Source organism: Glaciimonas soli, assembly GCF_009497155.1.
GTDB lineage: Bacteria > Pseudomonadota > Gammaproteobacteria > Burkholderiales > Burkholderiaceae_D > Glaciimonas > Glaciimonas soli.
On the sequence record NZ_WINI01000003.1, the window covers coordinates 1 to 57,671 of the forward strand.

Below are 57,671 nucleotides of genomic sequence, written 5' to 3' on the forward strand. Positions count from 1 at the left end.
TACCTTCACTTCGCAGCTTACTTCGCGTCGTTTTTTGCAGAGGCCGAACTATAGCAACACGCCCTCAACACTGCAAGCTGTTTTATAAAATAATTTGAAATAAATGAAATTATCTTTTTTTGCCTAAGTCCCACTGCACGATCGATTCGCCGCTGGCCGTTGTTTTGGCGGTCGGGCGAAACGCATGTCCATAGATGATTTCAAACGTCAGCGCCAATTTGCCATCATTGCGGCGCGTCGCCTCTAACGCATCCAGCAATCGATGCCATCCGGCACGCCCCTGCAAACCTTTATTACGCGTCGCCAAAGGATTGCCACCAAATGATCTCGCATCGGCCAGCAATTTCTCGGCGCTGTCATACGTCACCGTAATAACCTCCATATCCATTACTGGCGTTGCAAAGCCTGCATTAACCAGCATATCGCCAAAATCATGCATATCAACAAACGGTAATACGTGCGGCGTATCATCCACTGCTGCGAATGCTGCCCGTAACTCTTTAAAGGTATCCGGCCCAAAGCAGGAGAACATTAACAAGCCGTCGACACGTAATACACGACGCCATTCGGCAAACACACGATCCGGTTGCGGATGCCAGTGCAAGGCAAGATTCGACCAGACCAAGTCGACCGCATCCCGTGCCAGAGGTAGTTGCGCAAAATCTCCGCAAATCAAATCAGATTCCAGACGGTTACTCTTAATAGGTAACCATTTCTTAAGCAAACGATTAACTGATGACTGCGCCATCTGCTGCTGATCGCGCGCGGCGGCTAACATGGGAAAAGCACCGTCCATGCCAATTAACCTCGCCTCGGCAAAGCGCTGCTGCAATGTATATATATCTGCGCCGTCGCCGCAACCGGCATCAAGCACCTGTTGGGGCGCAATTTTTACCAGAGCAAGGCGTTCGTGCATACGCGTTGATACTTCGCGTCGCATGAACTCTGATTCACGCACGCGTTCTGGCTGCGAAAACAATTGCCGGACGCGCTGAATATCTATAGGCGCGCTGAAATTATTGGAAGAGGATGATGTGGACATAGCCATTAAAGTAGAAATCGGAGGGAGCGAAAATCGGCCTAGTTTACACCGATGTCCAATCGAGGATGCTGCATCACCATTACTCAGGGATGTTTACAAACATGTTTTCCCACATTCGCTATAGCGCACAACAACTTATCAGCAAGTTGGCTACCAGCATGCCAACTTGCTGCGCGTTATGTGCGCAAATTGGCAGCCAGGTTATTTGCCGAGGCTGTCAGCAGCATTATTTTTTGCAACGAACGTCACGCTGCAAACAATGCGCAAACCCACTCCCTATAATAGAGAGCGACGACGCGGGCGCAACTACGCTATGCGGCGATTGCTTGAAGCAAGCGCAGGCCTTTGACGCAACTATCGTCGCAGTAGACTACGCCGCACCTGTCGATCATTTGGTTTTAGCATTAAAATTCGGTAGCCAATTAGCGTTGGCACCGGTTTTTGCGAGTGCTTTACGCGACGCATTACTGCAGCAGTCGGTGCAAACTGGAAAAATAGACAACTTACCTGATGTGCTGACCGCTGTCCCGCTTGGGCCTGACCGCTTAATTGAGCGTGGATACAATCAAGCATTAGAGATTGCCAAACCGTTATCACTATTACTAGGGGTTCCTTTGCAGCATACGTTAATCAAACGTATCCATGACACACAACAACAAGCGAAATTACATCCGGAAGAACGTCATCGCAATTTACGTAGCGCCTTCGTCATCCCATATCCTGCCGTGACTCAGATTCGCGGTCGTCATATTGGCGTAATCGATGATGTGATGACGACGGGTGCCACTTTGAATGAAATTGCCCACACACTTAAGCGTTTTGGCGCCAGCCGGGTTACAAATTTTGTGTTCGCCAGAACCTTGCCCAAATAAGTGTTTTCAAAAAACTGTTTAGACTAGGCGCTCCGACGAAGGTAGTACTTAAGTACGGCGAGGAGAAGCAACAACGTATAAACAGTTTTTTGAGAACACTTAAAAGGAGAAATATTTTGTTTCACGTCGTACTGGTAGAACCTGAAATTCCACCCAACACCGGTAATATTATCCGGCTGTGCGCCAACACTGGCGTGCAATTGCACTTGATTGAACCACTGGGCTTTCCATTGGATGATGCGAAAATGCGCCGTGCCGGGCTCGATTATCACGATTACGCCACTATGCAAGTCCATACGAATTGGGCCGCGTTTATGGAGGCAATGGAAAAAACAGAGAATTTTGATCCGCACCGCATGTTCGCTATGACCACGCACGGCTCCACGCCATTTGCGGATATCGCATTTCACCCCGGCGACATTTTCGTCTTCGGCTCGGAAACGCGTGGGCTAGATCCAACATTGCGCGCATCATTTGCATCGTCACAACGCATTCGCTTACCGATGCGCCCCGACAATCGCAGTTTGAATTTATCGAATACGGTAGCGATCGTGGTCTATGAAGCCTGGAGGCAAAATAGCTTTATTGGCGGTGCTTAACATCAGATTGCTATAATCAAAATCAACTTACGAAAACTTACTTTCCTACCGCATACAAGGATTTTTATGTCAGCACGCATTTCAAGCATTATTACTCTGACTTTATGCTCGCTCGCTTTAAGCACCTCTGCTTTTGCACATGAATACACATTGGGAGCGCTGAAAATCAGCCATCCTTATGCACGAGCAACCGTTCCCGGCCAACCTAGTGGAGCGGCTTATCTGACGATAGAAAACACGGGAAAAAATAATGACAAGCTGGTGAGCTTAAGCTCCGCCGTTGCTGAATCAGCCGGGATTCATAGCATGAGCATGGATGGCAATGTCATGAGAATGCGGGAAAAAAACGATCTTGAGTTGAAACCATCAACAACTATCAGCATGAAACCCGGGAATGGTTATCACATCATGCTGACGGGTTTAAAGAAACCATTGACTGCCGGGGAAACCTTCCCACTGACTTTGAACTTTAAAAATGCAGGGAAAATTGAAGTTCAAGTCGATGTTGAAGGCTCGCAAGCACCGGCATCGCATCAACATTAACGTTGCTGACGTACTTTAGATAATAATTTGCTGGTCGAGCGATCATGTTCAAACGCGATCGCGACGACCTTGCCGCCATAGGCTAACACTGCTTGTCCTTCAGGAATCTCGTCCATCTTGTAGTCGCCACCCTTCACATAGATATCAGGCTGCCCCTCCTGCACCACGCCTAATGCAGTATCCTCGTCAAACTCCACCACCAGGCTCACCGCTTCCAATGCTGCCAATACCGCCATGCGATCAGCGCAAGTATTGATTGGTCTATCATCACCTTTACCCAAACGTTTGACTGATGCATCAGTATTCACCGCCACCACTAACGATGCACCTTGCGCACGGGCTTGCGCCAAATACGTCACATGACCACGATGCAAAATATCGAACACCCCGTTAGTCAATACTACGGGTTGCGGCAAGTTCGCCATGCGCGCTTTCAATTCCGCGCGCGGGCAAATTTTCTGTTCAAAGCTGACCATCTTCATCAAACCCTCATAAAAAAAGCCGCAACAAACTGCGGCTTTTGATTATCCAACCATCGATTTTGTTAAGCAGGCACAACAGGTGCTGTAGTTGCAGCCAGACGATTGACGATTTCTTTACGATAACGATTCAATTCTTGCACCGTCTCAAAGCTGCGCTCAAACAGCAACGACATATTATGCAAAATCCGGTCAACAACTTTCTTTTCCCAGACACCATCAAATTTAATTTGATCATCCAACCAACGCTCCAGCCATTCAGGATCGGGTAAGCGACTTTGTACGGTGTCATTCGGGAACAGTGATTGGTTTACATGCAAATTGGTAGGATGTAACGGCTTCTCAGTCCGACGCGCCGAAGCCATTAATACGCCGATTTTGGCGAAAGCGGCAGAAGCACTATCACCTACTTCGTTTAACGCTTTTTTCATGTAGCGCAGATAGGCACCACCATGACGCGCCTCATCCTGGCTGATCATTTTATAAATTTGCTTGATCACTGGCTCAGTGTGCCAATCGGAAGCACAGCGGTACCAATGATTGAGACGAATTTCGCCGCAAAAATGCATCATCAGCGTTTCCAATGCCGGCGCTGGATCAAATTCAAAACGCACGTTATCGAGTTCTGCTTCAGTCGGCACCATCTCTGGGCGGAAGCGACGTAGATATTCCATCAACACCAATGAATGCTTTTGCTCTTCAAAGAACCATACAGACATAAACGCGCAAAAATCACTGTCGCCGTGATTGTCACGCAAAAACATCTCAGTCGCAGGTAAAGCCGACCATTCAGTAATCGCATTCATTCGTATTGTTGTCGCCTGTTCATCTGTCAGCAGAGACGCGTCGAACTGATCCCACGGAATATCGGTTTCCATGTTCCAACGGACTTGCTCAAGCGATTTAAACAATTCTGGATACAGCATACATACCTTAAGAGTGAATGACGGGTTAAGCTGACATATCAAGATAAATCAGAGTTAAGTCGGGATTTTACCAATTTTTTGATAAACGACCTATTTTGATACATTGTCATCGCATTTTATGCCGTGTATTACAGTTGAAAAAATAGATAAATAATTTATTTTTTGACATTTCTTGTGCTGCTTGAACGCGCACCTGTTTTGCTTGCTGCCGCGCCAGACTTTACAGCCGATTTCACTGGCGATTTGCGCTTGGCTACAGGCGCAGCACGAGATGCAGATTTGCTAGGTTTCTTTACTGATTTAACTGCTGGCTTATCCTCTGCCTCGGCTGCCGTGGCCATGGTTTTATCTGCTGCAACCACGCTGCCGACGACCTGCTTAAATTGACTCTGCAGCATATCCCACCACACATTCGCATTGGCAGCCGCCTGTTGCTCAGCATGAGCATCTTTGGTGGATGCTTGCTCAGCTTGTTCTGCAGCGGCAGGCGATGCAGGTGGCTCAGGTGTTTTCGTCGCCTCGGCAGGTTGACCAAATGAAAATGATGGTGTCATCCATGGAAAAGCTTCTGCGCCTTCTTTGGTTGCGGTTTGTCCGTCTACGGCATCCGGCACTTTCATCGCTCCCATTGCTTGCAATGCTGACAATGTAGCGTTCTGCACTTCCAAAGCTTGTATTGTGGTGCGCAACATGTTCAGGTTCATGCTCAACCAACCTTCTACGGCTTTCAAATCCGTGATTTTTTTATTAATTTCTTCTACCGATAAAGTCGGCACCACCATGCCGGGAACTCCCATATTGCTCCACATTTTTTTGATGAAATCGAGGCTGCCGCTCATGGCATCGGCACTAGGAATGCCGGTCATATTTGGTATCGGTGAATTAATCATCACATCTCCTTGTTTCAGTTTGGTCGTTGCATCTTGCAACTGGTCGGTAACGCTGTGGTCGCAGAGGGGAAATAGCGCTCAGTTTTAAAACCGTAACCACTGCCTTCATTATCAAAACGAATGCCGCCATCACTTAATTTTTGCATCACAGCGACATACAGCGGCTGTATCAACTGATGGTCACTGGCGCGCATCGTCGCGTCATGAAAACGACTCTTATATTGTGCGCCTTCCAGCGCTTTGGCGACAGCCACAGCATCAGTGCTGTGCGCTTTTTCGATAGCCGTCACTAGCATATCTACCATCACATCCATGCGCAAAAACAAATAATCGTCTTTAGGCTGCGGATAGCGTACGCGGAAGTTGCGATAAAAAGCATCGCTTGCATCCCCGCCGACATTAGGATGCCATTCGGCGACGGCACGAACACTGCCAACGCCAGCATCACCAATCGCGGCTGGCGCACCTAAGCTATTCGCATAAAAAGTATAAAACTTAACATTGAGCCCGGCATCCTTCGCCGCCTTCACCAGCAACGTTAAATCATTTCCCCAGTTCCCCGTAATCACTGTATCGGCACCGCTGGCGCGAATTTTGGCGATATATGGCGCAAAATCTTTAACCTTGCCGACAGGATGAAGTTCATCTCCAGCGATCACGATGTCTGGCCGTGCCACCGCTAATTGTTGGCGCGCGGCCTTGGCAACCTGGCGTCCGAAACTGTAATCCTGGCCAATCAGATAAACCCGCTTGGCGCGGCTATCATTCTTAATCACCTGTACCAGCGCGTGCATACGCATGTCCGCATTCGCATCAAAACGGAAATGCCAGAAACTACATTGTTCATTAGTCAGTACAGGATCAACTGCGGAGTAATTCAGAAACAACACGCGATTATCCGGCATGCGCTGATTATGTTTATTCACTGCTTCTAACAGCGCGGCTGCCACGGCAGAGCTATTGCCCTCCAATACAAAAGGAATGCGTTGATCCGTCAGTTTTTTAAACTGTTGCAACGCATCCTCAACCCCTTGCATGCTATCGAACACTACCAGTTCCAGTGGATGACGGCCATCGGGCAACTTGACGCCACCTCGCGCATTGACTTGCTCAATCGCGAAACGCAAATTGTTTTCAACCGATACACCTGCATTAGCAAAAGCGCCAGACATTCCTTCTATCATGCCAAGACGAATTGGTTCAGCAGCCTGAACCACACTGGCAACCAGACACATCAGTAAAACTAAAAGGATTTTTCGACAGTGCATTGGGATACCATGAAAATAGATAAAGTTTTGCTATTTTACGTCGACAGATAATCATTAACCAACGTTTAAATCACTTCAAACATATGGCCCAAACGGCGTTGCGCAGGACAAATCCCGGCCTATACGTTTACACTACGCACATGACGACGGCATCTGCACCAACTCCATTATCAACACGCTCCCCAAAAACAGCCAATAAGGCATCACGCCGCTGGCTGCTATTGCTGTTATTGCTACTCTCGATAATTCTGCACGTACTCTTTATCAGCTGGAGCAGCCGCAATCTCGGCATTCCGGAGTCTACACAACCTAAGACGACGGTAATTACTGCTAATTTAGAACCGCTACCGCCGGTGACTAAACCAGTAATGGCGCCAGAGCCTATAGAACCAACGCCTGCTCCTAAACCAACGCCAGTAACACGCAAGCCAAAGGTTGTAGCCAAAACGACGCCGATTGAAAAACCGGTCGAGGCAACGCCGCCAGTCACTGAAACGGTCACGCCCATAGACACCGACAATACTGTGACATATGCACCAATGATATCGTCGCTGGATACCACAGATAAGGCTGAGGTCGTCCCCGACGCAGGTCCAGCAGGAAATGGGACTACCGAAGCTGCGGCCAATACCGCTGCCAAAGAAGAAAAAACAGCTCCGGTACCGCTACCGCCGCCACCGGCCGCCATTCACTACGAAACCGCACCACCACCACCAGCTGAACTAAAATACGACGTCCGGGCATTAAACAAAGGTCAAACCTATTATGGCAGCGGCAAAATTACCTGGCAAACAGACGGCCATAGTTACACGATCAATGGTCAAGCCGGCGCCCTATTTATCACTGCGTTAGACTTCAAAAGTGAAGGAGAGCTGAACTACTACGGCGTTTCGCCTATCCTCTACACTGAGAAAAAATTTCGCAAGTCGGCTACCAACACGCACTTCCACCGTGAACGAAATCAAATCACATTTTCCGCTTCCACCAACAGTTACCCACGTACCGGCGGCGAACAAGATCGTGCCAGCATCGTCTGGCAATTGGCCAGCATAGGACGTGGTGACCCCTCAAAATTTATCGCCGGCGCAGTGATAGACTTGTTCGTCGCCGGGACAACTGATGCGGATACCTGGCGCTTCCAGATTGCAGGTGAAGAGCCTGTTACGGTTGGTATCGGCACTGTTAACGCCTGGCATATCGTGCGAATACCGCAACCGGGCTCGCATGAGCAAAAACTCGATATCTGGCTGGCGCCCGATGATCAATGGTACCCCGTGAAATTGCTGTTTACTGAAACCAGTGGTGACTGGCTAGAGATGTCCCTCTCCAAACTGATTCCAACTGCGCAGCCACCTCAACCGTAGTTACACAGTTGCCTGAGAAAGACCGCATGACAAAAATACCCGTTTCATTTCAGCACTTTGCCGTCCACTGCATCATTGCGCTCATACTCGGCACAAATATGAGCCATGCATACGCAACTGACAGCGATCATCCTGTCATCAAACGCAAATTTGATGTGCCTCCATCTGCGGAATTAAGTTACACCATCAGAGCCAGACAAAGCGGCTTTTCATTGAGCGGCGATGCCTTGGTGAAATGGCGTACCGACGGCAAACAATTTGATATCGAAGCGGCCACCAACGCGATGATATTTGGGAAAATCCTGGAAGCAAAAAGCGAAGGCAGCATTGATGATTTTGGTTTGGCCCCTTCGCAATTTATGGATAAGCGCATTCGCAAAGCAGCCACTATCACTACCTTCAATCGTGATGCAAATAGCAAGAACGATGGCACCATTACTTTTTCCGATTCGGACAACACTTATCCACTCAAAGGCGGAGAGCAAGATCGTACCAGCATCGCCTGGCAGTTGAGTGCACTTGCGCGCGCCTCGCCACAGCAATTCAAACCCGGTTCAGAATGGGAATTTTTCGTTGCTGGCCAACGCGATGCGGAAGCATGGACTTTCACCGTTGTGAATCGGGAAAAAATTAGCACCGGTATCGGTGAAATCAATGCCGTGCATTTGATCAAAACACCTGATGCAAAACAGCAGAAACTGGAGATCTGGTTAGCGCCATCATTAAAATGGTATCCAATCCGTTTACGCTTCACCGATCCGAATAACGACTTCATTGATCAGACTTTAGATAAAATCAGTCAATAACTTAATCACCTTCATCACTATGACTAACTTATCCAACACATCGACTAACACCACAAGCGGCGCCTTGGTTCTTTTCAGTGGCGGTCAAGATTCCACCACCTGTCTGGCGTGGGCTTTATCGCGCTATGACAGAGTAGAAACCATAGGCTTTGATTATGGGCAGCGCCATGCTGTCGAATTGGCCCAGCGCCCTATCCTATTAGAGAAATGTCGCGCAATGTCGTCGACATGGGATCAAAAGCTGGGAGAAGATCACATGATCGACTTGTCGCTGATCTCAAAAATATCCGCCACTGCAATGACCGAAGATGTCGAAATCGTCATGCAAGAAAATGGTCTGCCAAACACCTTTGTTCCCGGTCGCAATCTTTTATTCATGACCGTCGCCGCCACCGTTGCTTATCGACGCGGCTTGGATGTGCTGGTCGGCGGCATGTGTGAAACTGATTTTTCCGGTTATCCAGATTGCCGTGATGACACCATGAAAGCGCTGCAAGTGGCACTGAATCTTGGCATGGCAACCCGTTTAAAATTAGAAACACCTCTGATGTGGATAGATAAATCGGCCACCTGGAAATTAGCGCAAGAGCTCGGCGGCGATGCCTTGGTTGATCTGATTCGCGCTGATACGCACACCTGTTATTTAGGTGAGCGTGGCGCACTGCATGACTGGGGATACGGTTGCGGGACTTGTCCGGCTTGCGCTTTGCGTGCACGAGGATATCAACAATTTAAAACTGCAGGCTGAACTAACAGCGGTCGAATTTTACGTACGCCATTGTCGCAAAGGACCAATATGTCTCATCAGTCAACTTTCTTGGCACAATTGGGAATATCGCTTCCCATCGTGCAAGCGCCGATGGCTGGCGTCACTGACGCGCAATTGGTTGCGGCCTGTTGTGAAGCAGGTGTATTGGGCTCACTTGGCGCCGGCATGTTGATGCCAGACACGTTGGCAACAACCGTTAAGGCTATCCGAGCTGCGACGAATAAGCCGTTCAACGTCAATCTATTTATTTTGGAAGACATGCCTTTGCAGGATTTGTCCGGCCCGGCTTTGACTGCATTGACAGCTGAATATCATCATTTGGGATTAGCGCTTTCACCGCCCGTACGCTACGCGCCATCGTTTCAAGAACAATTGGAACTGGTTTTAGCATTGGCGCCGCCCGTTGTCAGTTTCACATTCGGGATACTCGGTGCACAAGACGTTACGCGTTTCAAACAACGTGGTTGCAAGGTGATCGGTACGGCGACCAATGTTGATGAAGCTATTCTTTGGGAACAAGCTGGCGCGGATGCTCTATCTGTACAAGGCTCTGAAGCTGGCGGTCATCGCGGTACGTTCCTGCATGAAGGTGAATCTTCACTGATTGGCCTATTCCCACTGCTAAGAGAAATACGCGCAAAGTCTACTCTTCCTCTCTTTGCTGCGGGCGGCATTATGGATGGCGCTGGCATCGCTGCTGCGCAATGCCTTGGTGCCGAAGCGGCGCAAATGGGCACCGCTTTTTTATTTTGTGACGAAGCGCCGGTGCATCCTCTTTATCGCCAACGCCTTATCAACGCACAAGGACATCACACGCGTTTGACGAAAGCATTTTCTGGTAAATACGCACGTGGTATTGAAAATCGCTTTATGCAAAATATGGAAAATGCAGTGACCTATCCCTATCCGTTGCAAAACGCACTGACCGCACCATTGCGCAAATGGGCAGCCGAGATAGCCGATGCTGACTATATGTCGCTCTGGGCTGGTCAAGGCGTTCCACTAGGAAGATCCATGCCTGCCGCCGAATTGATTCATCAGTTAGAAATGGAATGGCATGCTTGCCGTTATCAACAACAATCTTAATTCCTAAGATATATATAAACAGACATAAAAAAATGGCCGGAATATCCGGCCATTTTCATTTTCTTCCAAGGCTGCCTTTACGCAGCAATCGAGTGATTAGCTGTCGACGTCGGATGATCAAACTGCGTTATCAATTGCTGTTCTTTCAAACGCGCTGCAACCAGATGACGATCTTTAACATGACCGTAACCACGAATCTCTTCAGGGATACGCGCAATTGCCACTGCGTCATTCAGATTACCCTTGGTCAAACGGGGCAACAAGGCTTCAATCACCTGACGATAATGCGTGATCAGCTCGCGCTCTTCCTTGCGCTCTGCTGTGTAGCCAAAAATATCCAGCTTGCTACCGCGCAGGAATTTGAACTTCGCCAATACACCAAACGCACGCATCATCCATGGGCCGAACTCTTGTTTGATCAGATGTCCCTTATCATCCTTCTTCGCTAGCAGTGGTGGTGCCAGATGGAATTTGATTTTGTAGTCACCTTCAAACATTGCCGCAACTTTGGCATTGAAAGCACCGTCGGTGTACAGACGCGCAACTTCATATTCATCTTTGTAAGCCATCAACTTAAACAAATATGTCGCCACTGCCATTGTCAGTTTAGTAGATTGCAATGGCTGCTCGGCCAGCTTCACTCGTTCAACAAAGGCGCGATATTGGTCTGCATACGCAACGTCCTGATACGCCGTTAAAGCGGTAACGCGACGCGCCATTACATCGTCCAGACTTGGCGTACGCTTGAACTCAATCACTTGCGCAGGAGTTTCACTAGCACGCGTACGTTGCTCCAATCCAGTTAAGTCGTGAGCGGCAGTACGACCCCACAAGAAGGCTTGCTTATTAAATGCAATCTGCAATCCATTCAAATCAATCGCACGTAACAACGATGCTTCTTGCAATGGTACCCAACCCTTTTGCCAGGCATAACCCAGCATGAACATATTGGTGGCAATACCGTCGCCCATCAAGGCGGTCGCGATACGACCGGCGTCAACCAGTTCAACATGATCGCTGCCGCAAGCTGTGCGTATGGTTTCCGCAGCTTCTGCATCAGGATATTGCCAGTCCGGATTTTTCACAAAAGCAGCAGTTGGCGTCCGAGTCGCATTGATCGCGGCATAAGTACGGCCCTCGCCCATACGCGATAAGGCATCGCGGCTGGCGCTAACGATAGCGTCGCAACCTATCACTAAATCCGCATCACCAGTACCAACCCGAGTCGAATAAATATCTTCAGGGCGATCGGCCAGGCGCACGTGCGACATCACCGCTCCGCCTTTTTGTGCCAAGCCATTCATGTCGAGTACAGAGCAGCCTTTGCCTTCAACGTGTGCCGCCATCGCCAAAATCTGACCGATGGTGACAACGCCAGTACCGCCGATACCGGTAACGATGATACCGTAAGGATTTTCTGTGGTTGGCACAATTGGCGTCGGCAAACTCGCTATCGGTGCAGCAGCTGATTGCGGCAACGCTTCAATTTTCTTAGGCTTCTTCAACTGCCCGCCTTCAACCGTCACGAAGCTAGGACAGAAACCGGTCACGCAAGAAAAATCCTTGTTGCAAGACGATTGATTGATCTGACGCTTACGTCCGAATTCTGTTTCCAGCGGTTCGACAGACAAGCAATTCGATTGCACGCTGCAATCGCCACAACCTTCGCACACGGCTTCATTGATGACAGCGCGTTTTGCTGGATCTGGGTATTCATTGCGTTTCCGGCGCCGACGTTTTTCCGAGGCGCAGGTTTGATCGTAAATCATCGCCGAAGTACCGACCATTTCGCGCAACTCTCGCTGTACTGCGTCCAGTTCACTACGATGACGGATAGTAACGCCCGGCGCCCAATTGGTATCGGCTGCATATTTATCAGGTTCGTCAGTGACCACAATAATCGGCGTCACGCCTTCCGCCGCGATCTGACGTGAAATCATTGCCGGGTCAAGCGGACCGTCAAATGGCTGGCCACCGGTCATTGCTACGGCGTCATTAAATAAGATTTTGTAAGTGATATTGACCTTGGCGGCAACCGAAGCACGAATCGCCAGCAGGCCGGAATGGAAATAGGTACCATCGCCCAAATTGGCAAATACATGTTTTTCACTAGTGAACGGTGCTTGTCCAATCCAGTTCACGCCTTCGCCACCCATATGGGTAAAGGTGTTGGTCTCTCTATCCATCCACAACACCATGTAATGGCAACCAATACCTGCCAGACCACGGCTGCCTTCTGGCAGTTTAGTAGAGGTGTTATGTGGGCAACCGGAACAGAAGTGCGGAACACGATCTTTAGTTGGATCTGGTTTGCTGCTGATATTGAGCAGCGCTTCTTTCGCTTCCAGATACGCCACGCGCTGTTTAACGCGTTGTTCTATCGGATGGCCGGCGAAATATTTTGTCACACGCGTTGCAATCGCACGGGCAATTTGCGCTGGATTCAATTCATACGTTGCAGGCAACAACCAATCGCCATGACCTTCTGGGCTGTGATTCCATTCGCCGGTATCGTCAAACTTACCGACCACTCTTGGACGTACATCGTCGCGCCAGTTGTACAACTCTTCTTTCAGTTGATATTCCAGAATCTGACGTTTTTCTTCGACCACCAGAATTTCTTCCAGACCTTGTGCAAATTCGCGCACACCTTCGGCCTCCAACGGCCATGTCATGCCGACTTTAAACAAGCGAATACCGATATCACGGGCCACTTCTTCGTCGATACCCAGATCCGCCAAAGCCTGGCGCGTATCGAGGTACGATTTACCCGCAGTGATGATGCCGATTTTTGCGCGTGGGCTATCCCAGATAATTTTGTTTAACTTGTTGGCACGCGCATAAGCCAGCGCAGCGTACCATTTGTAATTATTCATCCGCGCTTCTTGCGCCAGTACTGTATCTGGCAAACGGATATTCAATCCATCGGCTGGCAGTACAAAATCTGCTGGCAATATGGTTTGTACGCGCTCTGGATTTAATTCAACAGCGGCACCGGATTCAACGATATCGGTCACGCATTTCATAGAAACCCACAAACCGGTATAACGACTCATCGCCCATGCGTGAATACCGTAATCCAGATACTCTTGTACCGAAGATGGATACAACACCGGAATACCGCAGGCATTCAGAATATGTTCGCTTTGATGCGCGGTGGTAGAGGATTTTGCGGCGTGATCGTCGCCGGCAATTACTAACACTCCGCCGTGTTTGGAAGTGCCTGCCATATTGGCGTGTTTGAATACATCCCCGCAACGATCTACGCCGGGGCCTTTGCCGTACCACATGCCAAATACGCCATCGTATTGCGCGCCGGGGAAAAGATTGACTTGCTGCGTACCCCATACACTGGTCGCGGCCAGATCTTCATTCATCCCGGGATGAAATTTGACGTGATGTGCATCCAGATGTTTTTTGGCCTTCATCGCTGTCATATCGACAGTGCCAAGTGGCGAACCGCGATAACCGCTGATGTAACCGGCAGTATTTAATCCAGCCAGTACATCGCGTTGACGTTGCAACATCGGCAAACGTATCAATGCCTGTGTGCCTGTCATAAAGGCACGGCCACGTTCTAGCGTGAATTTGTCGTCGAGAGTAACGGCGGATTGGGACAAATCTAAATTCGCTTGAGGCGAATTATTATCAGACGTGTCAGTAGGCAGCAGTTTTGCTGTGTTCAGTGGTGCGTTCATGCGGCGGTCTCCGTGCCAAAAATTATGTTTTTGCTTGCACTGCGTGGCGCTATGCCTACGCGGTTGGAACAACATTGCCTTGTGAGCCCATTGTTCCTAGTTTTGTATTTTACCCTGTTGCAAGGTCTACTTGGTACAGCTTGTTACTTCAAATCTGTTTCACTCAATATTCTTACACCGGAACCTCGTAACAACTGTAACAAGGCGTAAGTCAAATGGAAGGTACTCTGCGGAAAGAGTGTAATAGCAACTTGCTTGAGGCGATTGGTAACTTCCCTGTACAGTCGCCTTGGGCATTCCTCCCCCTAGTGTCCCTTTTCACTAGTTTGCGGATTCTGCTCTCCCCAGCAGAATTCGCTTTTTTATTTCCGCGTCTTATTTGTTAGATAAGTTTGTTTCGCCAGCCAGCAAAGAATTTGCAGGTAATGGTTCTTGCGATTGCAATCTTGCATACATCGGTGTGAAATCTGGTGCGGTATCGTCAAACAATTGCTTAAAGTCGCGAATCACAAAATAGGTTTCTTGATAAGAATCGATTTTGTACAAAGTCCGCATGACACGCTCAACATCAAATGGAATTCGACGCGGTGCCGGATTGCTCAGGCAATATTCAATCTCTCCGCCCGATGACAAAATCCCGGCGCCATATACACGCAAGCCTTCCGGACTTTCGATCAAACCGAACTCGACCGTGTACCAATACAAACGTGCCAACATTCCCAAACCATCAAGCCCTAAAGCCTTCAAACCGCCCTTACCGTACTCTTGCATGTGATCGGCAAAGATCGGATTGAACAACAGCGGAACATGTCCGAAAAAATCGTGGAAAACATCAGGTTCGACGATGTAATCAAACTCCTCCGGATCGCGCAACCAGACGGTAACTGGAAAGCGCCGATTAGCCAGATGTTCAAAAAACACTTGATCCGGTACCAAGCCCGGCACAGCAACCAACTGCCAACCGGTTGCCTGCAACAATTTCTCAGTTGTCTGTTCAAAATTCGGAATGCCGTCACCGATATCCAAACGCTCCAGACTTTCAATATAAACATCACAAGCACGGCCCGGTATCAACTTGGCCTGACGCTGATACAAACGACGCCATAAAGCATGCTGCTCCGGTGTGTAGGCATCCCAATCCTGCGCAACCACGTATTGCGCGTCAATCTTGCTGTAATCGCCGCGCAACTTGGCACCATCTGACTTTTCGGCAACTGTGGCCAAAAAATCATCAGTGTTGACTGCATTTTTTACTTTCGTATCCATCATTTACCTTCAAAAACAGTCTACTTCTCCCCCTCAACCGCTTGCGGGAGAAGGGGGCAAAGCACATAACCGCCAAAATTCACAGGCGCACAGGATACCGGATTCCGACTTATTTAGCTGGCAGCGACCTTAGTTGCCTCTTTTAATGCGTCATCTTTCAGCACGCCGCGTTTGATCTGATCCAGTTCAATCGATTCAAACAATGCACGGAAATTACCTTCACCAAAACCTTGGTCGCCTTTACGTTGGATAATCTCGAAAAAAATCGGACCAATCACGTTTTGCGTAAATATCTGCAATAACAACTCACGTGTACTAGCGTTGCTGTTGCCATCAATCAGAATCCGCAAGCGCTTCAAATCTTCCAGGCGTTCACCATGCGAAGGCAAGCGGCGGTCAACGATGTCGTAATAAGTTTCGATCGTGTCCTGGAATGCCACTTCGCGCGCTTTCATATCCGTCACGCTGGTATAAATATCATCGGTACCCAGGGCAATGTGTTGAATGCCTTCGCCATGATACAAATCCAGATACTCGGCGATTTGCGATTTATCATCGGAAGATTCATTAATCGGAATGCGGATTTTTCCGCATGGCGATGTCATCGCTTTCGACTTCAAACCGGTCAACTTGCCTTCGATATCGAAATAACGGACTTCTCGGAAGTTGAATAAATTCTCATAAAAATCTGCCCACTCTTTCATGCGACCACGATGCACATTGTGAGTCAGATGATCAATGTAAGTTAAGCCACAACCGACTGGATTGACTTTGGCACCAGGGATCGCAACAAAATCGACATCGTAAATACTGATGTTGCCGATGGCACCTGCATCACCGGCATCCTTGCCGTGCCAGCGATCGACAAAATAAATCAGCGAATCGCCCACGCCTTTAATCGCAGGAATGTTTAATTCCATCGGGCCGGTACGATTGTCGAAACCCCAGGCACCCATTTCCAAAGCACGCTTGTAGGCAAATGCGGCATCTTTCACGCGCAAGCCAATCGCACAAACGGAAGGACCATGTTGGCGCGCAAAACGCTGCGCGAATGAATCTTTTTCAGCATTGATGATGAAATTGATATCGCCCTGGCGATACAAAGTCACATCTTTATGGCGATGACGCGCTATCGCGGTAAAACCCATTTTTTCAAATAAGGTGCCCATTGCCTGTGGATCCGGTGCGGCGTACTCGACAAATTCAAAGCCGTCGGTGCCCATAGGATTATCCCAAGGTTGAAAGTCCATGCAGGTCTCCAGTGTATATTTTTGAGTTAGGGCTGACGCAAAATTGTTCCAGCAAGGCATATCGACGAAAAGCGTGCGACCAGAAGATATAACGCCGCTGGGGCGGCTTTGCGCAAGTCCGTTAAAAATTAGCAGAAAGTTGCTCATTACTGCGTTCAGTATAAGAGCGAGTAGTAAGCAGATAATTGCAAACATTTCCTCGCGAAACTAAAATTTGGAAGTAATATTGCGCAAATAACGATTTTTAGGGTGTTTTATGCCGACCATAGAATTAGACAAGACAGATCGTAAAATTTTGGCAATTTTGCAGGAGGACGGACGCCTTACCAATCAAGAGGTCGCTGAAAGAGTCAACTTGTCACCATCCCCGTGTCTGCGCCGCATCAAACGCTTAGAACAAGCTGGTGTGATTCGCCAATATGTCGCCTTGCTAGCACCAGATAAAATCGGTCTCGGCTTATTAGCTTACGTTAATGTGCGCCTGGAAAAGCATAGTGATCCGCAAACCAATTTGCCCCGTTCCAGTGCAGCCAACATACACTCGCCTCGTGCAGATTTTTCTGCATCGGTTGCCAACTGGCCGGAAGTGGTGGCTTGTTATGCAATGACGGGGGAAATGGATTATCTGTTGCGAGTACACGTAGAAGACATGGCGCATTTTTCGCGCTTCATGATGGAAACGCTGTTGCGCCATCCGGCTGTGCTGGATGTGAAATCGAGTTTTGCTTTGCAGCGCCTGAAGGATACGACGGCGTTACCCTTGCTATAAAAAATACCGGCAGCAGCCTGCTGATTTTGCAAAACATGTTTTATGTTTTCTGACGCATAAAAATTGCCCATCACTCGCTTTCCCGTTTGGGCATCGAAGATGGGCAATCAGTCATTACTTCGACATATTGTCCTTTGACATATTATCTTTCGTCATATCGTCCTTGGACATATTGTCTTTTGACATACTGTCTTTTGCGGCTGCAGGATTGTGTTTCTTGACATACTTCTTATTGCTGCTCTTAGCAGGCATTTTCGAAGTGTCTTTTCCCATTGCATCTGTCGACATAGTGCCTTTATCCATAGCGTCCGGTTTGGACATGGTGTCTTTAGACATATTATCTTGTGCCATAGGCGTCGCGCTTTGTGCAAATACGCTGGCGCTCATCAACATCATCCCTGCAGCAACTAAAAAAGTAGAAATAGCTTTATTCATATTGGTCTCCAAATGTGAAAATGGCGAAAGTGCCACAGATATCAGCGAATGCTTTTAGTGCAGATGCAAAAGCACGTAGACGATTTTCAATCTACATCGCACATCTCAAGATCCGCCAAACCAGTTGTACCCCTGATCTTCCCAATATCCCCCGGGGTAAGTATTCGTAACTTCAAGCGAAACAATATGCTTGGGATTTTTGTAGCCGAGTTTGGTCGGCATCCGTAACTTCATCGGAAACCCGTATTTCGTCGGCAAAATTTCACCGTCGTATGTCAGCGTCAATTGCGTTTGAGGATGCAATGCGGTCGGCATATCGATGCTGGTGTAGTAATCGTCGGCACATTGAAATGCAATATATTTAGCACTCAGATCTGCACCAATTTGTTTTAGAAAATACGCGAATGGAACACCACCCCAACGGCCAATTGCGCTCCAGCCTTCTACGCAGATGTGACGGGTAATTTGTTCTACCTGCGGTAGTTGATGTAGCTCGGACAATTTCCAGGCGTGCTTATCAGCTACCAGTCCACTTATCTCCAATTCGAATGCATCTCCATCCACTTCAGGTGCTTCGCTTTCACTGTAGAAAGCGTTAAATGGAAAAGGACGTGTCATCATCGATGCAGAATAAGTCGGTGCCAAACGAGTAGGATCAAACAGCCAGGCTTGTACGCCATCGTTATAGCGTGATATGCGTTCCAGCATGCTATTCACGGATGGCTGATCTGTGATATTGCAGCCCGTCAGCATGGACAAACCACCCAATGTCAAAACGCGTTTGGCAAACAATCGTCGCGACGGCATCGTCAAATTCAATTCTCGACGCGCATCTTTAAGAATGGATGCGACATCCAATTCTGGATTAAGTCGATTAGGTTTCTTTATCATGATGCAGTCTCTATGCAATTTTCAATGTATACAAAACCGTGCGCCAAATCCTAACGTCCTCTCAGCATGGCGAGTAAGGTACGAGGAACCAACGCGACCATAACAACGTGGACAAAGACAAACAAAACTAAAAAACTCATCGCAAAAAAATGGATAACACGCGCATTATCAAAGCCACCCATCAGCTCACGCAGATGCGGAAATTGCACCGACTTCCACACGACCAAACCCGACAGCACCATCAAAATCAGATCGAGAATGATGGCGATGTAAGCCAATTTTTGAACCGCATTATATTTATCCAATGCGTCATGGTGCAGCTTGCCAGTGAACGCCTTGACGGCATCTCGTATCACATCAAGCGGTCGCAGCGGCAGAAATTTTTTCCACAATCGACCAGTAATAATATTCATGCCGAGATAGAACAAGCCGTTGAAAAACAATAGCCACATCGCTGCAAAATGCCACTGCAACGCGCCGCCTAACCAACCACCCAAAGTCCAATCCACAGGAAATTTGAATGGAAAAATTGGTGAAGCGTTATAAATACGCCAACCGCTAAAAACGAGAATGAATACCGCAATGACATTGAGCCAATGCGTAATACGCAACCAAAGCGGATGTATCGTAATTTTGCCTGCGGCGGATGGCTTCATTTGTATATCTTTCGCAAAGAAAATCAATAAAAATATTGGAATTATGGAAACGCATTTCAGCACAGCCTGAAGATAGCCCACGTTTATTTTTATTGATTAGTCGTGCGGCAGAAGAAGACCTTACGCATCTCGATAATTATTTTTTAGAGTCGATAAAGTAATCCACTCATACTACTCTGTCTCTGAAATAGTGCTCAGATCGACTCTGATCAAATCGAGAATGCATGTCTTTGGATTACATGCGGATGTGTGCATTAAGACAATTGCATGAAGGAGGCAGGCATTGCGCTTATGTTAGTTAGTAAGCACAATTTAAATTTGATAGATAAATGAAGTGCGTAAGTGCATCCTTTATTGAGCGTTCCACTCATACACCGTCACCACTGATGAACCGGTAGTATGCACAGGATCACTGAACGCCATTGCGCGCGCATCCTCCAGACTGGCCGCTGTCAATAAATAAGCGCCTCCTGATTTATCAGTAAATGGTCCGGCTAATTCCAGTACGCCTTTTTCTCTCAATTGTTCTAAAAAAACATAATGCAATGCAATCGCGCTTTGCTGAAAGTTTGCGGTGCGCATGGTCGTGACCAAATAACGCGGCATGAATTTCTTTCGACAGATAAAGAAACAATGATAAATTAATTTGATTAGTGTCGTTTTTTGCCCGGCAAATTATTAAACCATTTCAACGCCGCACGCACATTCGCTTTCAACGTGTAATCCAAAGTTGCCGCCTGCTCCTGCATCGCTTCGGCAATCACGCTGGCTGGATTCGCTGGGGGCAATTTAAGATAGGCATCGGCTTCACCATAATCCCGATGTATTGTCATTCCGGCTTTTTTTGCAATGTGCATCATCACTTTGTTCGACGACAGACAGTGCATATATAGAGTATCAATATCGGCATTGCGGCAATGTATCGCCGCGCGTTGAAACAAACGCGTTCCGACACCCATCCCGCGTGCAGCACTTGAGACAGATACGCCGTATTCAGCAATTCTTTCTTTGGTTGTCACCGCTTTCATATTGGGAACCGTATCACGCGGTGCAAATGCCAGATGACCAACCCCAAGCAAACGCAATTTGCGGTCATACACACCAAAAATTTTATCGCGTGAAAAATCCAGATTCTCAACGTAACGCTGTATCAATTCATCCGATAATTTTGTACCAAATCGCAACAAACGATCACGTTCGTCTAAAGCCAGAAAATGCACCAATAAGCGTTTACGCGCACGACGTGATAATTCTTTAACGAAAATGTTCGCTTTGGGCGTGGTAACAGGAGACAGCTCGGGGTGCTGTTTCCCGGAAAATTCAGGGGGGCTGTCGATAGCGGCCATCTTTGCATCTCTCTATACAGAAAATCATCTCAGGTAAGAGGCAGGAAACATGCCAGGACATTGTAAAGCACGGTAGCGCCTTATTCACAATAGTCCTAAATCCAGTAAAGAAAAGCAGAGCAAGTGTTCTATTCGGTGGCTGACAACAGACGTTGTGCTTGTACCAACACATCTACCGCAGCAGTACGTGCCGCATGTAATTCCTCTGGGATGCGCTGTGGTTGCTCCTGAAATTTTCCTGCTATTTCGCCAGCATTGACAGATTGCGCTGCAGACAGTGCTGCCTGTAGATACGCAAATTGTGGGAATGGTTTATCGGCATAACCGGTTCGCCCCCGATAATCGCATTGCGTCGCTTGCAGTAAGCCGATAAAACGTTGCGGTTTGCGAAACGCATCACAACGACCCAACAAGGTGACAATGGTGTTGGCACGTAACTCAAATGCCCTGCCAACGTTGCCATGTTCGCGTGCGGTCATCACTGCTAAATCACGCACATCACCAGGTACTTTCAAACGCTGGCACACTTTTTCGACCAAGTTGACACCTAATCCTTCGTGACCATGATGACTTGGCCATTGCTCCTTTGGCGTCACACCTTTGCCGAGATCGTGCATCAAAGCCGCAAAACGTACCGGCAACGGAAAACCATCGCTAGCTGCGGTATCAAGCACCATCATTATATGAACACCAGTATCGATTTCCGGGTGCCATTTCTCCGGCTGCGGCACGCCCCATAATGCATCGAGTTCAGGCAAAATTTTTGCCAATGCACCACAAGCGCGCAACACTTCAAACATGCGCGATGGTTGCGCCTCCATCAAACCACGCGAAATTTCTTGCCACACTCGCTCCGGCACCAAGGCATCGACCTCTCCGGCTGCCACCATACGCTGCATTAATACGTTAGTTTCTGGCGCGACCGAAAACTCAGTAAAACGTGCTGCAAATCTGGCAATGCGTAAAATTCGCACCGGGTCTTCAGCAAAAGCCGCCGACACGTGACGAAATATTTTCGCCTGCAAATCCTGCTGTCCGTGAAAAGGGTCGATCAAGGTACCATCGTCAGCGCGCGCTATCGCATTAATCGTCAAATCGCGCCGCACCAGATCCTGTTCCAACGTGACGTCAGGATCAGTGTGAAAAACGAAACCTTTGTAACCAGCAGCTGTCTTGCGCTCGGTGCGAGCCAAAGCATATTCTTCATGCGTAGTTGGATGCAAAAACACAGGAAAATCCTTGCCGACAGGTTGAAAACCTCGCGCCAGCATTTGTTCCGGCGTAGCACCCACCACCACGTAGTCGTGATCCTTCACTGCCAACCCCAGCAGTTCATCACGTACCGCACCACCGACGACAAAGATTTTCATATTCATTCAAAACAGCTGATTAATTACTGATGATTCGGCAAAACTTCTACTTCCGCGATTGCTTCACGCATCCATTGTGCGACCGCTGGATGTGCTTGTACACGCTCGGCGTAGGCTTGCAGCGCCGGCGCCAACGATACGCCATACGTACGGAAACGCATCACCACTGGTGCGAAATAAGCATCGGCAATCGAAAATTCGCCAAACAAAAATTGATGATGACCAAATTCAGAAAGACAGTTTTCCCAAATTTCACAAATACGACCAATGTCTGCCTGCGCTTGTGGGGTCCGACCTTGTCCCGGATGGCTAGCGCGAATATCCATAGACATGGCCGAACGCACACCCGAAAATCCAGAGTGCATTTCGCCGCATATAGCGCGTGCTACCGCACGGGCGGCAACATCCTGCGGCCACAAATGCGCTTCAGGAAATTGTTCTGCCAGATACTCACAAATCGCCAGCGAATCCCAAATCTGCAAACCGTTCGCTATTAACACCGGTACTTTACCTGCATCCGAATAACGCGCAATCTCGGCCGCAGTATCCGGCTGATCCAGCAAAATTCTGACTTCATTAAAAGCAATGCCAAACGCTTTCATCACGACCCATGGCCGCATCGACCATGATGAATAATTTTTATTCCCGATCACCAAAGTCATGCCGGATTTTCCAGCATTTTTCAATAGTTCTGAGACCATGGCATTGCGTTCCGTTGTTTGCATAAATCAGATTCTCCACAGTTGGTATCAATTTTACGGCGAGTTGTATTCTCACATAATTACATGATTACATCATTAAGTAAGGTCGAATAATCATTTTGAAAATACCCTCGTCATTCCCGCGAACGCGGGAATCCATCTTACGCAACTTGGACCCCGCGTTCGCGAGGATGACAGCGGTGCTTTTCATATCGATTATTTCGAATTACTTACATGATTAAAGCAGATGCCAATTGCAGGACGGGTGGAGTACGGTGAGATTCATCCTAATTCTGAGGAATTAATTTCTCACCGTTCCACCAGCCACCGCCTAAAGCTTGTAATAGCGCAGCAGTATCGGCATAACGCGCCGCTTGCGCCGTAATGCGATCGAGGTCAGTTTGCAATCGTTGACGCTGGGCGTCTAACAGATTGAGATGACTGATACCGCCGACCTGATACTGGCGCTGAGTGATGATCAAACTCGTGGTCGCGCTCTCAGCAGCCTGGGTACGTGATTGCAAGGTTTGCGCATCATTTTCCAGTGCGCGCAAAGTATCGGCGACTTGCTGCAGTGCTTGCAGTACGGTTAATTGATAGCTAGCGGCCGCAGCATCGTAGGCTGCAACGGCTGCGCGTTTTTTCGCACGAAGTTCGCCTCCATGAAACAACGGCTGCATCAATTGCAATCCTATGCTCCAGACATTGAGACTATTTGCAAGGTCGCCTACATGCGTTTGCTCTGTTCCTGCGCTGCCGGACAAAGTCAGTTGCGGATAAAGGTTGGCGCTGGCCACGCCGACTTGCGCACTGGCCTGACGAAGTACGGCTTCTGACGCAAGAATGTCGGGACGTTGACGTGCTAATGCCGAAGGCAGAGACAGTGGCAAAGTCTGAGGCAGCGTCAAACTATTCAAATCTAATGGCGTCAGATCAGCTTGCGCCGGCGCCTTGCCTAAATAGACAGCGAGCTGATGGCTCACTTGTGCAAACTGCTGCTTTAATGATGGCAGTGCAGCGCTGCTTTGCGCCACCAATGTACGCTGATTTTCAACATCAAGTCTGGCGATACCACCAGCAATCAAGCGCTGCTCCATGATGGCCAACTGCTGACGCTGTAATTGCAGCATATCTTCCGTTGTCGAAATCTGTGCATACAGTGCAGCCTGCTTAATGGCTGCCGTCACGACATTTCCGGCAAGCGTCAATCGTACTGCCTGCAGCTCATAATTCTGCGTATCAACTTGCGCCTGCAAACCTTCCAGCATACGGCTATTTGCGCCAAAAGCATCCACCGTATAAGAAACGTTGAGCGATGCATTGAACAGATTGAATGGCCCTGATTGCGGAACATTTGGCGCACCTAAGGTGGCAAGGTCAATTTGCTGACGGCTGCTGCCGAATTGCAGATTCGCTTGCGGATAGCGTGTAGCGCCAGTTTGCGCTATCAGATTTTCGCTAGCCTGGCGCAAGGTAGCTTTTGCCTGCGCTATTTGCGGATTATTAGTCAGCGCGGTGCGTACCATCGTATCTAATCGTGGTGAGTGAAAAAGCATCCACCACTGCGCCGGAATGTCAGTACCGTCATGAAAATTCTGCGCGACACCACCAGCGCCATTGCTGGCAACAGTCGCCGTTGGTTGTGTACCCGATGTGTACTGTTGTACATCTGGAGCTTGAGGTTTTTGAAAATCCGGACTGACCGCACAGGCGCACAACAAGCTGGCTAAACCAAGCATGAAAATGCGTCGTATAAAATCCGCTGTCATCATGCCTCCCTTAATCCAAAGTGCGGCGATAAAACCGCACCGCAATGCCCATCACGATGACCGTGAATATCATCAGAGGCCAGATGCTGGGCCATAAATCCGACCATCCATTTCCCTTCAGCAGAATACCGCGTATCAACCGGTTGAAGTATGTCAGCGGCATTAGGTTACCAATAAATTGCGCCCACTTTGGCATACCTTGAAATGGAAACATAAAGCCAGACAACAACATATTAGGCAGGAAGTAAAACATCGTCAGCTGCATTGCTTGCAGCTGGTTTTGCGCAATCGACGACAAGGTAATACCAACCGTCAAACTAGCCGCAATAAATAACAACGCCGCCAGATAAATCGCCATAACACCGCCAGCGAACGGTATGTGAAAAACAAACCGCGCGCCTAACAAAATGATGGTGGACTGAATCAGTCCGATGAGGATATAAGGCATGATCTTGCCAGTCATGACTTCAAGCGGTGTAACCGGCGTAGCCAATAGGTTTTCCATGGTTCCACGCTCACGTTCGCGCGTCATCGCCAGGCCTGTCATCATCACCATAGTCATCGACAGGATGACGCCCATCAAACCCGGTACCACGTTATAGTTGCTGACTCCTTCCGGGTTGTACAAACGATGCACCTGCACATCGAAAGCAGGCAACCCACCACTAAATTTTGCCAGGGGCCCGGTTAAATCTTTGCTGGCCACCGACTGCACCAATTGCGGCACCGCCGCTAGTGCGAGCCCGGTAGCGGTGGGATCGGTAGCATCGGCCTCAACCAACAATGCCGGGCGTTCTCCGCGCAACAAATCGCGCGTGAAATTAGCAGGAATATTGAGAACGAATTGCACTTTTCCTTGCGCCAGCGCGGCACGACCGGCCTCTTCATTTGGAAGTTCTCCGACGATATCAAAGTACTCAGAATTTTGCATCGCTGCGATGTAAGAACGCGTAAACTCGCTATGATCCGCCGTAATCACTGCGGTCGTCATGTGCTTGGGATCCGTGTTGATGGCATAGCCAAACAACAGCATCTGCATCACCGGAATCACAGTGATCATCCGCACCGTCACTGTATCGCGTAGCAGTTGCAGAAATTCTTTGAGCACGATGCTCCACCAACGGGCGAAAGAAAAACCTGCGAATGGATTCATGTCTGCTCCCCGAAATTATCAGCAGAACGATTCATCATGTAGATGAATACGTCTTCCAGACTAGTGGGAATTGCCTCCATGTGAAAATTATAACTTTGCATGGCACGCCGCAAAGTTTTCTCCAGCTGCGTGGCATCTTTACCGCACACATGTAGAGACGTGCCAAACGCGACCAACTGATCAACACCGGGTTGCCCATGTAAATGCTCGGACAATGCGACCAGCGCATTGCTGTTGGCGGCGCTATGGGCACTGTTTTGATCGCCGTTAATATTGCTGTAAAGCGCCCAGGTAGCAAGTGCCTGGCCCGCAACCACTTCAGCGGCGGTGCCTTGTACCAGTAATTTTCCATAGGCGAGATACGCCAGCTTATGGCAACGTTCGGCCTCATCCATGTAATGCGTGCTGACTAAGACGCTAATACCCCGCGCAGCCAATCTATGCAACTCTTCCCAGAAATCGCGCCGTGCAGCAGGATCGACACCAGCGGTCGGTTCATCCAAAAGTAATAGTTCCGGCTCATGCAACATGCTTGCTGCCAAAGCCAGCCGCTGCTTCCAACCACCGGAAAGCGAACCGGCGAGTTGCTTGGCTCGACTGGTCAGGCCTAGTTTCTCTAGCGCCTGATCAACGACTTCCTTGCGATTTGGCATGGCGTAGATACGCGCAACGAAATCCAGATTTTCGCGGATACTCAAATCTTCCCAATACGAAAATCTCTGCGTCATGTAACCGACTCGACGCTTGATCTGATCGCTTTGCTTGATGATATCGAAACCTAAACAGGTGCCATGACCAGAGTCCGGCGTCAACAATCCGCACATCATGCGTATCGTCGTGGTCTTACCGCTGCCGTTTGGGCCCAGGAAACCATATATCTCGCCGCGCCGCACTTGCAACGACAAATCCTTCACTACGTGTTTATGGCCGAAATGTTTATTGATGCGGTCAACGTCGATCACCAGATCGGGATCCGTATGATGGTCATTCCTCGCATCATTGTTCAATCCCTTCATGGCAACCTCACCTTGAATTCACTTCAGTATCACTTCCAGCGGTTGTCCGGGATGCAGTTTGAGGGCATAGCCTGCAGCTGGATGCGCCTCGATCATAAAGACGAGTTTATGGCGTGACTCATTGCTATAAATGATAGGCGGGGTATATTCCGCATTGGTTGCAATGTAAGAAATACGCGCGGCTACCTCTTTCTGACAACCATCGCAACGCAGCGCCACCATTTGATTTAAGTGAAGTTTGCCTAACGCTGCTTCTGGAACAAAGAAACGCGCCTTGACGTTTTCCGGTGGCAGCATGCGCACCACCGGATTACCGGCAGCCACCCATTCGCCTTCGCGATACATCGTGTCGAAAACCAAACCGGTACGCGTCGCGCTGACAGTTTTCTGCGCCAGTTTCCATTCGGCTTGCTCCAATGCTGCCTGTGAAGCATCGACTTGTGCCTGTTGTGCGCGAATTTGCGCGTCACGATTAGGCAAGCGATCAACCGCCAACTGACTTTGCCATTGCAGTACTTGCGCTGTCGCCATATCAAAGGCAGCGCGGCTATCATCTAGTTGTTGTTTGGCGATACCGCCTGCTTGATATTGAATTTGATCGCGGTTGAGCTGAATACTCGCTTTTTTTGCCGCAGCTTGCGCCTGTTCCAGTTGCGCACGGGTTACCGCTTGCTCTTGCGGACGCTTGCCGTGCTTGATATCGGCAAGCTGTGCTTCGGTAGCATCAAGTTGTTGTTGTGCCTGGCGTTGGGCGGCCGCTTCATTGGCCGCTTCAAGGGCGAACAGAGAAGCACCCAGCGCCACCTGCTGCCCTCGTGTCACAGACAAGTGATCGAGCCGACCTGATTGTGACGATGAAACATCAACATATTCAGCTTCAACGTAACCCTGCCAAACGGATTCACTTTCACGATTGGGCGTGCATCCTGACAGCAGAAAATAAGTTGCCGCCGCCACCGCAGCAGCAGCAATCACTAACTTATTCGCACGCTCTGGCCGCTGCATTTTCTCTCCCGTACGTGAAAAGGGAAATTTATTCCTCTCTCCCACATGCGGGAGAGAGGAATAAAGCATACAACATCAGTTCATCACATCAAGGCAACACCGACGCCGTAAATTCCTTCGGCCCCACCGAACCCAAACGCGCTTTTAGCGATTGCGGCTTACCGTCAAATAAGGCCGCGTAGTAGGTTGCATTGGCCAGCACATTTTTGACATAACCACGCGTTTCGTTGAATGGAATAGTCTCGGCAAAAATAGCTCCTTCCACCGGACCTGCCAACGTCGCACGCCATGCCCGTGGTCGGCCCGGTCCAGCGTTATAGGCGGCTGTCGCCATCGCTTCCGAACCATCCAAGTCACTCAAGACCATGTTCAGATAATTGGTGCCCAACATGATGTTGGTACCGATGTCATTAACCTGGCTTGCCGAGAATCCATCCATGCCGATTTTTTTGGCGACAAATTTCGCAGTCGCTGGCATGACCTGCATCAAGCCAGATGCGCCAACATGCGAACGGGCCGCTTGAACGAAGCGCGATTCCTGGCGAATCAAACCGTACACCCATGACATATCCAAACCCAATGCTTCTGTGTTTGTCGTCATGATGTCGCGATGTGGTGCCGGGTAACGCTGGCTGAAATCGATTTCCACTTTGGTACGATCGGAAGTGTTAACCATTCGATCCAATACATTGTTTTGACGCGCAAATTCTGCCGCCGCCAACAATTGTCGGTCCGTCATATTGCGCAACTCCCAATTCCATTCACGTACGCCTTCAAAGCGCATATCCATGTCAAAGAAGCGTAAGGCGCGACGGAAACCGGCATTCCTCTCCATCGGTGCTAATTCCGCTTTAGCAATACTTACTGGACCTGCGGTGACAAAGATTTTCCCTCCCAACTCTTCCAGCGCCAACTGCCCGTAAAAATTAGTTTGATCCGCAATCGATTGGAATAATTTCTGCGCTTGCTCTGAGCGTCCTTCGGCACGCAATGCGCGTCCCAGCCAATAGATCCAGGTTGGATCGTCGCGCAACGAAGCTGGCATGGCTTCGATACTGCTCTTAACCTGACGCCAGTCACCGGCACGCAAAGCGGCGCGCACACTCCACTGATATTCATCCATGGTCAGCGGTGCGCCTTTAGCTGCACGCCAATAATCTGCAGCTTGTGGATCGAGCTTCAATGACGCTTGTTGCGCAATTTGCGCCCAGCCTAATGCACGCTCTGAAACGCTCAATTGATCTATCGCAGAAGTCAACGCATCGGCGGCTTGCGATGGGTTGCTTTTTGCAACCCGCCCTAATGCTACGATAAATAATTCATGACTCGTGCTATCTGTCCCTGGGCCTCGTGCAACGACCAATCCTGGTTTATCGATCGCTTGCGCTAATTGTGTATCGCTGGCATTGACGAAGCTTGCCAGGCGACGCGCGACCCCGGCATAGCCCGCTTCGTTGGCCAGGCGAATTTGCCACCAAACATCACTTTGACCAAATTGATTATTCTGCGCCAGGAGTCCGATCAAGTCGGTACAACCCGGACCGTAATCTTTGGGTGTAGTCAGCAACGATCGTGCTTCGCTAACCACATTGATACCTTTTAATACTTTGGAAGTTAACGCATAACATTTGAGCTGGGTATCATCGTTCAGCACAAACAAAGGATATTGCTGGTCAAAGGTTTGCCAGTTACCGGCTTTACCCAATTCCAATAACCAGTCGTTACGCAGACGGTCAGCAATCGCGGTGCCGTCATAGCGGTTTAAATATTCACGGATTTCAGATTCTGGCGCGACCAAATCTTTGATACGTGGTTTCAAGCGATAATAGTCTACATAAGACGGAATATCATAATCCGTCAATGTTGCGGCAAGCGCGTCTACTTTATCGGTTTTATCGGGTTTTGCGACACGCGAGGCATCGCGCAAAGCGGCGAATGCATCATCAGGATTGTCATAACCAATCCCTGCGCTGGCGCTATTGGCCGCACGTGTTTGCGCCATGACCAGCGGCGGAAAAATCGCCGCGATCATGGCGGCACAGGCAATGACTTTTAAAGTGGTAGAGATTCTTTTTTTGGATAGCATTTTGTTCAACCTTCTGTGCAAATAAGTGTGTCCAAAAAACTGTTTAGAACAGGTGCTCCGACGCAGGCAGTACGACAACGTGAGGCAACAGTGTATAAACAGTTTTTTGCACAGACTTAACTGTCTCTACAATCAGTAGCAACCTAATGAATAGGATAGCACGCGATGACGGATGATCAAGATTTCAGCTTAGAGAATGCTGCCAATCAGGCGCAAAAAATACAATTACGCACCGCTCTTTTAGCAAACCGCAAAGTGATCCCGGAAAAGACACGTCTCGCCCTTGATAACGAAATAGCAAAGCGTACCATCGCTTGGATTGAAAAATTGATAAAAGTTCAATCTGACGCGGTAATTGGTGTGTACTGGCCAATTCGCGGGGAGCCGGATTTACGGCCGGCGTATGCCAAACTGGCAAGTCTCGGCGTAGCACTCGCATTACCGGTGGTAGTTGATGAAGATGCGCCATTGCGCTTCTTGCATTGGACTCCAGGAGAGGCGATGACGCAAGATCGTTTCGGCGTCGCGGTGCCCGTTAAAGAAGACATCGTCCGGCCGCAAGCCTTACTGATTCCCTGCGTTGGTTTTAATCAACAACGAAGAAGGCTGGGCTACGGTGGTGGTTTTTATGACAGAACATTGGCAACCACACCACGGCCGCAAACCGCCGGGATTGCTTATGACTGTGGCTTCGCAGAATTTGCAAGCGCATCACATGACATTGCGATGGATGTGATTTTTACGGAAACGAAAATATTTCTGTAAATAAAAATGGGCACGGCATGCCGCACCCATCCAGATCGCACTTAGACTTCTTCCAAAGCCGTAGCCCCTGCTAAAGCTGAGACTAGATTCCGAACGAAGTCTATTTCAGGCGCTGCCAGATTGCCGTAGTCGCAGCTGAATTATTCAATGTATAAAAATGCAGTCCCGGAGCACCACCAGCAAGCAAACGTTCGCACATCTGTGTGACCACATCAAGGCCAAACGCACGTATTGAATCAGTGTCATCGCCGTATGACGCTAACTTGAGACGGACCCAACGCGGGATTTCCGCGCCACACATATCGGAGAATCGCATCAACTGCGAACAGTTGGTGATCGGCATAATCCCGGCAATCACCGGTACCGTTGCGCCTAATCTTTGCGCCTCATCAACAAAACGGAAATAGGCATCCGAATTGTAAAAGTACTGTGTGATCGCGCCATCTGCACCGGCTTTTACTTTAGCGACAAAACGCTGAACATCATCTTGCGGCGACTTCGCTTGTGGATGCATTTCTGGATAAGCGGCCACTTCGATATGAAACCAGTCACCGGTTTCTGCGCGAATAAATTCAACTAATTCATTGGCATAACGAAATTCACCCGAAGAGAAATCCATGGCGCCATAACCGCTTGGCAAATCACCGCGTAACGCTACCAGGCGTTTGATGCCATTATCTTTGTATTGCGTCAGTATCTCCCGCAATGACGCACGCGAACTGCCAAGACAAGACAAATGCGGCGCGACGTCGTGACCTTCACGACGAATATCGAGCACGGTATCGAGTGTACCTTTTTGTGTGGAGCCACCGGCACCAAACGTGACCGAAAAATAACTCGGATGCAGTTCCGCCAATTTAGCGCGTGTTACCCGCAACTTCTCAACGCCTTCGGGTGTCTTTGGCGGGAAAAACTCTATGCTGAAATTTTTTTGTTTGGTTTGCTTCACTTTGATATCTCTCGTTTTCAGGACTTACACAAAATTGTTCCAGCGGGTTTACCGTTCTCTATCGACCAAGGTAGTTCCTGGGAGATATAAGCCAGCTGGAACAGTTTTTAGCGTGTCCTATTTTTTTCTTTGCAATAACGTTGTTAAAGCCCACGAAATGATGCTGTACACAATGGCGCCACCAATCGCAGACCAAAAGCCCATGACGTGAAAACCGCTGACCAGTTTGGTGACAAACCAGAACATCAAACCATTCAACACGAAGATGAACAAACCCAGCGTCAGCACTGTTACTGGCAACGTCAAAATCATCAGAATCGGCCGTATCAAACTATTGACCAGGCCCAGTATCAACGCTGCAATCAAGGCTGTTGCTACGCTATCGACAGTCACGGACTGCATCAGATACGGAACGGCAAATAGTGCTGCTGCATTAATCAGCCACGTAATCAACAAAGAAGGCATGGTGTTCTTTCTAATCTAGATTAATTTAGGAGCCCCTCTCCGACCTGCGAATACAGGGCTCCAAAGATGAGGAAAATCCTCAAATATTAATAGCGATAGTGATCTGGCTTGTACGGACCAATTTGCTTCACACCGATATAAGCAGCTTGCTCTTCAGTCAATGTGCTCAATTGCGCATTGAGTTTTTTCAACTGCAAGCGTGCTACTTTTTCATCCAAATGCTTCGGCAATGTATACACGCCGATTGGATAAGCTTTCGTGTTTGCATACAATTCGATCTGCGCAATCGTTTGATTGGCAAACGACGAGCTCATCACATACGATGGATGGCCAGTGCCACAACCCAGATTGACCAAACGACCTTCAGCCAACAAGATAATGCGTTTGCCATCAGGGAAAATGATGTGATCGACTTGCGGCTTGATGTTTTCCCATTCGTATTGTTTGAGCGCGGCGACTTCGATTTCATTGTCGAAGTGACCGATGTTGCAGACAATCGCCTGGTCTTTCATCTTGGCCATGTGCGCGTGCGTGATGACGTGATAATTGCCTGTACAAGTGACAAAAATATCGCCATGCTCTGCCGCGTAATCCATCGTGACAACGCGGAATCCTTCCATCGCAGCCTGTAACGCACAGATAGGATCAACTTCCGTTACCCATACTTGCGCAGACAAAGCACGCATGGCTTGTGCCGAACCTTTACCAACATCACCGTAACCGGCGATGACGGCAACTTTACCGGCGATCATCACGTCCGTTGCACGTTTGATGCCATCGACCAGCGACTCACGGCAGCCATACAGATTATCGAATTTGGATTTAGTCACTGAATCATTGACGTTAATCGCAGGGAAAGCCAGTTTGCCTTCTTTGTGCATTTGATATAAACGATGCACGCCAGTAGTGGTTTCTTCGGTCACGCCTTTGATTTGTACCAAGCGCGATGAATACCAATCAGGAGAAGTCGCCAGTTTTTTCCTGATCGAATTGAACAGGCAAATTTCTTCTTCTGAAGTCGGGTTGTTTAATACCGACCCATCTTTTTCTGCGCGAGTGCCGAGATGCAGCAACAAAGTCGCATCGCCACCATCATCAAGAATCATATTTGCTTGCGCATTCTTCTCGTCGCCTGGCCATTCAAAAATGCGGTGTGTGAATTCCCAGTAATCGTCCAGCGATTCACCTTTGAATGCAAATACTGGCGTACCTGCAGCAGCAATCGCCGCAGCAGCATGATCTTGAGTGGAATAGATATTGCAAGATGCCCAACGCACTTTGGCGCCCAACGCTTCCAGTGTTTGAATCAACACGGCAGTCTGGATGGTCATATGAATGGAACCGGTGATACGCGCACCTTTGAGCGGTTGCGCAGCGGCGAATTCTTCGCGGATCGCCATCAGCCCTGGCATTTCGGTTTCAGCAATGCGGATTTCTTTGTCGCCCCAGCTTGATAAGCTGATATCGGCAACGTGGTAGTCTTTAGTAGTAGAAGAGTTCATTACAGCGGCGTTCATCACGCCCTCCTTTCGTTGGAAAAAAGTAACGTGAGCGCAGTTGCAAAATACCTCAGTACCAAGCCTGGCAAAATGGGCTCGTACCCATTCCGTCGCAGCGCTCCTTGGCGTGAAGACGTTATTTTAAATCAAAAATCCTGAGCATTCTTATGAGTATTCGCCCGAGTATTAAACCCAGCCCATTTCATGCAACTCGCTTTTGATATACGCATAATAAATCGGCGCAGCGATCACCCCCGGCACACCAAATGCCGCTTCAGCTAACAACATCGCCGTGAGCAATTCCCAACTGCGCGCATTAATTTGCGAACCGACAATACGCGCATTCAGAAAATATTCGAACTTGTGTATGACAATCAGAAATACCAGCGCTGCGATAGCTACATACAGCGACACTGACAAGGCAATCAGCACTATCACTGTATTGGAAATCAAGTTACCAATAACTGGCAATAAACCCGCCAGAAAAGTGACGACAACCATGGTTTTAGTCAACGGTAAATGCAAGCCCAGTAAAGGCAGTATCACCATCAAGAAAATCGCGGTAAACACGGTATTAAGCAGCGATATTTTGATCTGTGCAAAAACGATGCGATGAAAAGCATCCGCCAGCAGTCTTATTCTTTCTAGCAATTCGCCCGCTAATGGCTGCAATATCGGCATGGGATGTGCCGCATTAAGTGCCACCATTGCGCCCAATATCATCCCGACCAAAATATGAATAAAGATCTGGACTGCCTCTTTGCCTGCCAGCGTTAACGCACCACTATGTGACTGCATCCAGTCGCTCAGCATTTGCTGGGTATCCGCGATGTCGTCCGGCAGATAATCCTTCAATAACGCGGGAACCTGCGCACGCGCCTGATTGATCACCTCCATTAACTTTGTCTGTATCACCAGAATGCGATCCGGGCCACCGTGAAAGAAAGCGACGATGCCAAGTATCGCTGCTGTCAGCAGACCAATCACCACTGCCGACAATAGGACAACCGAAATCAAATGCGCGCGTTCACTCGTGAGTCGCTTTTGCACCAGTGGCGTCAAACTGCGTACTAGCTCAAAGACTAGCAAGCCGGCTAATAATGCGGACACCAAATGTAATGTCATCACCAGCAACAAACCAACCAACGCAAGCGCCCAGGCAACGATTTTGAACGATGAGGCGGTACGCAAAACCGGACGCTGATGCGTTAACAATGGCAATGGTGAGTCAACTTGGGGATTTACGTGCGGAGTGGATGAAGCGGATGGGGTCATAGTGTTTTCTGACTAGGCATGAAAAACGTACAAAAATATAGAGGGCACAACATGCCGCGCCCAAACTCCAATTGCCCATCAACATATCATTACGCGTATCACTGCGGGTACGAATATCCCCCGCAGTGCACTACAACTAATTACAAAGCTGCACTTCTGAGAGCTGCGGCCTTGTCGGTGCGCTCCCAGCTGAACTCAGGTTCTTCACGGCCAAAGTGACCATATGCAGCTGTTTTTTCATAAATAGGACGCAGCAAATCCAGCATTTGTACGATGCCTTTTGGACGCAGATCGAAATGTTCCAACACCAGTTGTGCCAGTTTTTCATCGCTGATTTTACCAGTGCCGAAAGTAGTCACCATCACGGAAGTCGGTTTCGCAATACCAATTGCATACGACACCTGAATCTGGCAGCGCGTGGCCAAACCAGCTGCGACGATATTTTTGGCGACATAACGACCAGCGTACGCGGCTGAACGATCCACCTTGGATGGATCTTTACCTGAGAACGCACCGCCACCGTGTGGCGCTGCGCCACCGTAAGTATCAACAATGATTTTACGGCCAGTCAAGCCGCAATCGCCTTGCGGTCCACCGATCACGAAACGACCAGTCGGGTTAATCAAATAGCGGGTATTTTTCAACCATTCTTTTGGTACCACTGGTTTGATGATTTCTTCGATAGCAGCTTCTTCAATCGCACTGTGTTGCATCTCTGGCGCGTGTTGTGTCGACAAAACAATAGTGTCAATTGCGACAGGTACACCATCGACATATTTCAATGTAACTTGTGATTTTGCATCGGGACGTAGCCATGGCAAACGGCCATCTTTGCGCAATTGAGATTGACGCTCAACGATGCGATGGGCGTAATAAATTGCAGCAGGCATCAATTCCGGCGTTTCATCGCAAGCGTAACCAAACATCAATCCCTGGTCACCCGCACCTTGATCTAAATCCAGACCTTTGCCTTCATCTACACCTTGTGCGATGTCGGGGGATTGTTTGTCATAAGCGACCAGCACGGCGCAGCTTTTGTAATCAATCCCATAGTCGGCATTGTCGTAGCCAATACGTTTGATGGTTTCGCGAGCGACGTTGATGTAATCGACGTTTGCATGTGTTGTAACTTCCCCAGCCAATACAACCAGGCCAGTATTGACTAAAGTTTCGGCAGCAACACGTGCTTTGGGGTCTTGTGTGAAAATAGCATCCAGAATCGCATCAGAGATTTGATCGGCGACTTTGTCTGGATGACCTTCCGAAACGGATTCAGAAGTGAAGAGATATTCGTGTGCCATGACAGGCTCCTAAGTAAAAATAAAGCGGTGACCATATGCCGCAGTCCTGTACTTTGGTGCCTGCGACGCTTTAGCGAAATTTGTATACCGCTTCGCAAGTTGTCTATTAACTCGGCGGGTACTTCTTGTGCATTGACATACCTTCATCAATCCAGCAATGTGCTATTTTACGCCTCTTACTGGTTTTCAGCAAAATTACTCACGTTTTCCTCCCCATGCTTGTTACATTATTCAGACTTTTAGCCCTCCTCCCCTTGCCTATTTTGCATGCTATTGGCGCTATTATTGGCTGGTTGGTTTATTTACTATCGCCGTCTTATCGCCGTAAATTAAAAGATAATGTGCAGCGCGCTGGCTACCAAGGACATCTATCGCAGGCAATCCGCGAATCCGGCAAAAGCATGTTTGAATTACCATTTGTCTGGTGCGCGCCGCCAGATAAAGTCTTACGTACCGCCACTATCGAAAACTGGGAATTGGCACAAACGGCCTTGGATGCCAAAACAGGTGTGATTTTTTTGACACCACATCTTGGTTGTTTTGAAATTATCGCGCAAGCTATCGCCACCAAAACACCACTTACTGCACTATATAGACCACCACGCAAAGCGGCACTGAAACCGTTAATCGAAGGTGCGCGCGCACGTCATAATTTGCTATTGGCGCCGGCAAATCTGAGTGGGGTTCGCGCTTTATTAAAGGCATTGAAAAAAGGGCAAGCCATCGGCTTGCTACCGGATCAAGTACCGCAAAACGGGGAAGGCGTTTGGGCTGATTTTTTTGGCAAGCCGGCTTACACCATGACCTTGTCGGCCAAACTTCAGCAAATGAGTGGCGCACCTATCATTCTTTCGTACGCAGAGCGACTCTCATTCGGCCGCGGCTTCGTGATTCGTTTTGTGCCATTTGAAGAAGCGCTCGGCGACACGCCAGAACAACAGGCACATGCCATCAATATCGCGATGGAAAAACTGATTGCACGCTGCCCGTCGCAATATATCTGGAGCTACAACCGTTACAAAACTCCGCCTGGAGTGAGTGCCCCACCGCCATCAGCTGACGCGAAGGACGCCATATAAATGAGAGCATTGATTTTTTTGTTATGGCTTACTCACTGGTTGCCGCTATGGATACTCGGACCGATTGGTGAAGCACTGGGCTCACTATTATTCCTTATCATGAAACCGCGTCGCCATATCACGCTCACCAATCTGCGACTATGCTTTCCCGATATGCCAGAAGCAGAACGCATTGCGCTGGCACGCCGTCACTTCCAAGCCTATTCGCGCAGCGCGCTGGAGCGTAGCGTATTGTGGTGGGCCTCTGAAAAGCGACTGAAGCGCTTGATTAAAATTGAGTCTGATTTACCTTTAGATACCATCCAATCGAAGCCAACTATTTTGTTGTGCCCACATTTTGTTTGCCTGGAAATCCCGGGTATTGCGCTAGTGCTTAATTCACCACTGTCTATTTGTACGATTTATTCGCGCCAACAGGATCCTATCGTTGATGAAGCTTTACTCAAAGGCCGGTCACGCTTTCGTCCAGTGAAATTATTTACGCGCGAACAAGGAGTTAAACCGATTATCCGCGCCATGCGCGAAGGCTTCCCATTCATTATGTTGCCGGATATGGATTTTGGAACGAAAGACGCTGAATTCGTGCCGTTTTTTGGCATTCCTGCCGCGACACTAACTGCAACTGCCAGAATCGCCGCCGCGACCCGTGCCAATGTGGTGCCGATGATTGCAACTTTTTTGCCGCGCTACCAAGGCTGGAGCGTAAAGTTTTACCCCGCATGGGAAAACTATCCGGGCGACGACATCACCGAGGCAACGCGCCGCATGAATGCATTTATTGAAGAACGCGTACTGGAAGCACCAGCCGAATATTTTTGGGCGCATAAACGTTTTAAAACACGACCAAACGGCGAACCCAGTTTCTACGAATAATGCGCAAATAATCTTAGCTACGATTTACTTTACAATACTTCCATGAAACTCAAATTTACAAAAATGCATGGCGCCGGCAATGATTTCGTTGTTATTGACGCCGTCAATCAACACATTAACTTCACTCCTGCACAGTGGAAGGCGTTGGGCGATCGCCGCTTTGGCATTGGCGCCGATCAAATGCTGGTAGTCGAAAAATCACATACCGATGGCGTGGATTTTCGCTATCGCATTTATAACGCCGATGGCGGTGAAGTTGAACAATGTGGGAATGGGTCGCGTGCGTTCGTTAAATTCGTGGTCGACAAAGGCTTGACGACCAAACGCGCAATCAAAGTAGAAACTATGTGCGGCATCATCGAACCTGTACTGGAAAGCGATGGCAGCATCACCGTCGATATGGGGTTGGCTATCCTGGCACCTGATCAAGTACCGTTTGACAGCTCACAGTTATCTGGTGAAATTCAAGGAGCTGACACTCTGTGGCCGCTGGAAATTCATGGAAGACGCACGCTGTTTTCCGTCGTCTCCATGGGAAATCCGCACGCTGTACAAGTAGTTGATGATGTAGATACTGCACCAGTGTTAATAGATGGACCTGCCATCGAGCATCATCCGCGCTTTCCTAAACGCGTCAACGCTGGCTTCATGCAAATCGTAGATCGCCATCAGATTAAATTGCGCGTCTTCGAGCGCGGAGCTGGAGAAACATTAGCGTGTGGCACCGGTGCTTGTGCTGCAGTAGTGGCAGGCATTCGACGCGGTTTATTAGACACGCCTGTCAAAGTCGATACCCGTGGCGGACAGTTATCGATTGCGTGGGAAGGCAATGGCAACGCCGTCAAACTTAGCGGACCTGCGGTGACTGTGTTTGAGGGCGAGATCGATATGGATAATCTCACCAATTAAACAAAATTTTGACATTAAAAACGAGAGCCGGGTTGCACAACCGGGTTATCGCTGCTAAGTGATCCAACGTAATCAATTTTAAAAATCCGTCATTCCCGCGGACGCGGGAATCCATGTCAAACGTAAGATGGATCCCCGCGTTCGCGGGGACGACGCAGATTGGATTGAGGTCATTTTCATTAAACTGATTACGCTGCCTTACTTAATACCTAATGCGAATGGCCTGACCGGCTTCACGCTGCCGCAAGCTCCAAATCATCATCCGCCTTAGGCAATGCCGCTTTGAAACGATAGACGCGTTGCCGATAATTTCCTTCCGGACCATTCGGACCACAATCAACATCCTCAAACAAACGCACTATCCTATCCAGGGATTGGCGCTGCTCGCCAGTCTCAATCAACACCAAACGACGTTTGCTGCGCGCATAGTCAGCACGAATATCGACCACCAGACAATGACCACGATCAGCTTGATTCAAATCTAGCAACAAGGCTTCCGGTCGACTCAAACCGAATAACACCGCCAATTCAATACGTGCGGTCAGAAATGGATAGGAGTTAATCAACTCTCTGGACAGCTGCTGCTTTGCATTCAAAGCCCAAGCCATCGCTTCTGGATAATCGGCGATTTTTTCCAATAACACTTGCGCCTCTTCTCTGCCTTGGGCGGCCGATTTTTGCAGCCAATAGACCGCTTGCACGTCATTGTTCAATTTTTCACGACGATTGCGCCAGGCGCTGACACCACACTCTAACTGTGCTGTGCTGTGTCCCATTTCTGCTGCGTGCTCCAGATGACGCAGCATATCCACCAGATTCCGCTGCGAAAATTCAGACTTAAGATAAATTTGCGATAAGGCATACCAGGCATCGGCCGAACCGCGCTCGCCTGCCGCAGTGAGCCAACGAATGGCTTTTTTGTAATTAGCCGAACCCGTACCGACCGTAGTACGCTCCCCATTAATATCCATGCGGGCGTACCACAAACCCAAGGTCAATTGCGCCACCTTGTCATCTGCGGTTGCAGCCAACTCCAAAAATTGCTGCATTTCATTCAGATCGGCATCAGCATCAGCTATCGCCATCAGTGCTTGCGCACAGCGCGTCAGCAGCAATAACTGCTCGCTACTCAACTGCCGTGCCAGCGCATCCGATGGCGTGTGCAACTGCAACAAACTAGCACTATATTGCTGCATGACCGTACGCGCCAAAGGTAAAGCACGCGCAAGAAAAACAGACATATCCTCGTCATCCCAGGAAATTTGCGCCAACGAGTACTGGGCTTGCATCACACCCGCATTGGCTGCGCGTGCGGTCCATTCCAATGTTGAACCGCCATCACTGCCAATGCCATCACCCTGTTCTTTAGGTGCTGCGAAATGATCAACCTCGTGTCCATCGTCTGCCAGATGATCAAGTTTAGGTGTCGCCTTAGCATCATCCAATTTGCTTGAGTATTGCGCCAGTAGCCATTGCGCCTCGGCGATTCCGGCATGCGCAGCAGCAGCCAATGCCTTCATTGCTTTTTCACGAAACGCTTTCAGTGCCGGACGTTGATGCACATGACTATGAACCAGCGCATTGCAATTTAAGACCAACTGCGCCAGCACTAATCCAGCCTGCATGACCCCAGCATCGAAAGCGCGCTCATACCAGGTGCATAAATCCAAAGGATTGCTGGCACCGCGGGCGATCTCTAAGGGTATATGGCTACCGATCATGATCCACGCCTCAGCCTCTTGCTGCTGTGCCGCGCGATCCAGCCAATGCAAGGCGGTCGGCAAACTCTGTGGCAAACCATTGCCGCCGAACAGATAACGCTTACCTAACGCAAGCTGCGCCGCTCCTTGACCTGCACGAGCCGCGCGAATAATTGCCAAATCTTCTCGTTTAGCCATAAATACCCGTATATAAAAGCGTAAATTCTCATCAAGAGAGCATCAATTTTGTATTTGACTGCTATTTTAGATAAAGTTCGCATCTTTTACACAACACCGCATATTTTTTTGCTGCAATGCAAGGCAAACGACAATGCTTCATTTAATGCAACAAAAATACAGTGCCCGTTTCGACCAAAGACCACTGCATTAACCATTTTTTTTACAAATAGCGATCTGCATGCTCGCTACAATAGTCGGCATGTAAATGTCGCCATCAGCGCAAACGCAATATATGCACGTGCAGCATCTAAAGTACTTTACGACAACCAGAACAAAGATCGTGCACGAGATTTCGCCGCATTTTTACGGCTTGGAACCACATACAAAACACCAATTCATGGCTTTATTAATAATGTTTTTTCAAAAGAACGCGAATTAGCTACCCTGATCAAACATTCGTTTAGTGTCACTAAAATACAACATATTTAGTAATCCCTCCTCATTTCGACCAATTAATAGTCCCACAGCATACCAAACCGACAGCATAGACAGCGGGACCCCTTAATGTTCATACATCCGACAGATGTACGGATCCTTAAGGCAGTTTTCTAAAATTAAAGGACGTCAAATGAAGAAATCACTAATCGCACTGGCAGTACTAGGCGCAGTTGCAGGTGCAGCACAAGCTCAAAGCTCAGTTACTATCTACGGCCTGATCGACGAAGGCGTTACTTTCTCAAACAACGTTGCTACTGGTAACGTTAACTCACCAACCGGCGGTAAAGTTGGTTTGACTTCTGGCGTTATTCAAGGCTCACGTCTTGGTTTCAAAGGCGTTGAAGATTTGGGTAATGGCTTGAAAGCAGTATTCCAATTGGAAGCTGGCTTCAAAGCTAATACTGGCGCATTAAACGGCGGCAACAGCAACAACAACAGCAACGGCCTGTTCAATCGTAAATCGGTTGTTGGTTTGTCTAGCGACACTGCTGGTACTGTATTGTTGGGTCGTCAAACTGACCTGTTGGATGATATCGGTTCATACACATCAGTTAAAGATTTCGGTAACGTAGTTGGCACAGCGCATGCGCTAGATCGTACTGAAGGCGTTCGTACACAAAATTCGATTCGCTATAACTCACCTAACTTCAGCGGTTTCACTGCTAGCGCAATCTACGGCTTCGGCGGTCAAGCTGGTAGCACAACAGCTGGTCAATCGTTCGGCTTGGGTGGTATCTACGCTAACGGTCCATTGGCTGCATTCGTTTCTTACTACCAATCAAAAGTTGGCACTCCTAACGCAACCGGTGTTACTGGTAGTGACGTAGCTATCGGCAGCTACCCTCTGTCAGGCTTGTTAGAAACTGGCGATACAGCACTGAAAACATTCACACTGGGTGCTAGCTACCAAGCTGGTCCAGCACGTTTGTACGGTAACTGGTCACGTAGCACGAATCAATCGATCAATTTCGCTACTACTGCCGGCGACGTCTACATCCCACGTCTGAAATTAGACATGTTTGAATTGGGTACTGACTACGCTCTGACAGCACCTTTGCATTTGTTGGCTAGTGTTCAATACGGTCAAGCAACTATCGGTTCGTCAGACAATGGTAAAGGTAAATTGACTCAATTCAACTTGGGTACTGATTACTGGTTGTCGAAGCGTACTGACGTGTACGGTTTCGTGTCATACCAACAAACTAAAAACGGCTACGGCAGCGTTTTAGGTACTGGCATATTTGACCCATCTGTCTACAACACATCGACAGGCGATGCTAACCAAACTTCAGTTAGCGTTGGTATCCGTCACAAGTTCTAATTTAAGTTAATCGGCAGCGTGGTAACACGGTGTTGATTACTGAACTAGAAATAAAAAAGGCTCGCATGAGAAATCATGCGAGCCTTTTTCTATTGGGCACCCTTGATTTCCATTCTTGACAGGGTTTGTCATAGTGGTTGTCATTAAGTGCAATAGCAGCGATACTTCAGCTCAACCGTCAATCTTGTCACTCACAACACATCATGAACAACCATCTGGAATCTGATAGCGTCGCGCAATATCTGATCGAAACACCGCATTTTTTTGAAGAACACGCGGAGTTGCTGGGGAAAATCAAATTAACCAGCCCCTTGCTCGGTCGCGCTATTTCGCTGCAAGAGCGGCAAATGGAAGTGTTGCGTGAAAAAATTAAAGTTCAGGATTTACGTTTGGCCGAGATGATGCGCCACGCACACGAAAACGATGGCATTGCCGACAAGCTGCAAACATGGTCGCGCAGTCTGCTACAAACGCACCAAACTGCCGATATGCCTCAAGTCCTGATTGCTGGACTGCAAACCATCTTCGCGGTGCCACAAGCAACCTTGCGTATCTGGGACGTTGCCTCGGAGTTTGAGCACATTCGCTTTGCAGAAGCAGTATCAAGTGATTCTAAAATTTTCGCGAGCGGGCTAAGTGCGCCGTTTTGCGGCAGCAATAATGATTTTGAGGCAGCATCATGGCTGGATCAACCAACAGAAATCCGGTCAATTGCGATGCTACCGTTGCGTACAGCCAATGCGACGTTTGGCTTATTGGTGCTTGGCTCTCCTGATAGCGAACGATTTACGTCAGACATGGCAACCGATTTTCTCAGTAAATTAGGCGAAACCGCCAGTGCTGCATTATCTGGCTTACTGCCGCTTAGTTCGCCAACTTAATATCCACTTAGCCATCATCACTAGCATCGACGACACCGTGAGCAATCCAGATCAAGATCAAATCGCCGCATCATGCGACGGTTTGATTCGTCATTATCTGCAATTTCTCTCGACTCAGCGCATGCTATCCAAACACACCACCGGCAACTATGCTCGCGATCTCGCTGAACTGCTGACATTGAGCCAAAGTCTTTGGAGTAACGCTCCCGAATTACCGCAAAAAACGCAACAAAATTTCAGCAATCTTACCCATGCGCACGTGCGTAAATTTGCTATGCAACTGCATTCGCGTGGTTTAAGTAGCCGGTCGATTGCCCGCAAACTTTCTGCCTGGCGCGGCTTTTTCGAATGGCTGACATCACAAACTCCTCTCGCCAGCAATCCGGTCGATGGCGTAAAGGCACCAAAACGTGCCAAGCCACTACCCAAAGCGCTTGCCACCGATGATGCTGTACGCCTGGTCGCCAATGCAAATCCCAGCACCGGAAGCAATACGACTCTTACCCTCTGCAATCATGCAATGTTCGAGTTACTGTACTCCAGCGGCTTACGGGTATCTGAACTGGCCGCGCTTGATGTTCAGTTTATTAAACAGTCCGGTTATACGTCTACCGGTTGGGTAGATCTGGATGCGGCCGAAGTACAAGTGACCGGGAAAGGCAACAAAGTACGCATTGTTCCAGTTGGTGAGTTAGCGATAGCCGCCATTCGCGATTGGCTTGCAGTACGTGCCAACTTGCTAAAAAACGACATTGCCGACGAGGCTAAAAACGCGCATGCGCTCTTTCTCAGCGAACGAGGGACGCGTGTATCATCTCGTGTAATCCAACTGCGGCTAAATACACATGCGCAAGCCCTGGGTATGCCGACGCATGTTCATCCGCATGTTTTACGCCATTCATTTGCCTCACATATGCTGCAAGGTTCTGGTGATTTGCGCGCGGTGCAAGAAATGCTTGGCCACAGTTCGATAACATCAACCCAAATTTACACATCCCTCGATTTCCAGCGATTGGCGCAGGTGTACGATGCGGCACACCCGCGCGCCAAGAAAATCACTGAAAAATAACCTGCTCTTCAACTCCCTGCACGCCAGAACTTCCACAAAAGCAGCACATCAGTGATTTTTTGCTCCAAAACTGCGAATCTCCGTTAGGAAAAATTTAATTCCAAAGGTCGCTACACCAGCATCGCTCTCATTGCCACCATCGTCAAAAGATCGTGAACAAAGAATCACTGACGCACTACTTTTGCGGAAGCCGCCACACCCAAGAATATGCAACTCAATTGCATTTGAGGCATAATGAGCCTTTCATCACTGCAGCACCGTCAGCATGAGCGCAAATGCCAAACATAGCACCAACAGCACTGTAGCAAGCGCTCCAGCGCACTTATCAGCCTCTGCGGAAGCACAATTACGCCTGGCATCCGTGCGCATCACCAGCGCTCGCGTGAAAGTGTTGGCGGCCTTGTTAGATGCTCGTTGCGCCGTATCGCATCAAGATATGCAGGACCGTTTTGTCGATATGGACAGGGTTACTCTTTACCGTGCCTTAGATTGCCTGACCGACGCCGGCTTAGCACATAAAATTGCTGGTGATGATCGCGTGTTTCTATACAGTGCTGGCGCCGAATTTGCCGCCGATGGCGACAGCCATCCAGCACTCCATGCACAACATCAACACGGTCACTTCAAATGTACACGCTGTGCAAAAGTGTTTTGTCTTGATGGCAGCAGTGATGCCGGCTTTCTAGGTGATGTTTTGACGCCCGTCCATAGCACCCAGACAGGCGCATCCTCACCTCCTCCGTCACCAGCTACCTTGCGCCAGCATTTGCAACAAGCGCTGCAAGATACCCTGGGCAAGGGATTTGAAGGCCACGATATAGAATTGACTATCAAAGGCTGGTGCGCCGATTGCGCACATTGACTCACAATAAGTCTGCCGCTCTTTACTTCCTTTCATTTTAAAATCCAAACACACTCATGGCACTGATTCCCACTACCATTCTGACCGGCTTTCTTGGCGCAGGAAAAACCACCCTGCTCAATCGCATTCTGCAACAACCTCACGGCCACAAAATTGCCGTTATCGAAAATGAATTTGGCCAGGAAAATATTGATAATGAAATCTTGGTACAGGACAGTACCGAGCAAATTATCGAAATGAATAACGGTTGTATTTGCTGTACGGTGCGCGGGGATTTGATCGTTGCGCTCAGCACGCTGGCACGTCGTCGTGACGCAGGTGAGCTGACATTTGACCATGTCATTATTGAGACCACCGGCATGGCCAATCCGGGCCCAGTGGCGCAGACCTTCTTCGTTGATGACGAAGTTGCCAGCCACTACATGCTTGATGCCATTGTCACCGTGGTCGATGCCAAACACGCCATGCAGCAATTGGATCAACAAGAAGAAGCGCAACGGCAAGTTGGCTTTGCAGACAAATTGCTATTGTCCAAAACTGATCTGGTCAATGCTGAAGAAATTGCCACATTAAAGACCCGTTTGACGCACATCAATCCGCGCGCAACCATTGTGCGATTGGACCCTGACAACACGCCAATAGACGAAATTCTCGACATCCGTGGTTTTAACCTGAATGCAAAATTAGAAATTGACCCCGATTTTTTAGCTGCGGAAGAAGCGCATGCTGACCATGATCACAGCGACGAACATTGCGATCACCCATCACATCAACACGATCATCACCACGACCACCATCACGCACACCATGCTGACGATATCGCTGCCTTTGTTTTCAAAAGCGAGCGACCGTTTAATACAGCGAAGCTTGATGAGTTTCTCGGCGGCATCGTCCAAGTATATGGCCCTCGCATGCTACGTTACAAAGGTGTATTGTTAATGGAAGGCGCGGATCGCAAGGTGGTATTTCAAGGTGTTCATCAGATTATGGGCACGGATGTTGGGGCAAAATGGGGTGAGCATGAAACGCCAGGCAGTAAAATGGTCTTCATCGGCAAGCACCTGCCCAAAGACATCTTTATTCGCGGTTTAGAGCAATGTCTGGTATAAAGTATGGCGTTTTTGTAGTCGATAGAAGGAAATTTCCTGAGTGATATCTTAAGCATTAAAAATCAGTTCGGAGGTTTCCTTGTTTTGAGATACCTTAATGACAAACCTGTTGTAAAATCGCAGGCCAATAACGTGATCCAAGCAACAACTATACGGTAACAAAAAGAATAGTTGACTATAGCCAAGATGCAAAGCAAGCTATTAAGAAAATGCATTCCACGCCCCTATCCGGCATCAGCAATAACAACGTTTAAGTTGTTCAATTGTGCAAATGGCCGGATTAACGGATATTTTTAAAATACGTCGTATTGAAAGTAAGCGAAGTGGCTACCAAAACAACCAAAACAACTCCTGCTGTCCCTGCCCTCCCGTTAACCGAAGAGCAAATCCTGAAGATGGACGACAAGGACTACATGAACGAGGCGCAATTAGCCTTCTTCAAAGCGCGCCTGGAGCATCTGCGAAAAGATCTGCAAAAAAATGCGGATGAAACCACTGAGCATCTGCGTGAAACCGTTTTGGTTCCAGATCCCGCAGATCGGGCCACGATTGAAGAAGAGCATGCGCTGGAATTGCGTACACGTGATCGCGAACGCAAACTACTGAAAAAAGTAGAGCAATCCATTGCAGCGATTGATGCTGGCGATTACGGCTGGTGCGAAGAAACCGGCGAACCTATCGGCATTCCACGTTTGTTGGCACGGCCTACCGCGACCCTGTCGCTGGAAGCGCAGCAACGACGCGAATTAAAGCAGAAGTTATACGGGGATTAATCTCTTCTGCCTCTCAGCTACCAATATCTGCTTAGCCTAAAGTTACGCTGCACAAAGTAAGGCTAAGCAGCATATCTCTTTATTTTTCCAAACGTTACACTATCTGTCGCACCAACCGGGTCGGCTTGCTTCATGGCGCCTTGAATTCATGCGGCCATCATCTTTATATCTACTGTTACAACATTTATGCATAATTTATAGTCGTTTAATTACTATAATTGCGTTGTGGCATGTTACTCTATAGAAATGCACTATCGTGCTTTTCGTGCGTGCCATTCCAGCATTTCTAATATGCAGTCAGAACTTAAATGTTCACCAGAACATGCTCTAGTTAACAGCACCGCTGTATAGTTTCGCTGTATAGCTTATTTAGGCTTAGTTTTGGAATTTAGCACCGATCGCCAACCACAAAGACATTAGGATTAACGTGGGGATTTTCTCGCTTTTTGGTAAGAACAATCGCTTGAGCAGTGATGCGCCTGCAACGACGCCTAACACTACTCGCGACGACACCGTCCGCGCTGAGACATTGTCTCGCCCCGTGCAGCAACGTAACACACGTGATCACAACGATGCTGGCAATACCACCATCCAGACTGCCACAGCATCAACGAGCATGAAAATTGATGCGATCGAGTCGGAGATGTCCTCGGAATTCATGTATCTGTCTGCCGCCAATAGCAGCGTATTAGGCAACTCGACCAAAATCGGCAATACAAATGATATAAATTTGGAAGCTACGCATGTCACTATCCCCATGCAATATGCCTCCAAGAAGTCTAAAGCTGAATCAAGCGATCTAAATACTCAGGGCAATCCAATCGAAGTTACTGTTTCCGAAACACTAGCCGTAATTGAAGAGGCAGCGGTACTTTTTGCCAATCAACAAACTGAGATTGCTGAACATTTATTGTGCCAAGCAGTTGAAGACGATGACCTCGGCAACTCTGCTCACACCGTATGGTCGATGCTGCTAGACATCTATCAAATCAGCGGCAAGCAGCAAGAATTTGAAGATCTATCCGTCGCGTACGCCAACAAATTCGCGTCCTCTCCTCCCGCATGGAACGACCAGCTCAGCATAGTCTCGACCTCCCAAAAGAAGGGTGACGCCGGATCAACGCCGGCAGTCTCATTCTCTGGAAAACTCGACGCGAGTATCACCAAGCAACTTGAGCGCGTACAAAAACTTAGCCTGACTAACACTGTATTAAAACTCGAGTTTACCCGCATCCAATCCGTTGATTCCATCGGCTGCGGTTTGCTTCTGCGTACACTGCAGCGCCTGCAAAAATTAGGGCTGGAACTAGTCCTCGTCGGCGCGGCCGATCTGGCCAAAAAGATTCAAGCCATCTTGCAAGTTGGACGGCGAGACGAAACAGCAACACCGTGGTTATTATTGCTAGAATTGCATGCAATGTTAAATCAGGAACTCGCTTTCGAAGACACGAGCATTGATTACAGCATCACTTTTGAAGTGTCGCCTCCCCCATTTGTACCTCCAGTTACCAAAATCACCGCCGAACAAAATACCGATAGCAAAAATGAAAACACCGTTTCAGGTGGCTATATGGCATTACCAGTTGTGATTGAGGGCCATCCTGGCGAATTGCTGACGCAAATCCAGACTTACGCCAATCTGCAACAACCGGCGATCATTGATTGCTCACGTCTGGCGCGCGTTGACTTCAGCGCTGCCGGGCAGTTGTTAAATGGTTTGCTGCTGCTAAGCAGCGAGGGAAAGCACATCGAATTTCATCATGTTAATCATTTGGTCATCGCTTTATTTAAAGTGATGGGAATGCAAGACATTGTTCGTATTTACCCGCGCAAAAGCTAAAGCGCACTTGCTGACATCAACACGCCGCCGAGATTATATTTTCAATAATTTTGCATTGATGTTAACTTGATACGGCCCTCACCCACCTCCTCTTAAATTCAAAAAATCACCGCTTGCAATCAAGCTCGCTGCCCCCATTTTTGTGAGAACATCGGGTTAAACCGATCAGTAACCACATCTGAGCACGCTCGATTTTCGGGCAACGCATGTTTTTTGAGGTAAGCAAAATGGAACAATTTCACGGCACTACCATTCTTTCTGTGCGACGCGGAAACATCGTAGCACTGGGCGGTGATGGTCAAGTCACGCTGGGCAATGTAGTGATGAAAGGAACCGCACGCAAAGTGCGCAAACTTTATCAAGGTAAAGTTTTGGTCGGCTTCGCTGGTGGCACTGCCGATGCTTTCACTCTGCTCGATTTGTTTGAAGCCAAATTAGAGAAACACCAAGGCCATCTGATGCGCGCGTCAGTCGACTTAGCCAAAGAATGGCGCACTGATCGTATGTTACGTCGTCTGGAAGCCATGTTACTGGTCGCAGATCGCGATAGCACTCTGGTTATTACCGGCAATGGCGATGTGTTGGAACCAACTGACGGCATCGGTGCCATCGGCTCCGGCGGCACTTTCGCTCAGTCAGCGGCTAAAGCATTGCAAGAAAATACCGATTTATCGCCAGCAGACATTGTCAAGAAATCGTTGGTGATCGCTGGCGAACTTTGCATTTACACCAATTTGTCGCACATCATTGAGACCTTGGATTAAGCCCGGGCATCACGGCCGACCTCTCATTTTCTCGATCATTTTGATGTGATCGGTTGCACACTTACAGAAGCTAACATCATGAACATGACACCCCAAGAGATTGTTTCCGAACTCGATAAACACGTAGTTGGTCAGGATAGGGCAAAACGTGCTGTCGCCATCGCCCTGCGTAATCGCTGGCGCCGGCAGCAGGTCGCAGAGCCGCTGCGCCACGAAATCACCCCTAAAAACATTTTGATGATAGGCCCGACCGGCGTCGGAAAAACCGAGATTGCTCGCCGTCTGGCCAAACTTGCGGATGCGCCTTTTATCAAAGTCGAGGCGACCAAATTCACAGAAGTCGGCTACGTTGGCCGTGATGTTGAAACCATCATCCGCGATTTGATCGACATCGGCATTAAACAAACCCGCGAATCGGAAATGCGCAAAGTACGCACTCGTGCAGAAGATGCCGCTGAAGATCGCGTACTGGATATTTTGCTGCCGCCGGCACGTGATTTCGGCTTTCATCCAGAACAAAATGAAATCGCGCCTCAAGGCAGCGAAAGCAAAGATAGCAACACCCGCCAAACTTTCCGCAAACGCCTGCGCGAAGGCTCGTTGGATGATAAAGAAATTGAAATCGAAATTGCCGAAGCCAGTGCGCAAATGGAAATCATGGCGCCACCGGGCATGGAAGAAATGACTGAGCAAATCAAATCCATGTTTTCTGGCATGGGTAATCAGCGCAAGAAAAGCCGCAAAATCAAAATCAAGGAAGCGCTCAAGCATTTGATTGAGGAAGAAGCCGGCAAACTGCTTAACGAAGATGAATTGAAACAAAAAGCCATTTTCAACGTAGAGCAAAATGGCATCGTTTTCCTCGATGAAATCGACAAAATTGCGACGCGCTCGCAAAATAGCGGCGGTGCCGATGTTTCGCGCGCTGGCGTACAGCGTGATTTGCTACCGTTGGTTGAAGGTACGACTGTCAGTACCAAATACGGCATGATCAAAACCGACCACATTTTATTCATCGCATCCGGTGCGTTCCATCTGGCCAAACCATCGGATTTGATTCCTGAACTGCAGGGTCGTTTTCCGATTCGCGTAGAACTGGAATCACTATCGATTGCTGACTTTGAACGTATCCTGACCAGCACCGATGCATGCCTCACCACGCAATACGAAGCTTTGCTGGCGACTGAAGATGTGAAGCTGGAGTTCACGCCTGAAGGCATTAAACGTCTGGCGGAAATCGCTTATTCAGTCAATGAAAAAACTGAAAACATTGGGGCACGACGACTGCATACAGTGATGGAAAAAATGCTGGAAGAAATTTCTTTTGCGGCGACCAATACCACCGAAACGACACTTAAAATCGATGGCGCTTATGTCGATCAACGACTCGGCAGTTTAGCGGTGAATGAAGACTTATCGCGTTACGTTCTGTAAATCAACGCAAAGTAGGATGGGTCGCCATTGGGTGACTCATGCGGCGATACCCATCCTATATCCAAAACCATTTACGCCGATTCCCCACGAGGATCACGCGCCAATAAATTCTCTACCATCGTCCGTGGTGCAACGCCATCAAACAAAACGCCAGCCACCGCTTGGGTAATCGGCATCTCAATTTGATACTGTTGCGCTAATCTGCGTACCGCCGCTGCGCAACGCACACCTTCGGCAACATGGCCTAACTCAGCGACTACGGTATCCAAACTTTTACCTTGCGCCAAACCCAAGCCGACTTTTCGGTTACGTGACAAATCACCGGTGCAGGTGAGTATCAAATCGCCCATCCCCGACAAACCCATAAAAGTTTCGCTGCGCCCGCCGAGTGCAATACCGAGGCGTGTAATTTCCGCCAGGCCACGTGTGATCAATGCAGCGCGTGCATTCAATCCCAACCCAAGGCCATCGGCAACTCCCGTTGCAATCGCCAAAATGTTTTTAACCGCACCGCCAACCTCGACCCCCACCATATCATCGGTCGAATAGACGCGAATCTGGCCGCCATGCACCGCCGATACCACGCATTGCGACAACGCCGCAGAATCGGTTGCAATAGCCAATGCGCAAGGCAAACCACGCGCAACTTCCTGTGCAAATGAGGGACCGGAAAGCGCGCCGACAGGAATGGTCTTTCCTAATACTTCATCGACAATTTGATGCGGCAATAAACCGGTTTCTTCTTCAAACCCTTTACACAGCCACACGATATTGGGGATAGCCGAACCACGTAGTTGCTGCGCCAAAGAACGCAATCCGGCAACCGACGACGCAACAATCAATAAATTACTTTCGACTTTCCCGGATTGCAATGTGGCGCCACTGATGTGGCCAACAGCTTGCTCAAAGTCGGCGGTCAAGCGCAACGTATCGGGTAGTGCAAAACCGGGCAAAGCTGCATTTTCACGCTGTTTTGCAGCAGCTGCCATCGCCGCTTGATTACGCCCCCAGAGCACAACATGATGGCGTGGTGCCAATGCAATCGCTAGCGCGGTTCCCCATGCACCTGCACCGAGTATGGTGATGTTCATTGCTGTCATTATGTTCAGTTCTGCAAAAAGAAAATGACGACAACCATATCATGATTGTCGTCATTTTCGATAATGATACGATGTTGTTAAGACAGTACTTTAGGTATGGCAAAGAGGACTCGCTCTGCTGGAGCAGCTTTACGTACGTCCTATATTAATTTAGCCACCCCACACGTCGACTGCTTTAACATAACCAGTCTGCCCATCGCGATGGCGTACTTTATACCAGCCTGACGTCGTCGGCTCAACCAGTTCAAGCAACACGCCTTTGTCAGCGGTAAACACCGGGCTTGCGCTGTCGTTTGGACTACTGCGAATTTTTGCGTTACTTACCCTAACCTGGACATTATGCCTGTTGTCCAAAGCTTTCGACTGCACCCAGGACAAATCTCCACTGGCATCACGTACTTTAGTCCACTCGCCATAAGTCAATACCACTTCGACCGGCATGCCACGCGGCGCAACAAAAACGCGACGCCCTTTTTCCGAAGGGGCATCATACAAAATCACTGGCGATGCACCAACCGTTTTGTAATCGAGCGCATGCGCTACGCCAACCAAACCCATGCTTGCCAAAACTAGCGCCAAGGCCGCACTTATGCGTACAAATTTCATTCGAATCAACTCCGGTTACTACGTCACGCTGCTCAGACTACTTTCGCCTGAACAGCGTGCTCACGCGATGCGCGCAAATGGTTCCAACGGACGATTAATTAGTTAATCGCTTGGCTACCTTCAACTTTGACGCTGTCTTTACTACCTTGTTGCTCTGCCATCGCCTGCAAACGCTGTTGGTAGAACACTTCGAAGTTGATTTCAGCCAAATGGATAGGAGGGAAACCTGCACGTGTAATCACGTCAGCGATATTGGCACGCAGGTATGGATACACGATATTCGGACAGCCGATACCCAACAGTGGATCAAGCTGCTCTGCCGGAATGTTGCGCACTTCGAAAATACCAGCTTGTTTACCTTCAACCAGAAAAGCGACTTTATCTTTCACTTTAGCTGTCACAGTAATTGTCACCGTCGATTCAAAAATGCCTTCAGCCAATGCTTCGGCACCGACATCAACAGCAACTTCGATTTGCGGAGCATCTTGTTCCAGGAAAACACCTGGAGAATTTGGTTGCTCTAACGACATATCTTTAAGATAAACGCGCTGAATCTGAAACACAGGCTGTTGATCAGCCGCAGCGTTGTCTTCTGTTTTTTTAATTTCTTCTGCCATAAAACTCTTTCGGTAAATTTTTTAAATCAATAGTGTGCTGCGAGCTGCATACTATCCATGAACTTAATCGGTGACGCAAGAAATATCAGCGGCCGATGGATGATCTCAAGAACCTTGCAACATAGGCAATAATTTACCGCTATGATCAAGTGCACTCAAATCATCAAAACCACCGACATGCGTGTCACCAATATAAATTTGCGGAACGGTGCGGCGGCCGGTTTTTTCCATCATTTCGTTGCGCTGTTGCGGATCAAGGTCAATACGCACTTTTTCGATATTTTCCACGCCACGCGATTTCAATAACCGCTCGGCCTGAATGCAATATGGGCAGACAGCAGTGCTGTACATTAAGACGCGCGGGGTACCATTTTCGCTCATGCTTTCACCTTATTTCCGGTCTTGTTTTCGACTTTACTTTCTTTGCTGATCGTCGGCAGACCTTGAGTTTGCCAGGCTGCCATACCGCCTTCCAGGTTATATACCTGCTCGAAGCCGGCGGCTGACAACTGGGAAGTTGCCTTAGCCGATTGCACGCCAGTCTGGCAAACGACAATCACGTTTTTTGCTTTAAATTTATCGATTTCGACCAGACGCTGCGCCAAATCCTTTAGCGGGATGTTTTTTGCATCCAACAAATGGGCGGCAGCAAAACTATCCGCATCACGCACATCAAGCACCAACGACTTGCCTTGGTTAATTAATTGTGTTGCTTGCAATGTTGTCACTTTGTTGCCTCGCCCACGTAACATGGGAAATAACAATGCGCCACCTGACAAAACAACCAATCCGAGTAAAAAAATATTATCAATCAAGAATTTCACAGTAATCCAATGGTTTTAGTTAACCTCAGCATTATAAAATAGAAGCTGGGCAGAAGCTGTAAAGTGTCTAACTTACATTTACCGTATTATTCTGGACTTCTGCAAAATTGTCCCGGCAACGCGTTTACTAAACCTTGTTGACGATATTTCCGGTACGGTAGTCATTCCGTTGTCGGGGCGATTTTGCAGAAAGCGACTTTCCTGTTTAGGATTTACGTAAAATTGTCCCCTCAAAGCGTATCGAGCGCCCGCAGTACGGTTGTGCTGCGCAGTTGGGGGAGGTTTTACGTAAATCCTATTTTTATCACTCTTGTTGGTCCACACTATGTATAAACTTGTTTTAATGCGCCACGGCGAATCTACCTGGAATCTGGCTAATCGTTTCACTGGCTGGGTCGATGTTGACCTGACCGATAAAGGCATCGCCGAAGCAAAGCAAGCTGGCCAACTGCTCAAAGCTGCTGGTTTGACTTTTGATCTGGCTTACACCTCCGTACTTAAACGAGCCATTCGTACGCTCTGGGGCACGCTAGACGAGATGGATTTGATGTGGCTGCCGGTAAAACACGATTGGCGTTTGAATGAACGTCACTATGGTGCATTGCAAGGACTGAACAAAGCCGAAACTGCCGCCCAATATGGCGATGACCAAGTCAAGATATGGCGCCGCAGTTACGATACGCCACCACCAGAATTAGATGCAAACGATCCACGCACTTCCTATGACGATCCGCGTTACGCACATCTGGAACGCCAACAAATCCCACTCACTGAATGCCTGAAAGATACAGTGGACCGCGTAACCCCGGCGTGGAATGACAGCATTGCACCAGCGATCAAGAGTGGCAAACGCGTCATTATTTCTGCTCACGGTAATAGCTTGCGCGCGCTCATCAAGATGCTCGACAACATCAGCGATACAGATATCGTCGGTCTCAATATCCCTAATGGTCAGCCATTGGTCTATGAACTCGATGCCAATCTAAAGCCGATCAAGAGCTATTATTTAGGCAATCAAACTGCCATTGCCAGCGCCATGAGCGCCGTCGCTAATCAGGGGGAAAGCAAGGCCTGATGAAGCGACTTCATTTGAAGCACCGCGCCCTTTCCTCGCCTGCAAGCGCGGGCGGGGTGACAGGCGCATGGCGTGCGCCTGTCTTGACGCTTCTGCTTGCACTCATATTCACGGCAGCTCCTGGCGTTCATGCGGCAGCAAAAATCACCGAGCGCAGCAAGCAAAAGCAAGCTGCAGAAAACGCTCGTGCCGATTTGAGCCAGAAACTGCAAGCCCTCAAGCGCGACATCAATCAAACTGAAACCGAAAAAGACAGCGCTGAAGATGCGTTAGCTGATTCGGAAGCGGCGATCTCGGATGCCAATCGCTCGTTACGCGATTTGAGCGACGAACAAAAGCAGACGCAAACCAAGCTGGCACAACTATCAAAGAAGCACGACGAATTAAGCCAGACCGTTAAAGCACAACAAACGCAAATGGCGACTTTGCTGCGACAACAATACGTTGCTGGCAATGAGGATCGCATCAAACTGTTACTTTCTGGCGATAATCCCAACCGGATTAATCGCGAGTTACAGTACATGGGTTATGTCTCCCAAGCCCAAGCCAAATTAATTGAGGCCTTACGCGCCAGCATACAAGCGGTCGAAGCGAATCAGACCGATATGCGCAACGCCCAGGATGATCTGGATGAAATCGCACAAGATCAGCGTGATCAGAAAAGTAAGCTGGAAACAGAGAAAAACAAACACGCTACGCTACTGACTCAGCTCTCGAGCAAGCTAGTCGCGCAACGCAAAGAAGTTGGCAAAACGGAACGTGATGATCAGCGACTGGCTGGGTTGGTCGATAAACTCGGTCAATTAATCGAGGATCAAAAGAAAATCGACGCCGCCAACCGAGAAAAGCAGCGTCAAGCACAATTGGCAAAAGCACAAGCAGCTCAGGCAGCACGGGCCGCGCAAGCAGCAGCGCGCGCAGAACAAGCTGCACGTGCGCTGGAAAAACAACGTCAGCGTGCAACCAATGCAGCTAAGTCCACTCCAACTGTAAATAATCCACAACCCCCGAGCACCTTCCATCCAGACCCAATTGATGACGATCAGCCGCCACCAGCGTTAGCACAAACACCAGCACCGGCAGCATCAACTGTGGCGCCCGAACCTGCGTCAGTCACCGCTGCCGCGCCTTTGGAACGTAATGAAATAACGCCGGAAGCTAGTCCAGACGTGGCTTACGGCCGTTCGTTTGCCTCTTTAAAAGGTCAATTGCGGCTGCCGGTAAAAGGTGAATTGATGAACCGTTTTGGCAGTTCGCGGGGTGATGGCCCGCCTTCCAAGGGCTTATTCATCCGCGCGCCAGAGGGGGCAGAAGTCAAATCCATCGCCGCTGGCAGAGTTGTTTTTGCAGATTGGTTGCGTGGATTCGGAAACTTGATCATTATTGATCATGGGAATCAATATTTAACGATTTATGGCAATAATCAGTCGCTGTTGAAGCGACCTGGGGACGTCGTAAAGCCGGGTGATGTCATTGCCAGTGCCGGCAACAGCGGCGGCAATGAGCAATCCGGTTTATACTTCGAGATTCGGCATCAAGGCCGTGCGTTCGACCCAATCGGTTGGGTAACTACTAGGTGAAACATGGGAAGTAAGCTCAAAAATATCGGCCTAATCAGCTTAGGCGTCGTAGCAGGTATTGCTGCGTCAGTCCAATTTGATGCTGTTGCGCAAAAAAGCGCGGCGGCGCCATTGCCTTTGGAAGAAGTGCGGCAGCTGGCTGATGTCTTCGGATTGATCAAGTCAGATTACGTCGAGCAGGTCGACGACAAGAAGCTATTATCGGAAGCAATTGCCGGTATGGTGGCTTCGCTTGATCCGCACTCTTCCTATCTGGACAAAAAAGGCT

Annotated in this window: 56 protein-coding genes and 1 riboswitch (1 of these 57 running past the window's edge); of the genes, 25 read left to right on the top strand and 31 right to left on the bottom strand. The window is 48.8% G+C overall.

Annotated elements, in window-relative coordinates; genetic code table 11:
- Nucleotides 1-109: 109 nt before the first annotated feature.
- Nucleotides 110-1,048 (bottom strand): methyltransferase domain-containing protein, encoded by a 939-nt coding sequence (locus tag GEV47_RS06105; RefSeq protein ID WP_153233864.1) that lies wholly within the window; start codon nucleotides 1,046-1,048, stop codon nucleotides 110-112.
- Nucleotides 1,049-1,143: 95 nt separating this feature from the next.
- Between GEV47_RS06105 and GEV47_RS06110 the strand changes: the two genes are divergently transcribed.
- The 3 genes from GEV47_RS06110 to GEV47_RS06120 all read left to right on the top strand — a co-directional run bounded on the left by GEV47_RS06110 (nucleotide 1,144) and on the right by GEV47_RS06120 (nucleotide 3,056).
- Nucleotides 1,144-1,914 carry a ComF family protein gene (locus GEV47_RS06110; protein WP_153233865.1) on the top strand — a complete coding sequence of 257 codons (771 nt, stop codon included), beginning with the start codon at nucleotides 1,144-1,146 and terminating at the stop codon, nucleotides 1,912-1,914.
- Nucleotides 1,915-2,030: 116 nt separating this feature from the next.
- On the top strand, nucleotides 2,031-2,513 hold the full coding sequence (trmL, locus tag GEV47_RS06115; RefSeq protein WP_153233866.1) for a tRNA (uridine(34)/cytosine(34)/5-carboxymethylaminomethyluridine(34)-2'-O)-methyltransferase TrmL: 483 nt from the start codon (nucleotides 2,031-2,033) through the stop codon (nucleotides 2,511-2,513).
- A 66-nt stretch (nucleotides 2,514-2,579) separates the two neighbouring features.
- Nucleotides 2,580-3,056 (top strand): copper chaperone PCu(A)C, encoded by a 477-nt coding sequence (locus tag GEV47_RS06120; RefSeq protein ID WP_153233867.1) that lies wholly within the window; start codon nucleotides 2,580-2,582, stop codon nucleotides 3,054-3,056.
- On the opposite strand, the gene rfaE2 is transcribed toward GEV47_RS06120, so the two are convergent.
- The 4 genes from rfaE2 to GEV47_RS06140 all read right to left on the bottom strand — a co-directional run bounded on the left by rfaE2 (nucleotide 3,053) and on the right by GEV47_RS06140 (nucleotide 6,619).
- Nucleotides 3,053-3,532, bottom strand: a complete 480-nt coding sequence (gene rfaE2 / locus GEV47_RS06125; protein ID WP_153234251.1) for a D-glycero-beta-D-manno-heptose 1-phosphate adenylyltransferase — start codon at nucleotides 3,530-3,532, stop codon at nucleotides 3,053-3,055. The two genes, GEV47_RS06120 and rfaE2, sit on opposite strands and share 4 nt — an antisense overlap.
- A gap of 68 nt (nucleotides 3,533-3,600) precedes the next feature.
- Nucleotides 3,601-4,461, bottom strand: coding sequence for a ferritin family protein (locus tag GEV47_RS06130; RefSeq protein WP_153233868.1), 861 nt, complete (start codon nucleotides 4,459-4,461; stop codon nucleotides 3,601-3,603).
- A gap of 155 nt (nucleotides 4,462-4,616) precedes the next feature.
- Nucleotides 4,617-5,351 (bottom strand): PhaM family polyhydroxyalkanoate granule multifunctional regulatory protein, encoded by a 735-nt coding sequence (locus tag GEV47_RS06135; protein WP_153233869.1) that lies wholly within the window; start codon nucleotides 5,349-5,351, stop codon nucleotides 4,617-4,619.
- A 14-nt stretch (nucleotides 5,352-5,365) separates the two neighbouring features.
- Nucleotides 5,366-6,619 carry a branched-chain amino acid ABC transporter substrate-binding protein gene (locus tag GEV47_RS06140; protein WP_153233870.1) on the bottom strand — a complete coding sequence of 418 codons (1,254 nt, stop codon included), beginning with the start codon at nucleotides 6,617-6,619 and terminating at the stop codon, nucleotides 5,366-5,368.
- A gap of 140 nt (nucleotides 6,620-6,759) precedes the next feature.
- Here GEV47_RS06140 and GEV47_RS06145 point away from each other — a divergent pair, with 140 nt between their 5' ends.
- From GEV47_RS06145 to GEV47_RS06160, 4 genes are read left to right on the top strand one after another with little or no spacing between them, the layout of a single operon-like run.
- Nucleotides 6,760-7,983, top strand: coding sequence for a DUF3108 domain-containing protein (locus GEV47_RS06145; protein ID WP_153233871.1), 1,224 nt, complete (start codon nucleotides 6,760-6,762; stop codon nucleotides 7,981-7,983).
- A 26-nt stretch (nucleotides 7,984-8,009) separates the two neighbouring features.
- Nucleotides 8,010-8,789: a DUF3108 domain-containing protein gene (locus GEV47_RS06150; RefSeq protein WP_153233872.1), complete on the top strand. Its 780-nt coding sequence runs from the start codon at nucleotides 8,010-8,012 to the stop codon at nucleotides 8,787-8,789.
- Between the two features lie 19 nt (nucleotides 8,790-8,808).
- Complete coding sequence (queC, locus tag GEV47_RS06155) at nucleotides 8,809-9,537, top strand: 7-cyano-7-deazaguanine synthase QueC (RefSeq protein WP_153233873.1); 729 nt, start codon at nucleotides 8,809-8,811, stop codon at nucleotides 9,535-9,537.
- 48 nt (nucleotides 9,538-9,585) lie between these two features.
- The gene (locus GEV47_RS06160; RefSeq protein WP_153233874.1) at nucleotides 9,586-10,644 is read left to right on the top strand and encodes an NAD(P)H-dependent flavin oxidoreductase; all 1,059 of its coding nucleotides are present in this window, start codon (nucleotides 9,586-9,588) and stop codon (nucleotides 10,642-10,644) included.
- 77 nt (nucleotides 10,645-10,721) lie between these two features.
- On the opposite strand, the gene GEV47_RS06165 is transcribed toward GEV47_RS06160, so the two are convergent.
- The 3 genes from GEV47_RS06165 to hppD form a co-directional block, all read right to left on the bottom strand.
- Nucleotides 10,722-14,342 carry an indolepyruvate ferredoxin oxidoreductase family protein gene (locus GEV47_RS06165; protein ID WP_153233875.1) on the bottom strand — a complete coding sequence of 1,207 codons (3,621 nt, stop codon included), beginning with the start codon at nucleotides 14,340-14,342 and terminating at the stop codon, nucleotides 10,722-10,724.
- A gap of 375 nt (nucleotides 14,343-14,717) precedes the next feature.
- Nucleotides 14,718-15,608 (bottom strand): phenylalanine 4-monooxygenase, encoded by an 891-nt coding sequence (gene phhA, locus GEV47_RS06170; protein WP_153234252.1) that lies wholly within the window; start codon nucleotides 15,606-15,608, stop codon nucleotides 14,718-14,720.
- 113 nt (nucleotides 15,609-15,721) lie between these two features.
- Nucleotides 15,722-16,858, bottom strand: a complete 1,137-nt coding sequence (gene hppD, locus GEV47_RS06175; RefSeq protein WP_153233876.1) for a 4-hydroxyphenylpyruvate dioxygenase — start codon at nucleotides 16,856-16,858, stop codon at nucleotides 15,722-15,724.
- A 256-nt stretch (nucleotides 16,859-17,114) separates the two neighbouring features.
- On the opposite strand from hppD, the gene GEV47_RS06180 reads away from it, so the two are divergent.
- A complete protein-coding gene (locus tag GEV47_RS06180) occupies nucleotides 17,115-17,627 on the top strand; it encodes an Lrp/AsnC family transcriptional regulator (RefSeq protein WP_153233877.1) in 513 nt (170 codons plus the stop codon).
- Between the two features lie 114 nt (nucleotides 17,628-17,741).
- On the opposite strand, the gene GEV47_RS06185 is transcribed toward GEV47_RS06180, so the two are convergent.
- From GEV47_RS06185 to GEV47_RS06240, 12 genes are all read right to left on the bottom strand, one after another.
- On the bottom strand, nucleotides 17,742-18,062 hold the full coding sequence (locus GEV47_RS06185) for a hypothetical protein (RefSeq protein WP_153233878.1): 321 nt from the start codon (nucleotides 18,060-18,062) through the stop codon (nucleotides 17,742-17,744).
- A 105-nt stretch (nucleotides 18,063-18,167) separates the two neighbouring features.
- Nucleotides 18,168-18,953 (bottom strand): molybdopterin-dependent oxidoreductase, encoded by a 786-nt coding sequence (locus GEV47_RS06190; RefSeq protein ID WP_153233879.1) that lies wholly within the window; start codon nucleotides 18,951-18,953, stop codon nucleotides 18,168-18,170.
- 50 nt (nucleotides 18,954-19,003) lie between these two features.
- Nucleotides 19,004-19,609 carry a cytochrome b/b6 domain-containing protein gene (locus tag GEV47_RS06195; RefSeq protein WP_153233880.1) on the bottom strand — a complete coding sequence of 202 codons (606 nt, stop codon included), beginning with the start codon at nucleotides 19,607-19,609 and terminating at the stop codon, nucleotides 19,004-19,006.
- 351 nt (nucleotides 19,610-19,960) lie between these two features.
- Nucleotides 19,961-20,215 carry a YciI family protein gene (locus tag GEV47_RS06200; protein WP_153233881.1) on the bottom strand — a complete coding sequence of 85 codons (255 nt, stop codon included), beginning with the start codon at nucleotides 20,213-20,215 and terminating at the stop codon, nucleotides 19,961-19,963.
- A gap of 44 nt (nucleotides 20,216-20,259) precedes the next feature.
- A complete protein-coding gene (locus GEV47_RS06205; RefSeq protein ID WP_153233882.1) occupies nucleotides 20,260-20,955 on the bottom strand; it encodes a GNAT family N-acetyltransferase in 696 nt (231 codons plus the stop codon).
- Nucleotides 20,956-21,083: 128 nt separating this feature from the next.
- Nucleotides 21,084-22,325, bottom strand: a complete 1,242-nt coding sequence (locus GEV47_RS06210; protein ID WP_153234253.1) for a multifunctional CCA addition/repair protein — start codon at nucleotides 22,323-22,325, stop codon at nucleotides 21,084-21,086.
- Nucleotides 22,326-22,348: 23 nt separating this feature from the next.
- A complete protein-coding gene (locus GEV47_RS06215) occupies nucleotides 22,349-23,050 on the bottom strand; it encodes a glutathione S-transferase family protein (protein WP_153233883.1) in 702 nt (233 codons plus the stop codon).
- A 263-nt stretch (nucleotides 23,051-23,313) separates the two neighbouring features.
- Nucleotides 23,314-24,795, bottom strand: coding sequence for an efflux transporter outer membrane subunit (locus tag GEV47_RS06220; RefSeq protein WP_228124601.1), 1,482 nt, complete (start codon nucleotides 24,793-24,795; stop codon nucleotides 23,314-23,316).
- Nucleotides 24,796-24,805: 10 nt separating this feature from the next.
- Nucleotides 24,806-25,948: an ABC transporter permease gene (locus tag GEV47_RS06225; protein WP_153233885.1), complete on the bottom strand. Its 1,143-nt coding sequence runs from the start codon at nucleotides 25,946-25,948 to the stop codon at nucleotides 24,806-24,808.
- Nucleotides 25,945-26,964 carry an ABC transporter ATP-binding protein gene (locus GEV47_RS06230; RefSeq protein WP_153233886.1) on the bottom strand — a complete coding sequence of 340 codons (1,020 nt, stop codon included), beginning with the start codon at nucleotides 26,962-26,964 and terminating at the stop codon, nucleotides 25,945-25,947. The genes GEV47_RS06225 and GEV47_RS06230 overlap by 4 nt, the downstream gene beginning before the upstream one ends.
- Nucleotides 26,965-26,982: 18 nt before the next feature.
- A complete protein-coding gene (locus tag GEV47_RS06235; RefSeq protein WP_153233887.1) occupies nucleotides 26,983-27,969 on the bottom strand; it encodes an HlyD family secretion protein in 987 nt (328 codons plus the stop codon).
- Nucleotides 27,970-28,057: 88 nt separating this feature from the next.
- Nucleotides 28,058-30,055 (bottom strand): lytic transglycosylase domain-containing protein, encoded by a 1,998-nt coding sequence (locus tag GEV47_RS06240; RefSeq protein WP_153233888.1) that lies wholly within the window; start codon nucleotides 30,053-30,055, stop codon nucleotides 28,058-28,060.
- A gap of 165 nt (nucleotides 30,056-30,220) precedes the next feature.
- On the opposite strand from GEV47_RS06240, the gene GEV47_RS06245 reads away from it, so the two are divergent.
- Nucleotides 30,221-30,820 (top strand): 5-formyltetrahydrofolate cyclo-ligase, encoded by a 600-nt coding sequence (locus tag GEV47_RS06245; RefSeq protein WP_153233889.1) that lies wholly within the window; start codon nucleotides 30,221-30,223, stop codon nucleotides 30,818-30,820.
- Between the two features lie 100 nt (nucleotides 30,821-30,920).
- On the opposite strand, the gene metF is transcribed toward GEV47_RS06245, so the two are convergent.
- The 5 genes from metF to metK all read right to left on the bottom strand — a co-directional run bounded on the left by metF (nucleotide 30,921) and on the right by metK (nucleotide 36,309).
- Nucleotides 30,921-31,769, bottom strand: a complete 849-nt coding sequence (gene metF / locus GEV47_RS06250; protein ID WP_322741570.1) for a methylenetetrahydrofolate reductase [NAD(P)H] — start codon at nucleotides 31,767-31,769, stop codon at nucleotides 30,921-30,923.
- A gap of 117 nt (nucleotides 31,770-31,886) precedes the next feature.
- Complete coding sequence (locus GEV47_RS06255; RefSeq protein ID WP_153233891.1) at nucleotides 31,887-32,234, bottom strand: phage holin family protein; 348 nt, start codon at nucleotides 32,232-32,234, stop codon at nucleotides 31,887-31,889.
- Between the two features lie 86 nt (nucleotides 32,235-32,320).
- Nucleotides 32,321-33,751, bottom strand: a complete 1,431-nt coding sequence (gene ahcY, locus GEV47_RS06260) for an adenosylhomocysteinase (protein ID WP_153233892.1) — start codon at nucleotides 33,749-33,751, stop codon at nucleotides 32,321-32,323.
- Nucleotides 33,752-33,776: 25 nt separating this feature from the next.
- Nucleotides 33,777-33,863, bottom strand: a riboswitch (S-adenosyl-L-homocysteine riboswitch).
- A gap of 56 nt (nucleotides 33,864-33,919) precedes the next feature.
- Complete coding sequence (locus GEV47_RS06265; protein WP_153233893.1) at nucleotides 33,920-35,008, bottom strand: AI-2E family transporter; 1,089 nt, start codon at nucleotides 35,006-35,008, stop codon at nucleotides 33,920-33,922.
- Between the two features lie 140 nt (nucleotides 35,009-35,148).
- A complete protein-coding gene (metK, locus tag GEV47_RS06270) occupies nucleotides 35,149-36,309 on the bottom strand; it encodes a methionine adenosyltransferase (protein ID WP_153233894.1) in 1,161 nt (386 codons plus the stop codon).
- Between the two features lie 215 nt (nucleotides 36,310-36,524).
- Here metK and GEV47_RS06275 point away from each other — a divergent pair, with 215 nt between their 5' ends.
- The 3 genes from GEV47_RS06275 to dapF are packed head-to-tail and all read left to right on the top strand — an operon-like array spanning nucleotide 36,525 to nucleotide 39,170.
- Entirely contained in the window at nucleotides 36,525-37,388 is an 864-nt protein-coding gene (locus tag GEV47_RS06275) for a lysophospholipid acyltransferase family protein (protein ID WP_153233895.1), read from the top strand.
- Nucleotides 37,389-38,261, top strand: coding sequence for an LpxL/LpxP family acyltransferase (locus GEV47_RS06280; protein WP_153233896.1), 873 nt, complete (start codon nucleotides 37,389-37,391; stop codon nucleotides 38,259-38,261).
- A 42-nt stretch (nucleotides 38,262-38,303) separates the two neighbouring features.
- Entirely contained in the window at nucleotides 38,304-39,170 is an 867-nt protein-coding gene (dapF, locus tag GEV47_RS06285; RefSeq protein ID WP_153233897.1) for a diaminopimelate epimerase, read from the top strand.
- 233 nt (nucleotides 39,171-39,403) lie between these two features.
- Here dapF and GEV47_RS06290 read toward each other — a convergent pair whose 3' ends face one another.
- Nucleotides 39,404-41,068 (bottom strand): tetratricopeptide repeat protein, encoded by a 1,665-nt coding sequence (locus GEV47_RS06290; protein WP_153233898.1) that lies wholly within the window; start codon nucleotides 41,066-41,068, stop codon nucleotides 39,404-39,406.
- 54 nt (nucleotides 41,069-41,122) lie between these two features.
- Here GEV47_RS06290 and GEV47_RS06295 point away from each other — a divergent pair, with 54 nt between their 5' ends.
- From GEV47_RS06295 to hslU, 10 genes are all read left to right on the top strand, one after another.
- Nucleotides 41,123-41,539 carry a hypothetical protein gene (locus GEV47_RS06295; protein ID WP_153233899.1) on the top strand — a complete coding sequence of 139 codons (417 nt, stop codon included), beginning with the start codon at nucleotides 41,123-41,125 and terminating at the stop codon, nucleotides 41,537-41,539.
- 139 nt (nucleotides 41,540-41,678) lie between these two features.
- Nucleotides 41,679-42,869 (top strand): porin, encoded by a 1,191-nt coding sequence (locus GEV47_RS06300; protein ID WP_153233900.1) that lies wholly within the window; start codon nucleotides 41,679-41,681, stop codon nucleotides 42,867-42,869.
- A gap of 203 nt (nucleotides 42,870-43,072) precedes the next feature.
- A complete protein-coding gene (locus tag GEV47_RS06305) occupies nucleotides 43,073-43,750 on the top strand; it encodes a DUF484 family protein (RefSeq protein WP_153233901.1) in 678 nt (225 codons plus the stop codon).
- Between the two features lie 121 nt (nucleotides 43,751-43,871).
- The gene (locus GEV47_RS06310; RefSeq protein ID WP_153234254.1) at nucleotides 43,872-44,819 is read left to right on the top strand and encodes a tyrosine recombinase XerC; all 948 of its coding nucleotides are present in this window, start codon (nucleotides 43,872-43,874) and stop codon (nucleotides 44,817-44,819) included.
- Between the two features lie 265 nt (nucleotides 44,820-45,084).
- Nucleotides 45,085-45,681, top strand: coding sequence for a Fur family transcriptional regulator (locus GEV47_RS06315; protein ID WP_153233902.1), 597 nt, complete (start codon nucleotides 45,085-45,087; stop codon nucleotides 45,679-45,681).
- A 56-nt stretch (nucleotides 45,682-45,737) separates the two neighbouring features.
- Nucleotides 45,738-46,790: a CobW family GTP-binding protein gene (locus GEV47_RS06320; protein ID WP_153233903.1), complete on the top strand. Its 1,053-nt coding sequence runs from the start codon at nucleotides 45,738-45,740 to the stop codon at nucleotides 46,788-46,790.
- A 323-nt stretch (nucleotides 46,791-47,113) separates the two neighbouring features.
- Nucleotides 47,114-47,563, top strand: a complete 450-nt coding sequence (dksA, locus tag GEV47_RS06325) for an RNA polymerase-binding protein DksA (protein WP_322741572.1) — start codon at nucleotides 47,114-47,116, stop codon at nucleotides 47,561-47,563.
- Nucleotides 47,564-47,990: 427 nt separating this feature from the next.
- Nucleotides 47,991-49,403, top strand: coding sequence for an STAS domain-containing protein (locus tag GEV47_RS19780; protein WP_153233904.1), 1,413 nt, complete (start codon nucleotides 47,991-47,993; stop codon nucleotides 49,401-49,403).
- A gap of 227 nt (nucleotides 49,404-49,630) precedes the next feature.
- A complete protein-coding gene (gene hslV, locus GEV47_RS06335) occupies nucleotides 49,631-50,167 on the top strand; it encodes an ATP-dependent protease subunit HslV (RefSeq protein WP_153233905.1) in 537 nt (178 codons plus the stop codon).
- Between the two features lie 78 nt (nucleotides 50,168-50,245).
- On the top strand, nucleotides 50,246-51,601 hold the full coding sequence (gene hslU, locus GEV47_RS06340; protein WP_153233906.1) for an ATP-dependent protease ATPase subunit HslU: 1,356 nt from the start codon (nucleotides 50,246-50,248) through the stop codon (nucleotides 51,599-51,601).
- Between the two features lie 71 nt (nucleotides 51,602-51,672).
- Here the strand turns inward: hslU and GEV47_RS06345 are convergent, their stop codons facing one another.
- The 5 genes from GEV47_RS06345 to GEV47_RS06365 all read right to left on the bottom strand — a co-directional run bounded on the left by GEV47_RS06345 (nucleotide 51,673) and on the right by GEV47_RS06365 (nucleotide 54,748).
- On the bottom strand, nucleotides 51,673-52,692 hold the full coding sequence (locus GEV47_RS06345) for an NAD(P)H-dependent glycerol-3-phosphate dehydrogenase (RefSeq protein WP_153234256.1): 1,020 nt from the start codon (nucleotides 52,690-52,692) through the stop codon (nucleotides 51,673-51,675).
- Between the two features lie 159 nt (nucleotides 52,693-52,851).
- Complete coding sequence (locus GEV47_RS06350) at nucleotides 52,852-53,307, bottom strand: SH3 domain-containing protein (protein WP_153233907.1); 456 nt, start codon at nucleotides 53,305-53,307, stop codon at nucleotides 52,852-52,854.
- A gap of 98 nt (nucleotides 53,308-53,405) precedes the next feature.
- Nucleotides 53,406-53,924, bottom strand: a complete 519-nt coding sequence (gene secB / locus GEV47_RS06355) for a protein-export chaperone SecB (protein ID WP_153233908.1) — start codon at nucleotides 53,922-53,924, stop codon at nucleotides 53,406-53,408.
- Nucleotides 53,925-54,029: 105 nt separating this feature from the next.
- Complete coding sequence (gene grxC, locus GEV47_RS06360) at nucleotides 54,030-54,305, bottom strand: glutaredoxin 3 (protein ID WP_153233909.1); 276 nt, start codon at nucleotides 54,303-54,305, stop codon at nucleotides 54,030-54,032.
- A complete protein-coding gene (locus GEV47_RS06365) occupies nucleotides 54,302-54,748 on the bottom strand; it encodes a rhodanese-like domain-containing protein (protein WP_322741573.1) in 447 nt (148 codons plus the stop codon). The genes grxC and GEV47_RS06365 overlap by 4 nt, the downstream gene beginning before the upstream one ends.
- A gap of 325 nt (nucleotides 54,749-55,073) precedes the next feature.
- Here GEV47_RS06365 and gpmA point away from each other — a divergent pair, with 325 nt between their 5' ends.
- The 3 genes in view from gpmA to GEV47_RS06380 are tightly spaced (at most 3 nt apart) and all read left to right on the top strand, a layout consistent with a single transcriptional unit that may run on beyond the window.
- Nucleotides 55,074-55,823, top strand: coding sequence for a 2,3-diphosphoglycerate-dependent phosphoglycerate mutase (gpmA, locus tag GEV47_RS06370; RefSeq protein ID WP_153233910.1), 750 nt, complete (start codon nucleotides 55,074-55,076; stop codon nucleotides 55,821-55,823).
- A complete protein-coding gene (locus GEV47_RS06375) occupies nucleotides 55,823-57,403 on the top strand; it encodes a murein hydrolase activator EnvC family protein (RefSeq protein WP_153233911.1) in 1,581 nt (526 codons plus the stop codon). The genes gpmA and GEV47_RS06375 overlap by 1 nt, the downstream gene beginning before the upstream one ends.
- A 3-nt stretch (nucleotides 57,404-57,406) precedes the next feature.
- Nucleotides 57,407-57,671, top strand: partial view of a S41 family peptidase gene (locus GEV47_RS06380; RefSeq protein WP_153233912.1) — the 5' end (the start) only. The gene runs 1,238 nt beyond the window's last position; the window shows 265 of its 1,503 coding nt (coding positions 1-265); the start codon lies at nucleotides 57,407-57,409; its stop codon lies off the right edge, out of view.

Excerpts from the sequence above, each read along its gene's own strand:
- GEV47_RS06105 (WP_153233864.1), bottom strand. The coding sequence starts at position 1,048 with ATGGCTATGTCCACATCATCCTCTTCCAATAATTTCAGCGCGCCTATA.
- GEV47_RS06110 (WP_153233865.1), top strand. The coding sequence starts at position 1,144 with ATGTTTTCCCACATTCGCTATAGCGCACAACAACTTATCAGCAAGTTG.
- GEV47_RS06120 (WP_153233867.1), top strand. The coding sequence starts at position 2,580 with ATGTCAGCACGCATTTCAAGCATTATTACTCTGACTTTATGCTCGCTC.
- rfaE2 (WP_153234251.1), bottom strand. The coding sequence starts at position 3,532 with ATGGTCAGCTTTGAACAGAAAATTTGCCCGCGCGCGGAATTGAAAGCG.
- GEV47_RS06130 (WP_153233868.1), bottom strand. The coding sequence starts at position 4,461 with ATGCTGTATCCAGAATTGTTTAAATCGCTTGAGCAAGTCCGTTGGAAC.
- GEV47_RS06135 (WP_153233869.1), bottom strand. The coding sequence starts at position 5,351 with ATGATTAATTCACCGATACCAAATATGACCGGCATTCCTAGTGCCGAT.
- GEV47_RS06140 (WP_153233870.1), bottom strand. The coding sequence starts at position 6,619 with ATGCACTGTCGAAAAATCCTTTTAGTTTTACTGATGTGTCTGGTTGCC.
- GEV47_RS06145 (WP_153233871.1), top strand. The coding sequence starts at position 6,760 with ATGACGACGGCATCTGCACCAACTCCATTATCAACACGCTCCCCAAAA.
- GEV47_RS06150 (WP_153233872.1), top strand. The coding sequence starts at position 8,010 with ATGACAAAAATACCCGTTTCATTTCAGCACTTTGCCGTCCACTGCATC.
- queC (WP_153233873.1), top strand. The coding sequence starts at position 8,809 with ATGACTAACTTATCCAACACATCGACTAACACCACAAGCGGCGCCTTG.
- GEV47_RS06160 (WP_153233874.1), top strand. The coding sequence starts at position 9,586 with ATGTCTCATCAGTCAACTTTCTTGGCACAATTGGGAATATCGCTTCCC.
- GEV47_RS06165 (WP_153233875.1), bottom strand. The coding sequence starts at position 14,342 with ATGAACGCACCACTGAACACAGCAAAACTGCTGCCTACTGACACGTCT.
- phhA (WP_153234252.1), bottom strand. The coding sequence starts at position 15,608 with ATGGATACGAAAGTAAAAAATGCAGTCAACACTGATGATTTTTTGGCC.
- hppD (WP_153233876.1), bottom strand. The coding sequence starts at position 16,858 with ATGGACTTTCAACCTTGGGATAATCCTATGGGCACCGACGGCTTTGAA.
- GEV47_RS06180 (WP_153233877.1), top strand. The coding sequence starts at position 17,115 with ATGCCGACCATAGAATTAGACAAGACAGATCGTAAAATTTTGGCAATT.
- GEV47_RS06185 (WP_153233878.1), bottom strand. The coding sequence starts at position 18,062 with ATGAATAAAGCTATTTCTACTTTTTTAGTTGCTGCAGGGATGATGTTG.
- GEV47_RS06190 (WP_153233879.1), bottom strand. The coding sequence starts at position 18,953 with ATGATAAAGAAACCTAATCGACTTAATCCAGAATTGGATGTCGCATCC.
- GEV47_RS06195 (WP_153233880.1), bottom strand. The coding sequence starts at position 19,609 with ATGAAGCCATCCGCCGCAGGCAAAATTACGATACATCCGCTTTGGTTG.
- GEV47_RS06200 (WP_153233881.1), bottom strand. The coding sequence starts at position 20,215 with ATGCCGCGTTATTTGGTCACGACCATGCGCACCGCAAACTTTCAGCAA.
- GEV47_RS06205 (WP_153233882.1), bottom strand. The coding sequence starts at position 20,955 with ATGGCCGCTATCGACAGCCCCCCTGAATTTTCCGGGAAACAGCACCCC.
- GEV47_RS06210 (WP_153234253.1), bottom strand. The coding sequence starts at position 22,325 with ATGAAAATCTTTGTCGTCGGTGGTGCGGTACGTGATGAACTGCTGGGG.
- GEV47_RS06215 (WP_153233883.1), bottom strand. The coding sequence starts at position 23,050 with ATGCAAACAACGGAACGCAATGCCATGGTCTCAGAACTATTGAAAAAT.
- GEV47_RS06220 (WP_228124601.1), bottom strand. The coding sequence starts at position 24,795 with ATGACAGCGGATTTTATACGACGCATTTTCATGCTTGGTTTAGCCAGC.
- GEV47_RS06225 (WP_153233885.1), bottom strand. The coding sequence starts at position 25,948 with ATGAATCCATTCGCAGGTTTTTCTTTCGCCCGTTGGTGGAGCATCGTG.
- GEV47_RS06230 (WP_153233886.1), bottom strand. The coding sequence starts at position 26,964 with ATGAAGGGATTGAACAATGATGCGAGGAATGACCATCATACGGATCCC.
- GEV47_RS06235 (WP_153233887.1), bottom strand. The coding sequence starts at position 27,969 with ATGCAGCGGCCAGAGCGTGCGAATAAGTTAGTGATTGCTGCTGCTGCG.
- GEV47_RS06240 (WP_153233888.1), bottom strand. The coding sequence starts at position 30,055 with ATGCTATCCAAAAAAAGAATCTCTACCACTTTAAAAGTCATTGCCTGT.
- GEV47_RS06245 (WP_153233889.1), top strand. The coding sequence starts at position 30,221 with ATGACGGATGATCAAGATTTCAGCTTAGAGAATGCTGCCAATCAGGCG.
- GEV47_RS06255 (WP_153233891.1), bottom strand. The coding sequence starts at position 32,234 with ATGCCTTCTTTGTTGATTACGTGGCTGATTAATGCAGCAGCACTATTT.
- ahcY (WP_153233892.1), bottom strand. The coding sequence starts at position 33,751 with ATGAACGCCGCTGTAATGAACTCTTCTACTACTAAAGACTACCACGTT.
- GEV47_RS06265 (WP_153233893.1), bottom strand. The coding sequence starts at position 35,008 with ATGACCCCATCCGCTTCATCCACTCCGCACGTAAATCCCCAAGTTGAC.
- metK (WP_153233894.1), bottom strand. The coding sequence starts at position 36,309 with ATGGCACACGAATATCTCTTCACTTCTGAATCCGTTTCGGAAGGTCAT.
- GEV47_RS06275 (WP_153233895.1), top strand. The coding sequence starts at position 36,525 with ATGCTTGTTACATTATTCAGACTTTTAGCCCTCCTCCCCTTGCCTATT.
- GEV47_RS06280 (WP_153233896.1), top strand. The coding sequence starts at position 37,389 with ATGAGAGCATTGATTTTTTTGTTATGGCTTACTCACTGGTTGCCGCTA.
- dapF (WP_153233897.1), top strand. The coding sequence starts at position 38,304 with ATGAAACTCAAATTTACAAAAATGCATGGCGCCGGCAATGATTTCGTT.
- GEV47_RS06290 (WP_153233898.1), bottom strand. The coding sequence starts at position 41,068 with ATGGCTAAACGAGAAGATTTGGCAATTATTCGCGCGGCTCGTGCAGGT.
- GEV47_RS06300 (WP_153233900.1), top strand. The coding sequence starts at position 41,679 with ATGAAGAAATCACTAATCGCACTGGCAGTACTAGGCGCAGTTGCAGGT.
- GEV47_RS06305 (WP_153233901.1), top strand. The coding sequence starts at position 43,073 with ATGAACAACCATCTGGAATCTGATAGCGTCGCGCAATATCTGATCGAA.
- GEV47_RS06310 (WP_153234254.1), top strand. The coding sequence starts at position 43,872 with ATGCTATCCAAACACACCACCGGCAACTATGCTCGCGATCTCGCTGAA.
- GEV47_RS06315 (WP_153233902.1), top strand. The coding sequence starts at position 45,085 with ATGAGCGCAAATGCCAAACATAGCACCAACAGCACTGTAGCAAGCGCT.
- GEV47_RS06320 (WP_153233903.1), top strand. The coding sequence starts at position 45,738 with ATGGCACTGATTCCCACTACCATTCTGACCGGCTTTCTTGGCGCAGGA.
- hslV (WP_153233905.1), top strand. The coding sequence starts at position 49,631 with ATGGAACAATTTCACGGCACTACCATTCTTTCTGTGCGACGCGGAAAC.
- hslU (WP_153233906.1), top strand. The coding sequence starts at position 50,246 with ATGAACATGACACCCCAAGAGATTGTTTCCGAACTCGATAAACACGTA.
- GEV47_RS06345 (WP_153234256.1), bottom strand. The coding sequence starts at position 52,692 with ATGAACATCACCATACTCGGTGCAGGTGCATGGGGAACCGCGCTAGCG.
- GEV47_RS06350 (WP_153233907.1), bottom strand. The coding sequence starts at position 53,307 with ATGAAATTTGTACGCATAAGTGCGGCCTTGGCGCTAGTTTTGGCAAGC.
- secB (WP_153233908.1), bottom strand. The coding sequence starts at position 53,924 with ATGGCAGAAGAAATTAAAAAAACAGAAGACAACGCTGCGGCTGATCAA.
- grxC (WP_153233909.1), bottom strand. The coding sequence starts at position 54,305 with ATGAGCGAAAATGGTACCCCGCGCGTCTTAATGTACAGCACTGCTGTC.
- gpmA (WP_153233910.1), top strand. The coding sequence starts at position 55,074 with ATGTATAAACTTGTTTTAATGCGCCACGGCGAATCTACCTGGAATCTG.
- GEV47_RS06375 (WP_153233911.1), top strand. The coding sequence starts at position 55,823 with ATGAAGCGACTTCATTTGAAGCACCGCGCCCTTTCCTCGCCTGCAAGC.